This window comes from Haloferax chudinovii, assembly GCF_042663345.1.
Taxonomy (GTDB): Archaea; Halobacteriota; Halobacteria; order Halobacteriales; family Haloferacaceae; genus Haloferax; species Haloferax chudinovii.
Map to the genome: position 1 here is coordinate 1 of NZ_JBHTAB010000013.1, position 54,647 is coordinate 54,647.

Annotated in this window: 61 protein-coding genes and 6 pseudogenes (1 of these 67 running past the window's edge); 26 read left to right on the top strand and 41 right to left on the bottom strand. The window is 55.1% G+C overall.

The features are described from left to right. Positions 1-80: pseudogene (locus ACFQI8_RS17630) on the bottom strand (IS6 family transposase); the annotation flags it as partial. A 196-nt stretch (positions 81-276) separates the two neighbouring features. On the opposite strand from ACFQI8_RS17630, the gene ACFQI8_RS17635 reads away from it, so the two are divergent. Next, positions 277-546, top strand: coding sequence for a hypothetical protein (locus tag ACFQI8_RS17635; RefSeq protein ID WP_390247128.1), 270 nt, complete (start codon positions 277-279; stop codon positions 544-546). A 104-nt stretch (positions 547-650) separates the two neighbouring features. Here ACFQI8_RS17635 and ACFQI8_RS17640 read toward each other — a convergent pair whose 3' ends face one another. The 3 genes from ACFQI8_RS17640 to ACFQI8_RS17650 form a co-directional block, all read right to left on the bottom strand. Beyond that, positions 651-1,007 (bottom strand): DsrE family protein, encoded by a 357-nt coding sequence (locus tag ACFQI8_RS17640; protein ID WP_390247130.1) that lies wholly within the window; start codon positions 1,005-1,007, stop codon positions 651-653. 220 nt (positions 1,008-1,227) lie between these two features. Beyond that, a complete protein-coding gene (locus ACFQI8_RS17645; protein WP_390247132.1) occupies positions 1,228-1,722 on the bottom strand; it encodes an SRPBCC family protein in 495 nt (164 codons plus the stop codon). 105 nt (positions 1,723-1,827) lie between these two features. Beyond that, a complete protein-coding gene (locus tag ACFQI8_RS17650) occupies positions 1,828-3,258 on the bottom strand; it encodes a dihydrolipoyl dehydrogenase (protein ID WP_390247134.1) in 1,431 nt (476 codons plus the stop codon). 407 nt (positions 3,259-3,665) lie between these two features. Here ACFQI8_RS17650 and ACFQI8_RS17655 point away from each other — a divergent pair, with 407 nt between their 5' ends. From ACFQI8_RS17655 to ACFQI8_RS17665, 3 genes are all read left to right on the top strand, one after another. Beyond that, the gene (locus tag ACFQI8_RS17655) at positions 3,666-4,091 is read left to right on the top strand and encodes a hypothetical protein (RefSeq protein ID WP_390247136.1); all 426 of its coding nucleotides are present in this window, start codon (positions 3,666-3,668) and stop codon (positions 4,089-4,091) included. 185 nt (positions 4,092-4,276) lie between these two features. Continuing rightward, positions 4,277-4,879, top strand: a complete 603-nt coding sequence (locus ACFQI8_RS17660) for a sulfite exporter TauE/SafE family protein (protein WP_390247138.1) — start codon at positions 4,277-4,279, stop codon at positions 4,877-4,879. After that, positions 4,822-5,166, top strand: coding sequence for a TSUP family transporter (locus ACFQI8_RS17665; protein ID WP_390247140.1), 345 nt, complete (start codon positions 4,822-4,824; stop codon positions 5,164-5,166). Before ACFQI8_RS17660 ends, ACFQI8_RS17665 begins: the two co-directional genes overlap by 58 nt. A 26-nt stretch (positions 5,167-5,192) precedes the next feature. Here ACFQI8_RS17665 and ACFQI8_RS17670 read toward each other — a convergent pair whose 3' ends face one another. Then, entirely contained in the window at positions 5,193-6,554 is a 1,362-nt protein-coding gene (locus ACFQI8_RS17670) for a dihydrolipoyl dehydrogenase family protein (RefSeq protein WP_390247282.1), read from the bottom strand. Positions 6,555-6,689: 135 nt separating this feature from the next. Here ACFQI8_RS17670 and ACFQI8_RS17675 point away from each other — a divergent pair, with 135 nt between their 5' ends. Then, entirely contained in the window at positions 6,690-8,114 is a 1,425-nt protein-coding gene (locus ACFQI8_RS17675; RefSeq protein ID WP_390247142.1) for an FAD-dependent oxidoreductase, read from the top strand. Positions 8,115-8,136: 22 nt separating this feature from the next. Here ACFQI8_RS17675 and ACFQI8_RS17680 read toward each other — a convergent pair whose 3' ends face one another. Then, positions 8,137-8,739: a helix-turn-helix domain-containing protein gene (locus tag ACFQI8_RS17680; RefSeq protein ID WP_390247144.1), complete on the bottom strand. Its 603-nt coding sequence runs from the start codon at positions 8,737-8,739 to the stop codon at positions 8,137-8,139. A 657-nt stretch (positions 8,740-9,396) separates the two neighbouring features. Here ACFQI8_RS17680 and ACFQI8_RS17685 point away from each other — a divergent pair. Both ACFQI8_RS17685 and ACFQI8_RS17690 read left to right on the top strand, forming a co-directional pair. Beyond that, a complete protein-coding gene (locus tag ACFQI8_RS17685; RefSeq protein ID WP_390247146.1) occupies positions 9,397-9,894 on the top strand; it encodes a hypothetical protein in 498 nt (165 codons plus the stop codon). Between the two features lie 86 nt (positions 9,895-9,980). Beyond that, the gene (locus ACFQI8_RS17690; RefSeq protein ID WP_390247148.1) at positions 9,981-10,664 is read left to right on the top strand and encodes a haloacid dehalogenase type II; all 684 of its coding nucleotides are present in this window, start codon (positions 9,981-9,983) and stop codon (positions 10,662-10,664) included. Positions 10,665-10,715: 51 nt separating this feature from the next. On the opposite strand, the gene ACFQI8_RS17695 is transcribed toward ACFQI8_RS17690, so the two are convergent. Next, positions 10,716-12,980, bottom strand: a complete 2,265-nt coding sequence (locus ACFQI8_RS17695; protein WP_390247150.1) for a methyl-accepting chemotaxis protein — start codon at positions 12,978-12,980, stop codon at positions 10,716-10,718. 191 nt (positions 12,981-13,171) lie between these two features. Between ACFQI8_RS17695 and ACFQI8_RS17700 the strand changes: the two genes are divergently transcribed. Continuing rightward, positions 13,172-13,642 (top strand): redoxin domain-containing protein, encoded by a 471-nt coding sequence (locus ACFQI8_RS17700; RefSeq protein WP_390247151.1) that lies wholly within the window; start codon positions 13,172-13,174, stop codon positions 13,640-13,642. Between the two features lie 129 nt (positions 13,643-13,771). After that, positions 13,772-13,906, top strand: coding sequence for a hypothetical protein (locus ACFQI8_RS17705; protein WP_390247152.1), 135 nt, complete (start codon positions 13,772-13,774; stop codon positions 13,904-13,906). Between the two features lie 57 nt (positions 13,907-13,963). On the opposite strand, the gene ACFQI8_RS17710 is transcribed toward ACFQI8_RS17705, so the two are convergent. Next, positions 13,964-14,269 (bottom strand): putative quinol monooxygenase, encoded by a 306-nt coding sequence (locus ACFQI8_RS17710; protein WP_390247153.1) that lies wholly within the window; start codon positions 14,267-14,269, stop codon positions 13,964-13,966. A 562-nt stretch (positions 14,270-14,831) separates the two neighbouring features. Here ACFQI8_RS17710 and ACFQI8_RS17715 point away from each other — a divergent pair. Both ACFQI8_RS17715 and ACFQI8_RS17720 read left to right on the top strand, forming a co-directional pair. Beyond that, on the top strand, positions 14,832-15,326 hold the full coding sequence (locus tag ACFQI8_RS17715; protein WP_390247154.1) for a hypothetical protein: 495 nt from the start codon (positions 14,832-14,834) through the stop codon (positions 15,324-15,326). Positions 15,327-15,792: 466 nt separating this feature from the next. After that, positions 15,793-16,245: a hypothetical protein gene (locus ACFQI8_RS17720; RefSeq protein ID WP_390247155.1), complete on the top strand. Its 453-nt coding sequence runs from the start codon at positions 15,793-15,795 to the stop codon at positions 16,243-16,245. A gap of 41 nt (positions 16,246-16,286) precedes the next feature. On the opposite strand, the gene ACFQI8_RS17725 is transcribed toward ACFQI8_RS17720, so the two are convergent. From ACFQI8_RS17725 to ACFQI8_RS17740, 4 genes are all read right to left on the bottom strand, one after another. Beyond that, the gene (locus ACFQI8_RS17725) at positions 16,287-17,231 is read right to left on the bottom strand and encodes a DUF3179 domain-containing protein (protein ID WP_390247156.1); all 945 of its coding nucleotides are present in this window, start codon (positions 17,229-17,231) and stop codon (positions 16,287-16,289) included. 96 nt (positions 17,232-17,327) lie between these two features. After that, positions 17,328-17,720 carry a winged helix-turn-helix transcriptional regulator gene (locus tag ACFQI8_RS17730; protein ID WP_390247157.1) on the bottom strand — a complete coding sequence of 131 codons (393 nt, stop codon included), beginning with the start codon at positions 17,718-17,720 and terminating at the stop codon, positions 17,328-17,330. 109 nt (positions 17,721-17,829) lie between these two features. Next, a complete protein-coding gene (locus ACFQI8_RS17735; protein WP_390247158.1) occupies positions 17,830-18,009 on the bottom strand; it encodes a hypothetical protein in 180 nt (59 codons plus the stop codon). 181 nt (positions 18,010-18,190) lie between these two features. After that, positions 18,191-18,622 (bottom strand): DsrE family protein, encoded by a 432-nt coding sequence (locus ACFQI8_RS17740; RefSeq protein WP_390247160.1) that lies wholly within the window; start codon positions 18,620-18,622, stop codon positions 18,191-18,193. Positions 18,623-18,671: 49 nt separating this feature from the next. Between ACFQI8_RS17740 and ACFQI8_RS17745 the strand changes: the two genes are divergently transcribed. Further along, a complete protein-coding gene (locus ACFQI8_RS17745; protein WP_390247162.1) occupies positions 18,672-19,913 on the top strand; it encodes an RNA-guided endonuclease InsQ/TnpB family protein in 1,242 nt (413 codons plus the stop codon). A 22-nt stretch (positions 19,914-19,935) separates the two neighbouring features. Here ACFQI8_RS17745 and ACFQI8_RS17750 read toward each other — a convergent pair whose 3' ends face one another. Next, complete coding sequence (locus ACFQI8_RS17750) at positions 19,936-20,181, bottom strand: sulfurtransferase TusA family protein (protein ID WP_390247164.1); 246 nt, start codon at positions 20,179-20,181, stop codon at positions 19,936-19,938. A gap of 267 nt (positions 20,182-20,448) precedes the next feature. On the opposite strand from ACFQI8_RS17750, the gene ACFQI8_RS17755 reads away from it, so the two are divergent. Both ACFQI8_RS17755 and ACFQI8_RS17760 read left to right on the top strand, forming a co-directional pair. Then, on the top strand, positions 20,449-20,940 hold the full coding sequence (locus ACFQI8_RS17755) for a YeeE/YedE family protein (protein WP_390247166.1): 492 nt from the start codon (positions 20,449-20,451) through the stop codon (positions 20,938-20,940). Beyond that, positions 20,940-21,410 (top strand): DUF6691 family protein, encoded by a 471-nt coding sequence (locus ACFQI8_RS17760; protein ID WP_390247168.1) that lies wholly within the window; start codon positions 20,940-20,942, stop codon positions 21,408-21,410. Before ACFQI8_RS17755 ends, ACFQI8_RS17760 begins: the two co-directional genes overlap by 1 nt. A 102-nt stretch (positions 21,411-21,512) precedes the next feature. On the opposite strand, the gene ACFQI8_RS17765 is transcribed toward ACFQI8_RS17760, so the two are convergent. The 4 genes from ACFQI8_RS17765 to ACFQI8_RS17780 all read right to left on the bottom strand — a co-directional run bounded on the left by ACFQI8_RS17765 (position 21,513) and on the right by ACFQI8_RS17780 (position 23,766). Further along, positions 21,513-22,286 carry a DUF63 family protein gene (locus tag ACFQI8_RS17765; protein WP_390247170.1) on the bottom strand — a complete coding sequence of 258 codons (774 nt, stop codon included), beginning with the start codon at positions 22,284-22,286 and terminating at the stop codon, positions 21,513-21,515. Between the two features lie 61 nt (positions 22,287-22,347). Beyond that, complete coding sequence (locus ACFQI8_RS17770) at positions 22,348-22,587, bottom strand: glutathione S-transferase N-terminal domain-containing protein (protein WP_390247172.1); 240 nt, start codon at positions 22,585-22,587, stop codon at positions 22,348-22,350. 369 nt (positions 22,588-22,956) lie between these two features. Next, positions 22,957-23,457: a PIN domain-containing protein gene (locus ACFQI8_RS17775; RefSeq protein WP_390247174.1), complete on the bottom strand. Its 501-nt coding sequence runs from the start codon at positions 23,455-23,457 to the stop codon at positions 22,957-22,959. Beyond that, a complete protein-coding gene (locus ACFQI8_RS17780) occupies positions 23,458-23,766 on the bottom strand; it encodes a ribbon-helix-helix protein, CopG family (protein ID WP_004062141.1) in 309 nt (102 codons plus the stop codon). 210 nt (positions 23,767-23,976) lie between these two features. Between ACFQI8_RS17780 and ACFQI8_RS17785 the strand changes: the two genes are divergently transcribed. After that, entirely contained in the window at positions 23,977-24,339 is a 363-nt protein-coding gene (locus ACFQI8_RS17785) for a helix-turn-helix domain-containing protein (protein WP_004062142.1), read from the top strand. Beyond that, complete coding sequence (locus ACFQI8_RS17790; protein ID WP_390247176.1) at positions 24,332-24,676, top strand: hypothetical protein; 345 nt, start codon at positions 24,332-24,334, stop codon at positions 24,674-24,676. The genes ACFQI8_RS17785 and ACFQI8_RS17790 overlap by 8 nt, the downstream gene beginning before the upstream one ends. Before the next feature lie 17 nt (positions 24,677-24,693). Here the strand turns inward: ACFQI8_RS17790 and ACFQI8_RS17795 are convergent, their stop codons facing one another. Further along, entirely contained in the window at positions 24,694-25,620 is a 927-nt protein-coding gene (locus tag ACFQI8_RS17795; RefSeq protein ID WP_390247178.1) for a transcription initiation factor IIB, read from the bottom strand. Between the two features lie 381 nt (positions 25,621-26,001). On the opposite strand from ACFQI8_RS17795, the gene ACFQI8_RS17800 reads away from it, so the two are divergent. After that, positions 26,002-26,187 carry a hypothetical protein gene (locus ACFQI8_RS17800; RefSeq protein ID WP_390247180.1) on the top strand — a complete coding sequence of 62 codons (186 nt, stop codon included), beginning with the start codon at positions 26,002-26,004 and terminating at the stop codon, positions 26,185-26,187. 35 nt (positions 26,188-26,222) lie between these two features. Here the strand turns inward: ACFQI8_RS17800 and ACFQI8_RS17805 are convergent, their stop codons facing one another. The 7 genes and pseudogenes from ACFQI8_RS17805 to ACFQI8_RS17835 form a co-directional block, all read right to left on the bottom strand. After that, positions 26,223-26,630 carry an SWIM zinc finger family protein gene (locus ACFQI8_RS17805; RefSeq protein ID WP_390247182.1) on the bottom strand — a complete coding sequence of 136 codons (408 nt, stop codon included), beginning with the start codon at positions 26,628-26,630 and terminating at the stop codon, positions 26,223-26,225. A 173-nt stretch (positions 26,631-26,803) separates the two neighbouring features. After that, positions 26,804-27,415, bottom strand: a complete 612-nt coding sequence (locus ACFQI8_RS17810; RefSeq protein ID WP_390247184.1) for an HD domain-containing protein — start codon at positions 27,413-27,415, stop codon at positions 26,804-26,806. A gap of 223 nt (positions 27,416-27,638) precedes the next feature. Continuing rightward, on the bottom strand, positions 27,639-28,568 hold the full coding sequence (locus ACFQI8_RS17815) for a M78 family metallopeptidase domain-containing protein (RefSeq protein ID WP_390247186.1): 930 nt from the start codon (positions 28,566-28,568) through the stop codon (positions 27,639-27,641). A gap of 77 nt (positions 28,569-28,645) precedes the next feature. Then, positions 28,646-28,984, bottom strand: a pseudogene (locus ACFQI8_RS17820) (DUF8013 domain-containing protein). Positions 28,985-29,081: 97 nt separating this feature from the next. After that, positions 29,082-29,477: a DUF7567 family protein gene (locus ACFQI8_RS17825; RefSeq protein ID WP_042662403.1), complete on the bottom strand. Its 396-nt coding sequence runs from the start codon at positions 29,475-29,477 to the stop codon at positions 29,082-29,084. Positions 29,478-29,631: 154 nt separating this feature from the next. After that, the gene (locus tag ACFQI8_RS17830) at positions 29,632-29,892 is read right to left on the bottom strand and encodes a hypothetical protein (RefSeq protein ID WP_390247188.1); all 261 of its coding nucleotides are present in this window, start codon (positions 29,890-29,892) and stop codon (positions 29,632-29,634) included. 16 nt (positions 29,893-29,908) lie between these two features. Further along, complete coding sequence (locus ACFQI8_RS17835) at positions 29,909-30,400, bottom strand: hypothetical protein (protein WP_390247190.1); 492 nt, start codon at positions 30,398-30,400, stop codon at positions 29,909-29,911. A gap of 1,646 nt (positions 30,401-32,046) precedes the next feature. Here ACFQI8_RS17835 and ACFQI8_RS17840 point away from each other — a divergent pair. The 4 genes from ACFQI8_RS17840 (at position 32,047) to ACFQI8_RS17855 (ending at position 35,687) form a co-directional block, all read left to right on the top strand. Continuing rightward, positions 32,047-32,331: a PadR family transcriptional regulator gene (locus ACFQI8_RS17840; RefSeq protein WP_390247192.1), complete on the top strand. Its 285-nt coding sequence runs from the start codon at positions 32,047-32,049 to the stop codon at positions 32,329-32,331. 749 nt (positions 32,332-33,080) lie between these two features. Continuing rightward, a complete protein-coding gene (locus ACFQI8_RS17845; protein ID WP_390247194.1) occupies positions 33,081-33,566 on the top strand; it encodes a TIR domain-containing protein in 486 nt (161 codons plus the stop codon). 528 nt (positions 33,567-34,094) lie between these two features. After that, on the top strand, positions 34,095-34,529 hold the full coding sequence (locus tag ACFQI8_RS17850) for an HIT family protein (RefSeq protein ID WP_390247196.1): 435 nt from the start codon (positions 34,095-34,097) through the stop codon (positions 34,527-34,529). Positions 34,530-34,901: 372 nt separating this feature from the next. Then, positions 34,902-35,687 (top strand): TIR domain-containing protein, encoded by a 786-nt coding sequence (locus tag ACFQI8_RS17855; protein ID WP_390247198.1) that lies wholly within the window; start codon positions 34,902-34,904, stop codon positions 35,685-35,687. 388 nt (positions 35,688-36,075) lie between these two features. Here ACFQI8_RS17855 and ACFQI8_RS17860 read toward each other — a convergent pair whose 3' ends face one another. Then, positions 36,076-36,963, bottom strand: coding sequence for an SOSS complex subunit B family protein (locus ACFQI8_RS17860; protein ID WP_390247200.1), 888 nt, complete (start codon positions 36,961-36,963; stop codon positions 36,076-36,078). 1,279 nt (positions 36,964-38,242) lie between these two features. Here ACFQI8_RS17860 and ACFQI8_RS17865 point away from each other — a divergent pair. Both ACFQI8_RS17865 and ACFQI8_RS17870 read left to right on the top strand, forming a co-directional pair. After that, positions 38,243-39,073, top strand: a complete 831-nt coding sequence (locus ACFQI8_RS17865) for a hypothetical protein (protein WP_390247202.1) — start codon at positions 38,243-38,245, stop codon at positions 39,071-39,073. 369 nt (positions 39,074-39,442) lie between these two features. Further along, positions 39,443-39,619 carry a hypothetical protein gene (locus ACFQI8_RS17870; RefSeq protein ID WP_390247204.1) on the top strand — a complete coding sequence of 59 codons (177 nt, stop codon included), beginning with the start codon at positions 39,443-39,445 and terminating at the stop codon, positions 39,617-39,619. Between the two features lie 63 nt (positions 39,620-39,682). On the opposite strand, the pseudogene ACFQI8_RS17875 reads toward ACFQI8_RS17870, so the two are convergent. The 7 genes and pseudogenes from ACFQI8_RS17875 to ACFQI8_RS17905 all read right to left on the bottom strand — a co-directional run. Continuing rightward, positions 39,683-39,886 (bottom strand): annotated as a pseudogene (locus tag ACFQI8_RS17875) (ArsR family transcriptional regulator); the annotation flags it as partial. A 140-nt stretch (positions 39,887-40,026) separates the two neighbouring features. Beyond that, positions 40,027-40,404 (bottom strand): DUF8012 family protein, encoded by a 378-nt coding sequence (locus ACFQI8_RS17880; protein WP_465261727.1) that lies wholly within the window; start codon positions 40,402-40,404, stop codon positions 40,027-40,029. Between the two features lie 467 nt (positions 40,405-40,871). Then, complete coding sequence (locus ACFQI8_RS17885; protein WP_390247206.1) at positions 40,872-42,110, bottom strand: orc1/cdc6 family replication initiation protein; 1,239 nt, start codon at positions 42,108-42,110, stop codon at positions 40,872-40,874. A gap of 893 nt (positions 42,111-43,003) precedes the next feature. Beyond that, a complete protein-coding gene (locus tag ACFQI8_RS17890) occupies positions 43,004-43,312 on the bottom strand; it encodes a DUF6788 family protein (RefSeq protein WP_390247207.1) in 309 nt (102 codons plus the stop codon). 225 nt (positions 43,313-43,537) lie between these two features. Then, positions 43,538-43,768, bottom strand: a complete 231-nt coding sequence (locus ACFQI8_RS17895; protein ID WP_390247209.1) for a hypothetical protein — start codon at positions 43,766-43,768, stop codon at positions 43,538-43,540. A 59-nt stretch (positions 43,769-43,827) separates the two neighbouring features. Continuing rightward, positions 43,828-44,781 carry a hypothetical protein gene (locus tag ACFQI8_RS17900; protein WP_390247211.1) on the bottom strand — a complete coding sequence of 318 codons (954 nt, stop codon included), beginning with the start codon at positions 44,779-44,781 and terminating at the stop codon, positions 43,828-43,830. Between the two features lie 310 nt (positions 44,782-45,091). Next, entirely contained in the window at positions 45,092-45,508 is a 417-nt protein-coding gene (locus ACFQI8_RS17905; RefSeq protein ID WP_390247213.1) for a hypothetical protein, read from the bottom strand. Positions 45,509-45,635: 127 nt separating this feature from the next. Between ACFQI8_RS17905 and ACFQI8_RS17910 the strand changes: the two genes are divergently transcribed. Beyond that, the gene (locus tag ACFQI8_RS17910; protein ID WP_390247215.1) at positions 45,636-46,814 is read left to right on the top strand and encodes an outer membrane protein assembly factor BamB family protein; all 1,179 of its coding nucleotides are present in this window, start codon (positions 45,636-45,638) and stop codon (positions 46,812-46,814) included. Between the two features lie 907 nt (positions 46,815-47,721). Here the strand turns inward: ACFQI8_RS17910 and ACFQI8_RS17915 are convergent. The 4 genes and pseudogenes from ACFQI8_RS17915 to ACFQI8_RS17930 all read right to left on the bottom strand — a co-directional run bounded on the left by ACFQI8_RS17915 (position 47,722) and on the right by ACFQI8_RS17930 (position 50,110). Then, positions 47,722-48,384, bottom strand: a complete 663-nt coding sequence (locus ACFQI8_RS17915) for a DUF6735 family protein (protein WP_390247217.1) — start codon at positions 48,382-48,384, stop codon at positions 47,722-47,724. A 67-nt stretch (positions 48,385-48,451) separates the two neighbouring features. After that, positions 48,452-48,832, bottom strand: a complete 381-nt coding sequence (locus tag ACFQI8_RS17920) for a hypothetical protein (protein ID WP_390247219.1) — start codon at positions 48,830-48,832, stop codon at positions 48,452-48,454. 89 nt (positions 48,833-48,921) lie between these two features. Further along, complete coding sequence (locus ACFQI8_RS17925) at positions 48,922-49,110, bottom strand: hypothetical protein (protein WP_390247221.1); 189 nt, start codon at positions 49,108-49,110, stop codon at positions 48,922-48,924. A gap of 138 nt (positions 49,111-49,248) precedes the next feature. Next, a pseudogene (locus tag ACFQI8_RS17930) lies at positions 49,249-50,110 on the bottom strand (biosurfactant protein 1). A gap of 136 nt (positions 50,111-50,246) precedes the next feature. On the opposite strand from ACFQI8_RS17930, the gene ACFQI8_RS17935 reads away from it, so the two are divergent. Continuing rightward, entirely contained in the window at positions 50,247-50,798 is a 552-nt protein-coding gene (locus ACFQI8_RS17935; protein WP_390247286.1) for a DUF7342 family protein, read from the top strand. Between the two features lie 45 nt (positions 50,799-50,843). On the opposite strand, the pseudogene ACFQI8_RS17940 reads toward ACFQI8_RS17935, so the two are convergent. From ACFQI8_RS17940 to ACFQI8_RS17955, 4 genes and pseudogenes are all read right to left on the bottom strand, one after another. Continuing rightward, positions 50,844-51,665 (bottom strand): annotated as a pseudogene (locus ACFQI8_RS17940) (SWIM zinc finger family protein). Between the two features lie 2 nt (positions 51,666-51,667). Then, positions 51,668-52,120 (bottom strand): toxin-antitoxin system TumE family protein, encoded by a 453-nt coding sequence (locus ACFQI8_RS17945; protein ID WP_390247223.1) that lies wholly within the window; start codon positions 52,118-52,120, stop codon positions 51,668-51,670. Beyond that, positions 52,117-52,629 carry a winged helix-turn-helix domain-containing protein gene (locus ACFQI8_RS17950; RefSeq protein ID WP_390247225.1) on the bottom strand — a complete coding sequence of 171 codons (513 nt, stop codon included), beginning with the start codon at positions 52,627-52,629 and terminating at the stop codon, positions 52,117-52,119. Before ACFQI8_RS17950 ends, ACFQI8_RS17945 begins: the two co-directional genes overlap by 4 nt. Before the next feature lie 77 nt (positions 52,630-52,706). Further along, positions 52,707-53,009 (bottom strand): annotated as a pseudogene (locus ACFQI8_RS17955) (transcription initiation factor IIB family protein); the annotation flags it as partial. 86 nt (positions 53,010-53,095) lie between these two features. Between ACFQI8_RS17955 and ACFQI8_RS17960 the strand changes: the two are divergent. After that, on the top strand, positions 53,096-54,647 hold the 5' portion of the coding sequence (locus ACFQI8_RS17960; protein ID WP_390247227.1) for an HsdM family class I SAM-dependent methyltransferase. It continues 986 nt past the right edge of the window; only the first 1,552 of its 2,538 coding nucleotides appear in the window; the start codon lies at positions 53,096-53,098; its stop codon lies beyond the right edge, outside the window.

Sequence of the window (54,647 nt, forward strand, 5' to 3'; positions counted from 1 at the left end):
GGCGTCGCTGTCCGCTCACGCTGCCAACATTCAAGCGTAGCGGTGTCCAAACTCTCCTTGAGCAGGTCTGAGAGTAGCATAGATCACTCACTCTTCGACCTGTTCGTTCCTTAACTAGACGGTGCCTCACCGACCTTACAGTCTCTGTTTTTACACTGCAGAACAAGCACGGCTCAGTCTACCGATTTTTGCTCCTGTTGCATCTCGCCACTCGCCTGTGCACTGGCATCACACCGTCGCTTATCAGTTATTGTGGGTGGGCGCAAGTTAGCGTACATGTCCAATCAACAGGAAGCACATTCAGACATTCAAACGGCGTTGGAGAAGCTTCCACCCAGCGCGAAACTCGTCGCAAAAACGCTCGAATATGAAGGAGACCTGACGCAGTCGCAACTGGCGGACGAAACGATGCTTCCGAGTCGGACAGTTCGTAATGCAGTAGCCCAGCTCCAGCGCGAACGAATCATCACCGCACAGATCTCGTTCAGAGACGCGAGACAGAAAGTCTACTCACTGTTGGCAACTGAGGCACTAAGCGCTGATTAGGAACTATCGAGAGCGACTCGGCAGCGTGACCGGCCGAAAAATCGGTAGGGGGAGAGGAGCGGTGGTCTGATTGGGAGAGACCACTTGGACAGTCACAGTGCGTTTTAGAACGTGATGACTTCGTAGCCGTCGTTGACGAGAGACCGAACACTGGGATGTCCGTCGTGGTCGTCGAGCGTCACAACGCCCGCGTCTGCAACTGCATCTTCGACACCGAACGCGCCAGCACAGTAATCACAAGCCGAGGCCTGTTCGCTAACGGCTTGGTAGAGTTCGTAGTAATCTGCTTCTTCGTCTTCCAGCTTTGGTATCCACTGCGTGCCGGCACCATCGAAGATGAGTTCTACTTCGTCATCGTCGGCTTCGGCGAATTCTTTGGCAGTCTCGAGAGCATTTACAAGTCGACCAAGGTTTGCGTGTCCTTCGGTTCCTGCGAGAACCATGACAGCTGCTTTCGTCATTTGCATTTATCGTAACTACACCTACTACAATAACCTCGTTGTGGGTGTGCAATTGGACTGCGGATGCGCGTCTGATTTATTAGTACCAGACAGTATGGTGGACAAGATTAGCTACAATCGCCGAGTTTAGCTCTACAAGATGAGAGAGTCGAGTACTCCTTCTTCGGTCCCGACCTCAAAGTGATTTACCACGATATCCCCTTGGAGCGACTCGACGTGGTCACTCACTTGCAACTTCGGCTGACACGTCTCCGTCTTCCATCTGGGGTCGGGAGAGAACGTGTGATTCGAGGCCATCGAGAACTTCTTCCAACGTTTCTCTGAACTTCGACTTCATCATCGTTTTCGCCATGACCCACCCAACAGGGCCGTACTTCGGAGTGAACGATGCGGTCATCGTAACAGTGGTCTCGTTTTCACCGGCCTCTTCGACTGACACCGCGACAATGTTCTTCTTGAGCGGCATCTCGCCAACATCGATAAAATCGACGATATAACTCGACTCGGGTTCGTACTCGATTATTCTCTCTTCGATTCGACCCCCATCGGAGAATACGCATTCTCTTGTCGCTCCCTCACCGGTGTCGGGGCCATCAATAATCCCTGATACCTTCACATTTGGGTTGTATTTCGAGACACCTCCAAAATCGTCGAGAACTGGCCAAACCTCATCACGTGATGTGCCGACGGTCTTGCTCACACTGACTGTGTGCATATTGATAGTCCCACAGTGGACAGCGATAACCCCGTTTTGGTGGTGCAATTCGTTTGCACAGTCCTCTTTAATCCGAATCGAGGAGAATCGATTGAACGGGCTGTGTCAGTGTGAGTGGTTTTCGCTCCCTCCACGAGAGAACTGTCCAGAGAACGCCCGCTGAACGACTTCTGAGAGGGCAGGATGGATATGCACTGATTGGCGGATATCGCGTACCGTTCCCGACCCGGCTTTCATAGCCACAACAACTTCCTGAATGAGATTCGAGGCGTCCGGGCCGATGATATGGCATCCCAGTATCTCACCGTCGAGGTCGATGATGACTTTCACGAAGCCCTCGGCTTTCATCGCGCTTCCACGTGCGGTCTGGTCGAATTGATACGTTCGAGTCGCGTAGTCGACACCCGCCTCTTGGAGTTCTTTTTCCTGGGCACCAACTCCAGCTACTTCGGGAGATGCAAAGACGGCGAACGGCATCGCGGAATAGTCCACCGCTTGGAGTTCGTCACCGAAGATGTTTCGAGCGACGGCCTGTGCTTCGTGGTTTGCGCTGTGTTTCAGGAGATACTCTCCAACGATGTCGCCGAGTGCCCACACCCCCTCTGCGGTCGTCCGAAGGTACTCGTCGGTTTCGACGAACTCTCGATCGTCGGTCTCGACACCCGTTGCATCGAGGTTGAGCGTGTCCGAATTAGGAGTGCGTCCAGCAGCGACGAGAAGTGTATCACCTTCTACACGGACAGCTTCTCCCTCCTGTATACCACCATCTTCTCCGTATTCATATGGACGTGCTTCGACGGTCACTGTCCCATCACTCTCTGAGACGGCCGTAGCTGCGTGTCCGGTATGGACCGTAAATCGGTCAGCGTATCGGTCGGTGAACGCCTCTGCGACTTCTGCATCGGCTTCAGGCAAGAGGTTCGGTCGCCGCCCGATAATCGTCACGTCGCTCCCGAACGTCCCGAAGAAGTGGCCCAGTTCGGCTGCAATATACCCTCCACCAACGATTACGAGATGGTCTGGTGGTGTCTCTAACTGCAACGCTTCGGTACTCGTCAGATACGGTACGTCGTCGATGCCATCGAGGGGGGGAATCGATGGACGTGTTCCAGCAGCGATCAAGACGGTTTCAGCACGAATACGAGTGCCACCGTCCTCTCCCCCGACGATTTCGACTGTTCGGTCGTCGACGAACCGTCCTTCACCTTGGTACAGGTCGTGACTCGACGAAGAACTCAGTCCACGACGAATCGATTCCGAATCACCATTCACGTCTTCGTTGACTTCACGGACGATTTTGGAGAATTCGACGTCGTTCACGTCTGCATCGATGTGAAACTCCCCAGCACGTTGTATCGTCTCCATCACTTCCGCGTGGTAGAGCAACATCTTCGACGGGATGCAACCCCGGTTAAGACAGGTCCCTCCGAGTGGACCCTTTTCCACGACTGCGACAGAGAGGCCCCGATTGGCAGCGACGTTCGCGACGTCGAGACCCGAACCGGACCCAATCACTAAGAAGTCGACTTCTTCCATGTTCCCACCATCGATGGACACACATAATAATCAACTGACGGTGTGTCGTTTCCTTACCATTCCGTGGTTGTTGCGCCGAATCGAATGGTGAGACCACAACTCGGAACAGAAACCCATCTGTCCAGTGTTTTGTTTCTTTTGGGGGCAAAGCCCGGGAGATAACGCTCCGTGCACGCTTTCGAGTCTACCGGAGATAACGGCTCACCCGCGTGTTCACGGTGGTTTCTCGATCGTGTGTTTCTGATACACACACATTGAACGGTTACGATTGCTTCCGTAGGTGTCCACCGATTTCTCTCTGATGTCGTGTTTCATTTTCAGCTGTCGGTGCCTTTCGGTGATGTGCGCCAGCACCCAACTACCGCGCCGTAGTTTAATAAGCATCTGACGTTTGAACAAACGAAATCATGGCATCCTTAATTGCCGGGTTAGCAGGTGGCGTCGTTGCAACGATTGTGATGACTATCGTAATGATGGTGATGGGCGATGGTGGCCCGCCGCCGACGGCACGCCTCGTCGCGAAGTTCGCTGGTGGAGACCCTGAAGAGTATGCGATGCCCGGGATGGTGTTACACATACTGTACGGAGTCATTGCTGGCGGTGTCTTCGCTGTGGGCGTTCCATTGCTTGGACTCAGCCTCAGTTCCATAATCGTCGCTGCCGGACTTGGCCTCGTCTTCGGCCTCGTCCTGATGGTCGGCGGGATGATGTTCTGGATGCGAATGGTCATCGGGATGGAACCGAACCGCGACATGATGGTGATGTTCGGCACAGCCCACGTCGTCTATGGTGTCGTTCTCGGTGGCTTCCTCGGTGCTGGAATCCTCTCGTGACGACTGTTAGACAGTTTCCCATTCGGGCCCAATGCCGACCCAGAGCGTCTTGAATTGGGTTCGCTTCTCCCCCCTTCGATAATGCAGAGCAAACCGTTCGATATGATACTGAATAGTTCGAGAAGCCAGACAGCCCGTTTGACAGACAGTGAGTACAGTACGAGAGGTCGTCAGGAGGCCAGAGCATGACCCTGACGTTGGCTGCTGCAGTTCTCGCAGAGTTCCCTGTCGAGCAGTTCCTCGAACACTGGTGGGTGTTTCCAGTCTCGGTTCTGTTTTCGATGAGCGCACTCTCGTCAGGGGTCTCGGGAGCGCTGTTCTTTAGCCCGTTCTTCATGTTGGTCGTCGGACTGTCCGCCTCGCAGGCGATTGGGGCCGGATTGATGACCGAAGTATTCGGCATGGGCAACGGGCTCTTGAACTACGTCCGGCAGCGTGTCGTCGATTATGCGACCGCAAAATGGCTTCTAGTCGGTGCAGTACCGACAGTCGTCGTCGGGGCGTTCGCCGCTCACTACGTTCCTACCACGCTGCTGACAATCCTGTTCGGCGTCGGGTTGCTCGGTCTCGGTGGGTTCCTCGTAATTTACGACCCACCCGAGAAATGCGTCCCCGGAGAGGGAGAAGAGAAATATCTCAAAAAAACTCGGGGCGAGGTGAGACCACCATCGAAACGACCGATGGCGAAACGTACACATACGACATCTGTTGGCGGGGCCCCGGTGTCGCGATGGCGAGTGCTGGTGGATTCATCATTGGCCTCATCAGCGCTGGGCTTCCCGAGGTGACGACGACACAGTTGATCGTTCGATGCAGGCTTCCACCGCGTGTCGCAATTGCGACGAGTGTGTTCGTCCTCGCGATTGCAGCGCTCGCGGGTGCCGCTGTTCACGCCCTCGCGGCGACTCCTGTCTGGTACGTCGTCGCGTGGTCGATTCCTGGGGTGTTGATTGGTGGGACAGTTGGCACTCGTGTTGGCAAACACATCCCAAGCGAGATTATGGAACCTGCGCCCGGCGTCGTCTTCGCACTCGTTGGGATGATTGTCCTCGGAAGTGAACTAGCCACGTTCTGAGACACCGAAAAGGTGTCTCTGTTTCTCTAGTTCGACACGTCTTTGAACGCTGATTCGACGATTTTACTCAACGTCGGGTGAGCGTGGATGGTGCCTGCGACGTCGTCGACACTGAGTCCGTGTCGCATCGCCACGACGACTTCGTGAAGCAAGGTCGACGCTTCGTAACCGATTACGTGTGCACCCCGAATCTCGCCGTCTGGTGAGGCGAGCACTTTGAGGAATCCGTCTTCGAGTTTCTTCGCCCGTCCCATCGACGAATCGGCGAACGCTGCTCGGCCGACGACGTACTCACTGCCCTCTTCTTGAAGTTCTTCTTCGGTGGCTCCGACACCGGCAATCTGTGGCTCGGTGAATATCGCGTGCGGCATCGCAGAGAGGTCGAGTGCCTTCTGCTCACCATGGACGACGTTCGAAACGACGTGTTGGGTCTCGTAGTCTCCAGAGTGTTTGAACAGCGCGTTCCCCGCGACGTCACCCTGTGCCCACACGTTCTCAGCACTCGTCTCGAGGTACTCGTTCGTCTCGATGAAGCCGCGGTCGTCGACGTCGACGTCTGCTGCGTCCAGTCCTAATTCGTCGTTGTTCGGCCGGCGACCGAGTGCGACGAGTACCTCGCTCCCCTCGACCGTAATCTCGTCACCAGATTCTGTCTCTGCGTGGACGGCGTAGCCGTCGCCATCTGCGTCGACAGCTGTGACTCGGTGACCCGTATAGACGTCGTGACGTTCGGCGGCAATCTCGGTGAACGCCGCGGCAACGTCGCCGTCTTCTCGAGGGACAAGCGAGTCCATCATCTCAACGATCGTTACGTCAGTCCCGAGCGACTGGAACACGTAGCCCAGTTCGACCGCGATGTAACCCCCGCCGAGGATAACGAGGCTCTCTGGAGGGTCTCGAAGGTAGAGGGCATCCTGACTCGTGAGATAATCGATGTCCGAAAGGCCATCTATCGGAGGGACGATTGGCCGACTTCCCGTCGAGATGACGAACTTGTCGCCAGTGACGCGCTCTCCACCGAGTGAGACCGTTCGTTCGTCGACGAACTCGGTGTACTCTTTGAACAGTGTCAGATGTTCTTTTTCGCGGTACCGAGCCTCCATACCCTCAGATATCCCACCGAGAAGGTCGTCCATCTCGTCGACGACGGCCGCATAATCGATTCCACCGAGAGTAGCATCGACGTGGAACCGCTCGGCGTCTCTGACGTTATTCATCGCGTTCGCTGCTTGAATGAGCATCTTCGACGGGTTACAGCCACGGTTCAGACACGTTCCTCCCAACGGCCCGGGTTCGACCAGTGCGGTATCGAGACCAGCGTCGGCAGCCGCAGCCGCGACGTTGTTTCCTGTCCCACCACCGATGACGATGACGTCAAAATCAACCATGTGTACCGTAGAGATGACACCTTCGGTAATGAACCTCGTGCGGTGGTTCACCATACTTGCACGGACGTCGGGCGATGTAGGAAGCGCCGTACACACCCGGACTGCGTTTATATCAATACCAGCCGAGATTGACGTATGAGTACGTTCGTCGTCGTTGGCGGAGATGCTGCAGGGATGTCTGCAGCGAGTAAGGCAAAGCGTGATAACCCAGACCTTGATGTCGTCGTGTTCGAACGAGGCGAGTGGGTCTCGTACGGTGCCTGTGGCCTTCCGTACTACATCAAAGGCGAGATTCAATCACTCGAAGACCTGATCTCGGTTACACCGGAACAGTTCAGAGAGGAACGGGATATCGACCTCCGAACTGGACACGACGTCGTCGATATCGACCCCGAAACTCGAATCGTGACTGCTCGCTCTTCAGACGGTGACGTCGTTCAACCCTACGACCATCTGCTCATCGCGACTGGTTCGACTGCGGTGACGCCACCAATCGATGGAATCGACCGAGAGGGAGTCTACACACTCGGCTCGATGTCGGACGGGAAAGGACTCCGTGAATACGTTTCTCGCGCTCGTAATGATGGGAACCTTCAACAGCCTGACCGAGGCCCAGCCTGCCACTTCCTCGAAACGTGTAATGGTCCAATCGGAATCGTTGGTGGAGGATACATCGGTGTCGAGATGGCTGAAGCCCTGGCGGCGAACGATTTCGAAGTCCATCTCTTTCAGCGTGGAGACCGTATCCTGAAGCAGTTCAGTAAGGCAACGAGTGAGACGGTTCTCGAACATCTCCACGAGCAGGACGTTGCAGTGTATCTCGACACTGAAATTCGGGAACTCGTCGGTGGAGAGTCCGTCGAAGCCATCGTGGCGAACGAAGAGCGGATTCCCGTCGAGATGGTACTCGTTGGGACCGGTGTTCGCCCACGAACGGAGCTCGCGGAAGCCGCCGGCGTCGAGCTCGGTAAGACGGGTGCAATCGCGACCGACGAATATCGGGAGACGAACGTTCCCGACGTGTACGCAGCAGGAGATTGTGCCGAGGCAGCGCACGTGGTTACGGGTGAACCGGTGTACATTCCACTCGCATTGACCGCGAATCGTCACGGCCGAGTGATTGGGCAGACTGTCGCAGGCACTCCAACGATGGGCGGGGGCGTCGCAGGGACTGCGGCGGTGAAAGCCTTCGATATCGAAGCAGCACGAACTGGCCTCCTTCATGACGAGGCCCTCGAGGCAGGGTTCGAACCGCTAACAGAGACTATCAAGGCCAAATCTCGTGCTGGGTACTATCCCGAAGGAGGAACAGTTCAAGTGACGCTCACCATCGACCGCCCCACAGGACGGATACTCGGAGGGAGTCTCGTCTCTGAATACGGAGAGGGTGCCGTCCACCGAAGCCATGCTCTCGTCGGTGCTGTTACCGAGGGAAACACTGTCGACGAACTCTCGAATTACGACCTCGCCTACGCGCCACCGTTCAACACGACGTGGGACCCCGTGCTGACCGCAGCGAAGGTACTCAGCGGTAAACGACAGTCACCATCAGGCGCCTGAATTTTTGAACCCGTTTTCGGAGTCAGTCGTCGAGTGAGGATTCCCAGAACACGTCTGGGAGATCACGATTGGAGTTCGATTCGAGATAGTCTTTTTTCGTCACGTTCGCCTGTTCGATTAGCGATGCAGCTTCGCCAGCCCAAATATAAAAGCCGACGAGGGTATCTCGGCGCATCCGTTCGAGGTCGACCGAGTGATAGACGTTGACGACGCCACCCGCTTCTCGGTTCAACTCCGAGCGGCGAAGAAGACCGAGTTCAGATAATTTGTTCAGGTATCGAGTGACTGTACTGCGGTCGTATCCAAGTTCGGTCGCGACTTCGTTGGCCGATAGAGGACCTTCTCCGATGACACACAGACAGATATCCAGTGCTGCTTTCGGAAGCCCAAACGCTTGCAGCAGGACCTGTCTCACGTCGGGCGACTCGATACGCATCTCGACGTCGGTGACTCGTTGCATCGGTTCACCGTGACAGGACATCGGCGGGTCGTCGTTCCCGATAGTGAGGATGACGTTGTCACAGTCGGGACACGCACACTCGAGGACATCGTAGCGGCTCGACGACGGGTCGTAGGCGACTTCTTCGGAGTCAAACGTAGAGTTCGAAAGGTGTTCGTTAGGCATTGGGGTTCGGGTTCTCCATTGGAGACGGTGACGTAAAGTCAGTTACGTGGGCGTCGTTCTTATTGGTCTCGGTCTTCGCACGCATCGATGACGACAATCTCAGCAGGGTCGATTTCGAGAAGTTCTTCTCCCGTAATCGTCACTCGAACTCGACCGTTCGACCGATTGTGTACCAGATTACACGCTTCGAGTGCATCAAGGTGGGTCTCGACAGTTCGCCTATCGGTGTTGAGTGCCGACGCAAGTGACCCGACAGTGGTCGTCTCTCTCGGTGTGGCACTACTTGATTCAGCAAGGTATTCAAATACGTCTCGTCTCGTCAGGGACATATCTCTGAACAGGGTGTTTGGATTCGGTCGACGGACTGTCGTCCCCGCAGTAGCGCGGCTTTCATAAGATATCTAGTCCCCAAAACGGTGGATTTGGTAATATTGGTATTGCGTGTGTGCAATAGCACTACACGGGGCGAATCGCGGGTGGGATGGAGAACCGAGCTCATGCCCGCGTCGACGGGACACAAAGCGTTCCGTTCGCACACCAGAACACTTCGCGTTCTGGGGGCGTCTTCAGACACGAACGGATTCAAAAATTGTCCGTGTAAGTAGCTTACACTCGCCGCTAACGTTGAAGTATGTAACCGGAAGAGTTGCGGTGTAGATGGATACAACAGACAGTTCTGAACCGACGTGGGGAGAAGAACAAAGCCCGACGCGGAGGCTTTCGTATGTCGGCGCAGCACTCACAATCATCGTCGCTGGGAACCACATTCTGAGTCCGGATCACGGTCTGTTCAAATTGCTCGCCATTCTCAGTGCGGATCCAGGACTACTCGTCTTTGACCCGCGTCCTGCTGCGTTCGTTCTTTCCGGAGTTGCGTTACTGGTCGGTCTCTCTCTGAGCCGAAATGCACCCAACATCCGACCATATTACTTCGCAGGGATTCTTCTCGCAGTCACATACATTGTCGGTTATTTTGCGTGGCATTTTACCGGCCACGGAGGGTTCCTTCCTGGTCGTGAACCACTTCTCCACGGGGTTTCCCCACTGGAAAACGTCATCGCCCATTTGACTGGCGACGTGTTTGCTGCACTCTCGAAAATAACCGAGGCTGCTCTGGTCGTGGTCCTCGGTATTCTGTATGTGGAATCGAAGTAGAAAAGGCCAGACCGACTCGCCCGATTGTTCGAGTATCTTGCATTGCCACCGGAAAACTAAGATGGGGACACTCGTACCAAAACAGGATGCCGTTTGACCCATATCGCGTCTCGACGGTGACTTTCGATTCGTACAGTACGCTCGTCGACGTGGACGCCGCAGAACAGGCGCTGGCTGCTCGTGTCTCGAACCCAGAACCTATCTCGAAGCTGTGGCGAGCACGTTCTCTTGAGTACACGTTCGTCGCGAACCAAACCGACGCGTATCAACCATTCTACGAAATGAATAGGGATGCGTTACAGTACGCCCTCGACGCCCACGACGTCGAGATTGGGACCGAGGTGCGAGACGAGATTCTCGCGGTCTACCACGAACTCGACGTGTTCGACGACGTTCGAGACGGAATCGAGCGTCTCCGAGATGGAGGGTACGAGTGTTACGTCGTCTCGAACGGAAATCCGGAGATGCTCGACTCGATGGTCGAACACGCAGATATTGGAGACGTAATCACCGACACGATCAGTGCTGACGAAGTTCGAACATTCAAACCGGACGCTGAATTGTATCGACACGCGGCTGCACGCACTGGCACTCCTATAGACGAGATCGCACACGTCACGGCAGGATGGTTCGATATCATGGGGGCACAACACGCAGGAATGCAAGGCGTGTGGGTCGACCGTAAGGGTTCACCCTGGGAGACATTTGGTGATGACCCCAACCTGACTATCGAGACGTTCTTCGAGTTGGCAGAAGCACTCGGTGTTTGAGCACCCTCCTGCTGGTGGGAAGCTCACCACCCAAACGGTGGTGTTTTCGTCTCAATTCGACTGGCTGGAACTCACTCCCTCGCCATTACGGTGGAGAATCGAGTCGTGGTCGGTGTCTATAGCGTCGCTCGACGAGAGGGTTGTATCCGACACTGTGAACTCTTCGAGAACCGATCGGAGGATCTGCGCCCGGCTCTCGAGGTCTGTCGACGCTTCAGTGACTTCGGCAATCGTTCCAGTCTGTTGCTCCGCAGCGGCAACGACGTGTTCTGATTGGCTGGCAGTCTCTTCACTAATACCGGAGATCTCTTCGACCATGTCTGCAACCGCACCTGCAGAGGCCGCCTGATTAGCGGTGGCATCGTTGATTTCCTGGATACTCACGTCAGTCTCTTCGACGTAATCGACGATCTGTTCGAGGTCTTCGACCGCCGCTTCGACAGTCTCGACACCATTCCCGAGTCGATTCGACGTCTCCCGTATTCGATCGACGGTTTCTCCGGTCTGTGATTGGATACGGTCGATTCGGTTCTCTATCGCTTCTGCAGAGTTTGCGGTCTCCTCAGCGAGGTTTTTGACTTCTTGAGCGACGACTGCAAATCCTTCACCTGCTTCACCCGTTCGTGCTGCTTCGATAGACGCATTCAGCGCGAGAAGGTTTGTCTCTTGAGCGACTGAGGTAATCACTTCAGTTATATTTTCGATTTCTTCCATCTCTGCTGCGAGTGACTCGACCTCACTTCGAGTTTGTTCAGTCTCGCGTTCGATCTCGTTCATTTCTGTGGCTGCAGCCTCAGCCGCAGACCTCCCTTCGTCGCCTGCTGCGGCCGCCTGTTTAGAGGTCTTCGCGACAGAGTCGACTGTGGCCGCAATCTCCTCAGCCGATGCAGACAGTGACTGTACTTCCCCAGCGACACTACGAAGGTGTTCTGTCTGTTGAATCGCCCCATTCGAAATTTCGTCGACCGAAGCCGAGACTGATTTACTGGTGTCGAGAACCTCGTCTGCTCCGTCGTTGACCCGAACGGTCGCATTCGCGACGTAGTTCGTAAAGTGAATTACGTCCTCGACTGTTCCTTCTATCTCGTCTATCATCTCGTTAAACGCCTCGCCGATATCGGCCATCGCCTCGTTAGAACTCGTCGCGTCCACACGCTGGGTCAGATCACCATCTGCGACTGCGCTCATCGTCTGTTCGTACGCAGCAGCCTTCTCTACCAACTGCTCGTTCGTCGCGGTCGTTTCGTGAATCGTCGCTCGGAGAGAATCCCGCATCGAGTCGAAAGCTTCGAACAACGAGCCAAACTCGTCTTTCCTGGTCGATTCCATCGAAACGTCGAGGTCGCCGTCTGCCATTGCTGTCGCTTTCGACTCCAGTTCGCGGAGTGAGGAGACGGCATCACGTCCGACTACAGCACCGATAATTACGAGGGTGACGAGGGTGAGTCCCGCAAAGGCCAGAATCGAATCCGTAACCCGGTGACCCAGTGCGTACGCATTCTCTCGTGGGACGCGAACGACGACAGTCCACGGTGCTTCGTCCATCTGTGAGGCTGAAGCGAGCATCGTCTTGCCTTCGACGAATGACTCACTTTGAGCGGCTGTTTGAGTTGCCTTCTCCGACTCTGCGATCTCTGTCGAAATCTTCGACGGCTCTGGGTTGACCATATATCGGTTATCTTCGTTCACGACGAGCGTCGCCCCACCGTCGACTGCCTGTGTGAACGATTCGGTTCGAGCAGCGAAGTTGACCATGTACACCAACGCCTTCCCATCGCTGTTCGGAATTGGTGAGACAACCGCGACGACCGGGAACTCGGCAACAGGGACACGGAAGGGCTCAGAGACATAGACGTCGGTGGGGGTACTGAAAGACGGTGGGTCCGTCGCGAATGGCGCACCCATCTCACGAGCATTTACGCCCACGAGATCGTCGTTGGTACTCGTGACAAGCGTCCCCGTTTTCGTATCCAGATAATGAATCGCGACGACGCCATCCGGAACTGCACCAGTTTGCACCATCGACGAAAGGTGTCCCCGGACCGTGGCAACATCGCCCGACTGGACGGCAACGTCGTCGGAGGTTGCAACAGTTTGTGTCTTTACTGCGGCGAGCCAGGTGTCGAGGTCAGCCGCTCGAACGTTTGCAGTCGTTACCAAGTCCGCTTCTACGTCCTCTCGAAGTTGCTCAGACGTCTGAACGTGAACGACACCTGCGAACCCAACAGTTAATCCAACCACTACGAGGAAAGCAAGCCCAAGCTTCACTGCGTAGCGGCCACGGACGAAGTCTCCTAGTTCTCGAAGGGTACTCATTGGCTAGACTCAAAACGGACATCTGTTTGAATACTCGTGTCCGAATATCACGGCCGATATCGGCTATACTAACGTTTCGCAGGCGTGTGATCGGCTTACACAGCCGATGTTATAATTAAGACCAGCCGGTGTTTTGGTTCGTAAGGGCATAATTGAATGAAATATACTCATCGTGAAGTGAGAGACTATACATGATCCCCCTAGAATCCACAGCACCTGATTTCGAACTTCCAGGAACAGATGGCGATAGCATGACCAGCTATCGGCTCTCAGATACGCTCGAACACGGTGGCGCAGTGCTCGTATTCTATCCGTTCGACTTCCACCCGACGTGTACTGAAGACTTGTGTACACTTCGGGACTTTGGGTGGGTAGACATCCGGTCTGACGTCACTGTGTTCGGTATCTCTCCCGACTCCGTATTCAGTCATCGAGAGTATTACCAACTTCACGACTTCGAGTTCGCTCTGCTTTCGGACTCTGACCGTCGCATTGCATCACAGTACGACGTGTCTTTACAGCCAACCGAAGGGCACAGTCGGATTCCCCGACGAACTGTGTTTGCAATCGACGAAACTAGACAAGTCCGATATCGGTGGCAAGCGACAGGCCCAGATAGCGAGTCCAATATCGAAGCTGTCGTCCGTGCGTTCGATAGATGATTCGTTTAGTGTTCAGTAGGGAGCCTCTGTGGCTCAGGTGCGAATCTCAACTGAGGGTTACGCGAGAGTAACTGAGTAACGAACCTCTCAGCGTATCTTCAATACACTCCGGAACCATATTACACACATGTGGTAGACGACCATAACCACGAACACGAACACGAACACGAAGAGGCCCACGAATGTGGAATGTGTGGAACGACGTTCGACACCGAAGAGGAGTTGAAAATTCACGCAAAGGAAGAACACGACATGGGTTCGTGAGCTGAATAGTAGTCACAACATCTACTGAGAACCACGCTTTTTTGAAAACAAATCAGGTCAGAGTTCGAGAGCAGTCGCTGACTCGACTTCGAATTGTGTGACATCCGGTTCACCAGCTAACAGCTCTGGGAGTGCAGATTCGAACGTCTCGAAGTGGTCAGTTTCCGCGTGTGCGGCGAACGCAGCCTCGTTTTCGTACTGTTCGATAAAGCGAAAGATGTTCGAATCGTCGACGTCGGTCGCAACTCGATAATCGATGATACCATCCTCGTCTCTCGAATGTTCTGCTAACTCACGAACCAATTCTAATGCTTCTGTGCGTCTGTCTGGGTCAATTGGGAATGTCGCATGTACAACGAGCATTACAGCGGTACATCGTCAGTACTGGACAAAAGCCCACCTCGACCGTGCAATCCGACCACAGTAGCGAACAGAGACGGTTACCGTCGGCTCACCTTAGATATATTTGGATAGAGGCCGTTCTACTTGGTGGCGAGTTTGCCCAGCTTCAGTACCGTCCCCCGTGCCAACGCTCCTCGGCCATTGAAGGTGGCAGACTCTCCAAAGGGCTGTACACGCGCACAGTACAGTCTTCCCGTCACACGAAGTGAGAAAGATAACAGCATCGCACCAGCTTCAGAGGCACCCCACATCACACAAATCCCCTGGTACTGGGAATTCCCCATGAGTCTATCCATTTTTAGAATTGCTTGATTCGCAACAGTGCAGTCTATCTGGGTTGGCAAGCAACCCAGAAAGCGCCGCTTGGGGTGAGTTGAACTCATCTTTGCAACGAATACAGAAAGTAACACAATCATCAAGCGGAAACCAGGCCGACCAGTTACTGTCGAGTAACCGACTTACCAATCACTCAAATAGTGATTTATTCCGATCCGAGATGAATACTCTCGACGGAGGACAACAGATGGAAACAAGAACCACATCAGTATCCTCGGTTGGAAGTGTACAGTCAAAACAATGGCTTGCGGGAATCGTAGGCGGATTCATTGGGAGTGTCATTTTTGGCCTCATAATGCAATACGTGATGCCCCCACCACTCCTCGAAATGGTGATTCCAGCCATGTACGGGATCGAGGGGCCAGCGCTACTCACCGGGTGGGCAATCCATCAGTTCCATGGAGTCGTACTTGGAATTGCGTATGTTGCTGTCGTACAGACCGACTTCCTTCGGTCCACTGCGTCTAGTCTCGGTGGTGCAACGCTTCTCGGTCTCGGATACGGTCTCGTCACGACGGTCTTACTTGCGGTACTCGTGATGCCACTGTGGCTCTCTGCTGCCGGGTTTCCTGCAGCCCCACCGTTCCCAAACGTTGCTATTCCGGGAACGATTGTGAGCCTAGTTGGTCACATTCTCTACGCACTCCCGGTTACTATTGGGTACGCTCTCGTCACCGAGTAGGTCACCTCAAATCAAAAGCAGAGTTTGACCCGTTCAAGAAACAATCTCTCACGAACGGGACTTTCACTGGAGATCGACAAATCAGGATTTTGTGCTGCACGTTCCCTCGATATCGGACATATTTAGAGTAGGGAGTGTCGTCGTGGCCGGCCATGGTAGCTGAGTACTCGTCCAACCCCATATATAAAGGGTACGGGGGTTAGACAATCTTCTGCACCACCGCGGTACCTTTACAAATGTATGCCTGTTCGCCCACGTTGATTTTACAGGAAACAAATGAGAGAAACCACGACTTCCGTCGTAGATTTCTATCACATGTTCTCACCGGTACTCTACGGCGATGTTGAACCTCGATATTGCACTGGGGGACCTGGACTCAACACTGCACTAGAACAGTCTGCCGGGCGTTCAACAGAGTTACCAAAGCGAAATAGAACTAATTAACTCACCGTTCAACGGTCAATCGATGGATACCAACTGGTCTTCGACTCGTCTATACGGTGCGACAATCGCGCTCGTCTCCGGGTTCTACTCGATTGTAATGAGTCTCGATATGACATCAACCACCGACTCTGTGATGGCTCTCGTCGGTGTCATCGTGGTCCTGCATGGTGTCGCACTTCTCACACCGCTCGTCTCTCGAATCGGTCGTGCGGGAGGACCACTGATGCTCCTCTATTCGATCGTAATGCTCGGAAATCAAGCACTGATGAGCACTAGCTCGTCAACGATGAGCACAGGAATGAACACAGGGATGAACAGCATGAACTCTGGAATGAGTACGACGGGGGGGATGGGGTTCGATGCAGGGATGGTCGCTATCGCCCTCATCATGCTAGCAAGTGGCCTAATCATGACCTACGAGTCTTCTATTGGCCGGACTTCCGACCAATCGATGGCAGATGGTCCGTCAATGTAGGAGGATGTCAACCGATTCTAGATTCCGACGTGCTCGCCTTACTACTTATAGAATGACTCCCCTCCGTGGTCGTCCTGCCACGCGAACGCGAAGAGTCGGCGGCTAGGACCACGCGTAAGGGAACGACCATCGTCACTCTGGCCAGATACAGCTGACCAGTGCGTGCCGTCACCAACTAAGCGTCCGTCGTCAGTCACGTCAAGGTCGAAGGGTGGGTTCTCGAATGCGTGTAGTCCGTCGTGTGTCGAAACCACGACGACTTCTCTATCGCCCACGGTTGTTACCACAAGTCCACCTGCTTCTTCGATTCGTGGAAGTGGGAACCCGACTGCGTCGTTGCCACCCTCTATCCCCAGGACGACAGTCTTTGGATCGAGGTCTGTCCGAGTCCACTCTCGCTGCTGACCAGTACCTCTGTGAGCACCTAGCCCGAATCCATCTGTCTCGAAGTAGCTCTGGTATGGATTAGTGCCGTAGTCTATGTCTGCGGGCTCGTCGGTTTTACTTGCAGCTTCACTCTTCGCCACCGTGGGCTGAAGGACGGTTCCGTCTGAGTACGCGTCTTCGAACTCAGCGTACGTCGTTAGCGACGCGGGAACAACAGACAACGATTCTCCCTCGAGTTCACCACTGATACAGTGACCGAGAGACTGCTTCCATTCCGAGTCTGTCTCTCGGTCGTACATCACGAGGTCGTCGTCTGCAAGCTTCCCAGAGACACCGAAGGTGAGTGTCCGGTCGTCAACTCGTCGGTCGTAGACGACTGCACTCCCACAGAGTGGACACCACGTCACAGCGAGTGGGATATCATCGACATCGTCGTTGACGACCTCGTGATAGTTGAGTATGCGGACAGGGTAGGCCTTTGTGGGTTCACCTTCGACTACGACCACCTCGTCTGTCCCGTCGCCAGCATAGTCAGTGTCGAACTCTGGGTCGTCGATGCTGGGAATCGCGTCCCGAGGGATGACTTGTCTAACGTTCATAGCTCACAGTGAGCCCCAGTGTCAGAAAAGTCATCTCACTTTGGTTGTTCGTTTTGTTGATGCACAGTGGGTGGTGTTGGATCCAGAAAAATTAGGTCAAACGAGCGACGAGGACTTCTCGGACGGTTCAGTGAGGTGTTCGAGACCCCACTCTTGCATAGCGTAAATTATCTCCTCGAGTGATTCGCCGTGAGGGGTGAGTGAGTACTGCACTCTGAACGGCTTCTCGCTGATGATTTCTCGGTCGACGAGTTGTTTCTCGCCGAGGTCTTCGAGACTATCGGAGAGAACTTTGCTCGAAATACCGTCGACGTTCTCCTTGAGTTCGTTAAATCCGCTCGGGCCGTGTTCGAGGAGGCGGTGAATAATTACTGGGTGCCACTTCTTACAGATGAGCGACGACGTCGTCGTTACTGGACACCATTCTTTTCCAGCACACCATACTTCGAGCTTCCCAACCGGTTCTTCCGGCTCGGTATCACTTGACATAGTATATGATTGGGCCTTCGGGATCATAATGGTTACTCATAGAAATCAACTTACGAGTAGTTGCTTACTATTCCAAAATCACGAACGTACAGCAACAGCCCGCCAAAAATCATACCATTGCATCGGCAGAGTCCCAGCGGGTACTCTGTATCCACCCATCCTCGGCCTGCTCGTCGTAGATGATTATTTCACCCTCAGCAGTTCGAACGTCCGAATATCGGTCTAAGGACACTGCGTCAACGCCGAGCGAGGGGAATCGTGTGGTTTTGTCTTCGGTATCAAGCGTCATTGTGAGTCACCATCTGTTCGGGAAGTAACTTCCCTTACGATAGTAGATTACACTTGGTAACCCATAAGGATTCGTCAACCTATTCATAACGTGGTTACCGGTTGGACACCTGATGTCGAGGATTTTCGCATGAGAGTCTCACGACACTCGATATCACTGAATCTGGTTGGTGGCCTTCTCGCTAGAAGGTGAACACCTGGTCAGCGTCGTCTACTGCTTCGAGGAAGGTTGCGGCCCCCGCGAACTTGGTCGTCACTTCGTCATCCATTGCCTCTTGGTCCCATTGAAGCATATCGAGTGTCGTCGTACACGCAACAGTTGTCACGCGTTCTCCTCCACTATCTACGAACTGAGTCAGCAGATCGTACGGGTTTGGCATCCCAGCGTCTAGCAACGCTTCGATTTCAGAGAGGTCTTTCTCACCTTCCATCAGATGGGTCAGTCCGTCGAACGTGAAGTACACGAGTACCTCCATATCGGTCGCGAGTGCAGTGAGGCCGAGATTCGTGGCCATCGCGAGATTCTTCGGACTGTCATCAGAGACGATGATCCCAATTTTATCAAAATCCAAGGCGAATACCCCGAGGCTTGACCTCGGGGATGAAGCCGACAACTCTCGAAACAAACCATTAAATCGAAATACTTCTAATCAAGAGACAGCGATGGAACACAGTCACCGCTACCACGCCTACCCGACACAAGAGGTAGCGGACGGACTGGAACACCATCTGAATGTTCATCGCCAACTCTACAACCACGTCCGCTGGGACTACGAACAAGCCCCGGAGGACGACAAGCCGACTGAGTACGACCAGAACAACAAACTCCCCGAGTGGAAGCGGAAGTGGCCGGTGTTCGGTGAACTGCACTCAAAAGCCGCACAAGCCACCGTTGCACGCTTCCACCGGAACCTCTCGAATCTCCGCAAGACGAAAGAGAAAGGGTACAACGTTGGTCGTCTCAAGCGGCAAGCACCCGCCGAGTATCGGAGCGTGACGTACAACCAGAGTGGTTTCGACCTCGATGAAAAGAGGGGCCACGACAGGTTTGCTTACGTTCGCTTCAGCAAGATTGGCTGGGTCAAAATCCGTTACCACCGTCCGATTCCAGACCACGCCACTATCAAAGAGGTGACGTTCAAGAAGGAGACGACTGGCGAGTGGTTCGTCTCCTTTGGGTTGGAAACCGACGACGCTGACCTTCCTGAGAAACCTGCGTTGGACTCGCTCGACGCGAGTAACAGCGTTGGGATTGACCTCGGTATCCTGAACTACATCCACACCAGCGATGGCAAAACCGTGGATTGGCTTAACCTCGAAGACGACTACGAGCGTCTTCGCCGCGAGCAACGGAAGTTGTCTCGCAAAGAGAAAGGCTCGAACAACTATGAGAAGCAACGTCTGAAGGTCGCCAAGGTCAAGCGTCGGATTCGACGGAAGGTGCTGGACTACCAGCACAAAATCACGATGTGGCTCGTCAAAGAGTACGATGCCGTGTTCGTGGAAAACCTGAATGTGAAGGGGATGCTCGAACAGTCGCATAATGCTCGGAACAAGCAGGATGCGGCGTGGCGACAATTCATCACCCTCCTCGAATACAAAGGCGACTTGCACGGCACGCACGTCGTCCAAGTCGAAGCCCGAGGAACCACCAAAGAGTGCGCGGCGTGTGGCGTAGAGACAGCGAAACCCATCTGGGTGCGTGAACACTCTTGTCCGGCGTGTGGGTTTGAGACTGATAGGGATGCGAATGCGGCGATGAACGTCTTACAGAGAGGCTTTTCTGCATTAGGGCTGGGATGGCCCGAAGATACGCCCGTGAAGACTGTGACCGCTACGGACACCGCTGACTTTCAGCGAGTGTCTGCAAGCCACGTCGTAGAAACGGGAAGCCTCGGGGCTTGACCCCGAGGCGATTCACCCATTGTCATTGCTCCGTTTTTCGGATGTAGTGTGTGTACACGCTGTCTCCCTCTTCTTGTGAGAGGAGTTCGACACCATCGGTGCTGTCAGCCCATCCAGAGAGATCACTCATACTCCCCGGATCGGTCGCGGTAACTTCGAGAATGCTATCGGCATCGAGTCCTTCAGCCGCTTGTTTGGTTTTGACGACGGGCATCGGACAGTTTTGTCCGGAGACATCAAGGCGTTCTGTAACATCGTGGTTGGCCATAGTATTGGATACAAACCCCAATACTGGTGGCATTAATAAAAACCCACAGTCGAGCGTTCAGGGAAAGTGCACACCCGAACAGAGTATATATTCGTGCTTGGCCGATACTGGGTCATGAGCGTCCAATATCGGTCGGATATTGGGCAGTCGATAATTGACTGTTCGAGTGTCCGAAGTGAGCGCCGGGAGATGCAAAATGACAACTACTGAGTCTATATCGAACGCGACCCGCAGCAACACCAACTCACCGCTGAGAGGGCTCTGAATATGTTCGACGTCACACTTCTGCAGACAGTGGAGTTGTTCCCTCGAGGAACGACCCACTACTTCGTTGGTGGACTCGCTATCGGACTTGGCGTCGCGATAATCTACCTCAGTACAGCGATTACTGCAGGTAACAGTACGTTTCTCGAGACATCATTTTCGTACGTTTCGGATCTACCACGGTTCAACACGCCAAAGTACGTCGATTCACGTGACTGGCGCGTCGCACTCACGCTTAGTACTATCGCCGGAGCAGCACTATACGGACTTGTTCTCGACCCAGGCATCTGGGTGACCGATGTACAGTGGTGGCGGTTACTCGGTGGCGGTATTCTCGTCGGTATCGGGACCAGACTCGGAAAGGGATGCACTATGGGTCACGGGGTGTGTGGACTCGGGTCTGGGTCTCGTGTGTCGCTCATTAATGTTATCACATTCGTCGGAGTTGCGATAGTGACTGCACTACTCGTCGAGACGACCGGGGTGTTCCCCTGATGAGCGATTCGAACCGTCACCCACTGTTCATTCCCCTAATTGTCCTCGGTGGACTCGTCGAAGGCTTCGGACTCGCTTACAGCCAGATGGCACGTCCAGAGATCGTACTAAGTTTCCTCCAATTAGACGACCTCGGCCTCCTACTCGTGATGTTCGGCGCAGCACTCGTTATCGCGATTACGATTTTCATCGGGACTGCCTTCCTCGACAGAGCACCCCTCACTGGAGATCGGTACACGCGTCGCATGAAATCGATGGACAAATACGTCATTATCGGCGGCACTATCTTCGGAGTCGGCTGGGGTGTCTCAGGAATGTGTCCGGGCGCGTGTTATGCGAGTCTCGGGATTGGTAATTACCAGATCCTCTGGGGAATCGCAGGGATGTTCATCGGAGCATATGCTCAGGGGTACTGGCGTGCACTCCGGTCGAAGAACGCCGAGGACGGAGTCGCTTTAGCGAACGATTGAGTCGAGATTGGGTGGTTCCCCGACTTCACCGAGGGAGAGTGTCTGTTAGGGTATAGTTTTTCAGAATGATTCACAACTCTCCGGTCGTAGCGGGTGAACTCCTCATCGAACGCTAAAGACGAAGGCGAATAGATTGTGGACGGCCGGAACCAGCCCGGCACCCGTCGCAATGACGAGAAATGCAGTGGTATCCAGCTGGGGCGCAACTGTGTCATCGTTAAGTAACGAGACGACAGCAACAGCTACCGCGGTCTTGATGAGGAGAAACAGGCCAACCCCCGGGATACCAACCGCATCACCTACGTGAATGATGGATGCGGAAATTGGATTTCGCTCAGACATTCCGAGTCGTTCTAGACCCACGGCTGTCGTCGTCGCGTCAAGTACGTGAGCGAAGAGCACGGCCACACCGAGCCATCGCTGGTCATGTCTGTTACGGGTGAACATGAACTGTGTGACGAGCACGGCGACACCGACTGCCAGGACGACTGCGACGCTGTTCCAGAACATCACTCGTGTCGAAAACTCACCCACAGTGAGTAGACTCAGGCCCCCGACGACCCCCGCCGCGACCACACCGAAGACCGCAGTCCATCGTGGACGGTTCTCGACTCCAAGACCTTCGAAGACGAGCCAGAGCGCAGTGATGAGTGCACCTGTCGACAGGTACACTGTCAGACTCCAGAGAGACGGTCCAGACGACCCGACGGAACGTGTCGAACGAACTACGGCGACGCCCACACCGACGACAGCGAACCACGGGACCACCGCAGCGATTACTGCCGGAGACATGGACACATCCCGCTGCTGAAGACGGTGCCACAGTCCGGTAAAGATGAGTGCGACGAGAATGAATACAAGTGACGACAGGGCCATTTATGATGCTCCAAGGAGCGCTCTCCACGACAGACTCGTTCGACTGAACAAAGAGGTCACGTCAGTTGTACGTCTCTTCGAGATAGTCGATGATATCGTCGCTTTCTGCCATCCCATCAATACCGTGTTCCGGGTCGACAAGAACGGGAACTCCGGATTGACCACTGACGGATTTTACTTCGAAACGAAGGAACCGAAACGGCAAGACGTTGTGTCGCTCGTACTCGAGGCCGAGCTCGTCGAGCTTCCGCTCGACCTTCGCACAGTACGGACAACCGGGAAGACGATAGAGTTCCAACATCGGGTATTCGGTCGACAGTATACGTCTTCGGGATATGAAGCCGTCGCGGGTTCGAGACGAATTTGCACAATCCCTCATATTGTTCCAGCACCCAGGTAGCGTCAGTACGGTCGTACTCGTGATCAAGGGGCAGTTCTCAGCCTAACCGCTGCTATTCGAACTACACACGCCATTGCTTCCGGAGAAAACGAAGTCAGAATGCAGATAACTCGCCATCAGATTTTATCTAAGCTCGAGATCGTCTTTGAGAAGGCCCGCACACATCCACTCTCCGAGGATGTGTCGACACACAGTTTCAGAGGATGGACTAGTTCCGTACCAATCATCTTGTAGCAGTAGAGTCAGAAGGAGAGTTTGAGAAGAGATGCCTTACTTTGAGGTACCTTCGAGGAGCTGTCGAGCGTACCGGTAGATCGGCGCACCGAGCCAATCACGTCCTTCTGCCATTGCCTCGAAGGTGACTCTTGCTTCCTCCTCGCTGAGGGCATCGCGCTTGACCAGCGCCCGGAGAACGATCGGAGATAGCGTAACTTCTGCACTCACTAGTTTTCGAAGTTCAGGAAGAGCTCTGTAGTCGTCGGTAATCAAGAACGCTGCATCCACCTCACGGACTGCAGCTACGCAGCTGGCTTCACCATCGTCGATTCGGCTCGTCACAAACTCACCACCAGCGACAGCAACAACGGTGAACTCGTCGGCCGTATCGAGGACGGTATTGGCGGCTTTGCCATGGCGGTCATCGTACTCAGCAGTTCTTTGGAGTTCCTCAAGAACTGCCTCTGTGGCTGCGACGTCAAACTCGGTGACGAAGACGTCGAGAACTTCGCCGACTGAAAGAGAGATGAATGCGCTCGTGTCTACAACGAGCATTTAGAGGTCTGCGAGTTTGTCTGCGAGTTCTTCACCACGATCAAGTACCTCTTTCGAAGCGCGGACGGCTTCGGCATCCTGTCGCCCGATAATCTCGGCAAGTTTCTCGAACTCGATGTGGTTATTCAGATACAGTTCGACAACAGCCTCACGGAAACTCTCATCAGACTCTTTCTCTTCGAGATACTGTCGGAGTGCTTCGATGAGAATCTCCGTTCGGTTTTTGTGAGTGACTTCGGCAGCGATGTCCGCGTGTGCTACTAACTCTTCGGGCAGTCGGAAGTTCACCCGTTTCGTGCTCATGTACATACAATGTATGTACGTATTCAAAACTTTGTCGGCCTGCTCGTCGCTTGGTTACCCTCGCAAAGCCCCCTCAGATATCGTCAGAAGATTTGGAGTCCAGTTCTATAAGGAGCGAAACAGAGTTGACAGTTCTCACCATACCCGCTGCTATCCGAACAAGCGCTGGTGCTGCTGTCCAATACATTCAATACATCTTAGTACATCTGATATACTATGCCCATCAGCGCGGATCGCTTCGAAACCATTGACGACGGGAATGGCAACCCAAAACCGGGGACAAACGCCTACAAGCTCCTCTCATTCTTAGCCCAGAATGCTGACCAAGCGTTCACCCAAAGCGAGATCGCCGAGCGGACGTCCGTCAAGCCCGGCTCGGTTGGTCCGACTCTCGTCAGACTCAGAGAACGAGGTCGTGTCGAGCACCGGGGAACATACTGGCGCGTGAGTGACCACGTCTTGAGCCTTGACGCTGCAGCCAACCATGCCGCTGCCACGGCAGCGAGTCGCGAAGAAGAACCATTTGAGTACGACGAATGGCAAGAACACGCCGTTGACCCACGACAACAGCGTGACTGACACCAACCGCTTCCAGAAGGGCGACGTATTCTGGGCACCGGATCCATTTCGACGCGGATCAAATCCACGCCTCTGGGTCGTTCTTACTGCAGACTTGCTCCCGTATCCTGGCGAGGAGTATTTGTGTGCAGCCCTCACAACCAGTAATCTCCCGCGAAACTTCGAAGTTGGAGATAATTGGGTGAGTGGCAGAGACCCGACCAAGACCTCGTATTGCTCTCCATGGGTCGTCGCTACAATCAAACATGACGCCGTTGTCAATCCACAAGGACAAGTGACCGAGTCATTCACCGACGAACTGATTGCAGAGTGCAAGCAGTATCTCGGCCCCCAGTAGTCTGCCTAAGTGAACATTCACCTATCTGCTTCACACAACGTCTGGTAATGCGTTCGAATCGTTTGAGTTGAGGTATCACTCATGGCCGCAACACGCGCCTGCGTGAGCGACCACTCACGATCCACAGCGGCCGTATACACACACGCTGCCGCGACTGCATGCGGATTCGCGCCCCGATGAGCCCACTCATCGCTTGATACCTCGGCTAACGACCGTGCTCGTCGTCGAATCTGGTCCGTCACATCAAGCGCATCTGCCACTCGCGGAACGAACTCAACCGGTGGAACTGGCTTCGCAGGCAGCCCGAGTTCTGTATTGAGTGCGTTATACGCTGACCGGACCCGCGATTCTGCCACCCGTGCGAGGGGGACAAGTTCAGCGAGCGTCCGCGAAAGCCCCGCACATCGACAGGCGGCGTGGACGCTCGCAGCTGCGACTGCTTCAATCGACCGCCCTGGCAGCAGATCCGCCTGTTGAGCTGACCGGAAACACCGGCATGCTTGGTCACGCAGGCTGTCCGAGAGGTCAAGCGCACCGATGAGTCGCCGGACTTCGTCCAAGCCATGTGCGAGTCGACGCTCGCGACTCGACTGATACCGACTCCGACTGTGCTGGGTACGGAGTCGGGAGAGTTGCTGTCGTCTGTCGCCCGGGATCGGTGTCCCGTTCGCGTCGACATGTCGGCCGATTTCAGTAGCGAGGCCGTGGTCGTGCCGCGTCGGCGTTCGCGGCGCGCCCACTCGCTTGCGCTCCTCGCGCTCGAACGACCGCCACTCGGGACCGTGGTCAATGCCGTACCCGTCAATGATGAGCCCACAGGAGTCGCACCGTCGCTCACCAGCGTCCGTAATGACCTGGCCGCCACACTCCGGACAGGAAGCGTTTCCACAGGATTTCCCGCACGATTCGTCGAACTGTCGCTCGTAGGCATCTCGTGTTGCCATCTCGAACACCGCGCGACGCAATTTAGTGCGCCCCGCACCCGTCAGGGGCCAAAAAACGCCGTTGCTGTCTCGAACAGGCTAGCTCCGGTTGGGGGTCGCTAAATGACTGAACCACAACACCAAACATGCTCGCAGGTGGACTACCGTTGCAGGCTTGTCGTGTCACACAAGACGCGCCCTGTTCTGCAACGGGTGCGGAATCGCGTACCAAGCCATCTGCATCCACCCCTTGATAACTCCCTCGTAGGCCTCGTGCCCACCGAGTTTCGTGTACTCGACATCTGAATTATTGGATATCTGTGAGTCACGAGTCGCGGACTGCGTTAGTAGGAACTTCTCACCAGGCGAACAGCTAACTGAGGCAACAAATGACTGTCTTGTATGAGTAGTACACCGTGGACTGCGAACTTTGCGACTGAAAAAAGCAGATGTGCAGCTGATGTCCAACACCTCCTCGAGAAGTATCCTCAGCCGGTCGTCTACGAGGTCATGAGTGAACTGCTCCGTCGAGAGATACGCGAGCAGTTTGCTGGTGCGTACGCTATGTCCCAGCAGTCCGACGACTGACGAGTACCTGGTGCGTACAAAACCCTCACCAACGACTATTCAGACAGATCACGCCGCCCAGCGTCGACACAGTTCCAGCATGGTAGATCTTCGGACAACTGCTCACATTCGCAGGGTAGGTCCATTGTGTCGTCATCGCCGTTTGGTGGGCTACCACCATCTGTGACGACGCGCATCTGCACGGCGAGTTCGAGTATTCGTGGGCGGATCGCGAGCGCAACCCGATGCTTACACGGACCGTCACTACTTGCATCAGCGGGACACGAACACGAATCGGGCACGCCGTCCTGAATTCGAACCCGGTACTCGTGCGCGTCCGGGTCGGCATAGCTCTCATTACGAACACGGACATCGCCATCAAGGAGTTCGAACGCGAACGCCTCGTACTGCGCTCGCTTGAGGACGCGCGTAGGTGGATCGAACTCTGGTAGTACAGGAGTCATGGTAGCCAGCGCGCAATGCGCGCACCCTTCTGGCGCATGAAAAACTACGCTGCCGAACGGAGCGACAGATGACACAGAATCAGGTCGGATTCTTTGTGCTGCCCTGTCCTGATTGCCCTGCAGTCAATACAGGTAGCTACACCGACCAGGAAAGTTGCGACTGAAAGACGTATTCAGAGTTGGCAGGGTCGCCCGAGTTCTCGTTCGTACTGCGATTTAATTTGCTCGAACAAATCCTGGCCGAGCTCTGTCCGGAAGCGAGGAGCGGCGGTAGCAAAGAACTCGTCCAGATTCTCGAACTCGGCAAAATGGTCGTTCGCTTCAGCGTCGTCGTACCGACCTTGGCGCTCGTACTTGAGCGCCTGGAGACAATTATCAATAAGATCCATGTCCTTGACGAACTGTGCCGTCGGGGTGTCACGTGCTTCGTACTCTTCCCAGAGCGTCAGCAGTTCGGTATCGTTGAAAGGTCCGACGAGATCGGTTACTGCACTCCGTTCAGCTGCCTCCTTCTCGGACGTGGGGATGGTCTGGCGTCCGTCCTCCGCGCGGGTTGCGATATCGCCCGTTCGAGCTTCGCCGAGGTCGTGAATGAGTGCCATCGTCACTGCTTTCTGACGGTCAATCTCTTCCGGCTCGGCATAGAGCAGACAAAGCGACGCTGTCCCCCACGTATGGGCCGCGACCGATTCAGGCGAGTCAATATTCCGAAGCACCCATCCCGTCCGAGTTTCGTCCTTCAATTCGAACCATTCGAGCAAGGAGTCGAGTTCGTTGGTCATCATATCGGAGAGAAGGCAAGCGGTCAGTTCAACTCATCGAGACTATTCCACCGGGGCGCCAACATTCAATCAGTAAATCCGCAGGAGCAGTGTGCCGAGTAATTCACCGCTGACCTGCGAAAACAACACCCTGTGGAGAGTTCTATATACCCTCTGTTACAGACAAAGCTACGTCTGACAAAGAGGCATCAACAAAGGCCGACAGCCGAACCACAGATGAGAGATTTCAGACTACGTCGAGTGCTGAGAGAATCTCTTCAGCCGTCCCGCTAATCCGACCCAGTCGCTCTTGGAGAACGTCTGTCTCGTCACCCTGCCACGCCGCGAGATAGAACGCCGACCCACTCGTGTCTAAGCCGAGGTATCGACCGACAACGTACGCGACGGCCTCAGCTTCGACCTCGCGTTTCGCTCGCTCGGTCGCGTCAGTAATGTCGAAATGCAGAATCGCGTGGGCGTACTCGTGGATGATCGTCGACGCGAGGTCGGCACGGTTCGGCCGATTCTTCACTTCCACGAGTGGGGTGAGGTCTTGGACACTTCGTGACTGACAGACACCCTTCGCTTCGCCATGCCGCCACTCGTCAGGGTCGACGATGCGGACGGTTACACCGAGGTCCGACGCGATGTTAGTGAGATCCTCAACGAGTGTGTCAGCCTCACCGGTCGCCGCCGTGTCCAACTCGGGGAGTGGCTCGCCCTCGGTCTGCGAAATGTCGAAGACTGGAGCGGGCTTGAATCCCACGAGGCCCTCCGACCACTCTTCAGGTGACGTCTCGTCGTACTCGCAATCGCTGTTTTCGTGGTAGCTCGGCGCGTTTCCACACTCGGGGCATTGGGTCGTGATGATCGGCGCCCAAATCCAGATTGCCGACTCGCCTTCCGTGACATGGCGGTCGAACTCCGCTTGCCACGTCCGGTAGCCAGCGACCTTCGTCGCTTCGGGACACTGGAGGGTGATGAGGAGTGTGTTGCGGTGGGAGTAGTCGTGGAACCGGCTCTGGACGTCCAGCCACGCTTGGAACTGCTCACTCGCCCGGGCGTCGTCGACGTCGGCAGCGAGGTCTGCAAGCCACTGTTCGATCGTGCGATGCATCTCATCGTGTCGCGTGTCGGTCTTGTCGAACGACACCGACAGAGAATTCGTTGTTGCCATTGGTTTCAGTTCACGGTGACACGTCGCTCTATGACGCGCCGCACCCCTCTCGGGCGCACAAAAAACAGGCGGGCGACCTACTGGTCGGTGTCCTCGAGCTCGAGGTTTTGAAGGTACTCTCGACACTCACCGAACAGGCCACTCGCAGTCGTTTCGCCAGTCGTGAGGTGGCGAACCCACTCAATTGCCCAGCAGTACACGGGATCGGACTCACCTGTGCCGTGGATGTACCACCAGCGAGCGGCTTTGAGCACGACGAGCGGGTTTGTCGGCGGCCGTTAGCTCAGGAGGGTCCACGTAATCGACTCGATTTTATCGGGAACGTTGGCTCGGGTGAACTCCGAACGATGCACGAGTTCGAGGTCGACCGGAATCTGGTCGATCGAGACGTCTGACTCTGTTTGTTGGTGACTCATGGAAATCACGTCACACGGACTGTGTCTTCAGCCCGCACCCATCACGGGCGCAAAAAATCACGCGGTGCGCTAGTAGCGGCTATTCACCTGATCAACGCTATGCGAGATGCGACACCTCCTCGGGTTCGGATTTGTCAGCGAACTCATTGCGCTCGACTGGCGTCCAGTCTTCGGTCGTAGTTGGTGCCCACCAGTCGACGTGGTAGTCACCAGGCGCACCAAGAATCTTAACTTGCGCTTCGTCGTCGGGAAGCGGCCGACGAAGTTTTTCGTCGACGTGGAGATTCCATGTCGTCGTCGCGTCGAACGTGATGATGACTGCTTCGTCGTAACCACGCGACTCAGGCGACTCACGGCACGTCACGCTGGTATTGCACTCCGTACAGAACACTCCCTCAAAGGGAATGTGCGTGAACGCTTCCGTGCCACACACCGGACACCACAAAAACTCGAACAGCGCCTCGTCGTGACGGAACACGCGCTCGAGACTCATCGATCATTCACCACCGGAGCAGGTATCGTGAGTGAATGGTGTGGAAAACGAGACAACTCGGCTACTGACGTTGGAATCAACATCCGTTACTGCGCCTCCGCCCTTTGGGCGGCGCAAAAACAACACCAAGCGCACCCCCTTCCTACTCGGTCGCTCAGTCTGTGTCTACTGCTAACTCCGCGAGAATGTCGTCGTGTGAGGTCGTTCGAACGCGCTCGACAAACGTACGGGCAGCGGCGGCAGTTGCAAACACCGACGTATCATAGCCGACGGACCCACCGAACACAGTCCACTCGTCGGTCACTGCACCATCGGACAGCGGGGTGTACTCGACACGATAGCTGTCCGCCGCGTCGTCGACGACGATTCGAACAGCGATACCACGATCAGGAAACGGCTCACTCAGGAGTACCATTGGGCACAGCGTCGACTCAGTAATGGACATCAGCGGGAACGATCCACAGATGGTCGTTGGACTCCACGAGTTGCTCAAGCCGCTCGCGATGCCGAACGCCGTCAGCGAACTCGTCGTAGAGGTACACCGCTGGGCCACGGTACGCACCGAGATTGTGGCACGCATGCCTGACGAGGTCCTCATCGCGCATGATTGCCGTCGCGTCAAGCTCGTCAACGCCCTCTCGAACACGCTCAAGGTTTCGCTCGAACTCGCGTCTCGTCGCCTGCCATCCACGCTCAAGGAGTTCCTGGCCGTCCTCCGAGCCAACGGGCACTGCAACCGGGAGGTCGCCCCACCGGGCGCTACCGGCGACCGTTGTTGAGTCGTCATCAAACGTCACATAGTAGTCGAACACCGCCTCAGCGTGCGGGGCAGCACCCACCAATTGGTCGAACACATCGGTGGCCCGCGAGAGAGTTTCGTCTGTTGTCGATGCAGTCACGAGTGCGTAGATTACCTGGTGCATTCGTCGTCACCTCGCTGACTCAAGAGTCGAAGTCTGTCCGACCCCTGCGCCGGCGCCCATCGCCGGCGCACACAAACACAACTCACTACGACACACCAGAAGTCACGAGTACAGTTGCTCTTGGGTCCTAGAGGCCCCGTATAATATCCCGCCTGAGAGAGTCGAGTCGATCAAAACGACTGCTTGGATTATATCTCGGCAGCCCGGAACGGTGGTGAGTAACACTAACTGGAATCAGATATTCAAGACAGGACAGGGAAGACTGTACAATAGCTGTCCAACTATTGGACAATTCAGCAGAAGTATTACCAACCAGTCGGTCGACCGCTATCTTAGGGGGTATCCACCAAAATGTTCGACTTCTTACCGCATACTGTTGACATCGCGCTCAGTTCTGAGCTATTTAGAACGGCCGCAGAATTAGCTTCGGTCGGTGCTGTCTCAATCGCACTACTCAAACAAGCGGTTGAGTAGTGCCAGTAGGAAAGGACAATATTTTCGACGGCATCCCTCCAGAAACAGCCGGTAACTACGTTCTTACTACTCACCGGTTAGTTCAGAGAGAGTGAGATGGAATAAACGAGCGTTCTGTGATGAATGCACCCTCGATCTGCGTCACACGACCTCTGTTAGTTCCAAAGGGACTCAACAGAACCCCCTGATTCATCCTCGGACCAACATCAGATATCTGGATCAGGTCCGTACTGCGGTGTTCGACAGACGGAACACCGCCAGACAGGCTCACCAGCCCACGCTGCAGGCGGACTATCCTCGTGTGAGTCGAACCGATGCGGCGTCTGTTCACCACACGACTGACAGCGGAGCAATTGCCGTGTTGGTGAGGTGGATGCCGACTGTGACGGCGAGGTGTCGACAGACGCTCGTCGAAGCGCAATCGCTGGGACAACCCACATCTTTGGGTCCGAAAGTAACTGCTCACGACGGGGTTCCTCAGTAATCTGCGTCCCAGCAGCGTCGTACCACCGGGAAGCAGAACCCTCCGTCGAAGGAGAAGTGGACCACAACGAGACTGACCGTGCTTTCGCCACAAATCCATCCTCCCGTGAGCCAGTCGCTGGAACGACGTCCGGGAAGTGACCCCACCGCGCTCGAAGTGGCTCCGCGATCGGCTGTTCGAGCGCCACAATGAGTGTACACTCGTCGATAGGGGATGAGTGGGACTTCTGCAGTAATCGTGCTGCTGCAGTCCCTTTTGCGAGTGCACCCCTGGAGGACTGTGACGGAACGAGCAGACAGATGATGCCGTGGAGCGATTGCTCGCGGGGTGCTGAGATGCGGTCAGAGGCCGAGAAACCCTGTTCGAGGCAGAACTGACACTGGCTCTGAGTGGGGGGAGCGACTCGCTCACAGGTCTGGCAGGTGTCCGTATCCCGGTCGTTACCTGCAGGGTAGTCATACTCCGGGATTCCGTCGCTGTACTCGGTATGGTTGGTCTCCAACTGTGGGTCTGGAATCTGCGTCGCTTCACCATACGGTCGAAATTCAGCGGTCCGGTCACGGTAGGGCGGCATACCACGTCGTGGCTGTACCTTCCGAGATAAACGTTCGTCCAGCGAGACCACTCTGAAACCCGGCTGATGGCCAACAAACGTATATGTATTCTTAAACTAGCTGCGGGCAGCAAAATGTACGATTTGACCGGGTTCCAACGCGACTTGTTGTACGTCACCGCCGGCTTGGAAGAGCCACACGGGCTCGCAATCAAAGACCAACTCGAGGACTACTATGAGACCGAGATTCACCACGGTCGCCTGTATCCTAACCTCGATACGCTCGTCGAGAAAGGCCTGCTCGACAAGGGTGAAAAGGACCGCCGAACAAACGTCTACGCGATCACAGCTCGCGGTCGCCGAGAAATCGAAGCCCGCGACGACTGGGAACAACAGTATACCAGCGAACTCACCGAGTAAGAACTAGCAAGGCGACCACAAAGATACGCTATGTATCTTGTTGCGAGCTATGCTTTGCATCGAATTCTGTTACCGCTCGCTTGATTACTACTGGTCGACGGCTGACGCGACCTGAAGCAACCCGCATTAATCCCTGGGGGTAGTACCCATCGTCATACCCAAAGATTCGATTGACAGCAGCCCGCGGAACAGCGACCTCGTCAAACTCAGTAATCGTGTAGATGAGATTCGACGGTGCGTTCCGCCAGAACGTTGTGCTTGCCCAATCGGGAGAATACTCAAATTTTAGCCCAACAAACCCAACACCTACGTATTGACCATCCTGATAAAACAATACCTGGTCGTCTGGCTCCATTTTCTCGAAGTAATTTCGGTTACTCTCACCATCACGGGCACCCCAGAACCGGACAGACTCAAAGTTGGAAAGTGCAGCAGGGTGATCCGGGTAGTCATCCAATTCAACGTGGTTTAGAACTGTTCTTTGGAAGTTTCCGGGGTCACATGGGACGTGAAAGACATTTGCAGCCGTTTATAGTTCACTACGAATCCGTATTTTATAGAACTTCTGGACCACACATTATTAGATCGTGATTCCTGCTGTTCGGCTCTGTTGAAATCCTCAGTCACAGATAGTTTGTTGAGGCCGTGCTGAATAGAGAGCGCGAATGTGTCACCCGAACTGCTCCCATTTTCACGTGTCAATCGTTACTAACCAAAGATATAATGTACACTAATTGAATGATAAACATATGGCGCGAACAACGTTTTTTAGCTTTCATTACGATAACGACATCTGGAGAGCTAGTCAGGTCCGGAATTCAGATGTTGTTGACCAGAGTATTGAAGAATCTGGATTTATTGATGGTGCAAGTTGGGAATCAATAAAACGTGAGGGGGATGATGCAGTTCGAGACTGGATTAATAGGCAAATGAAGGGTTGTTCTGTGACCGTTGTCCTAATTGGAAGTGACACATACGATAGAAAATGGATAAATCATGAAATCAAAAAAAGTTATGAAGAAGATATGGGATTAGTCGGCGTTAGAATTCATAAAATACGGGATGAAGATGGAAACAGAGGTCGGCGAGGTAAAAACCCGTTATCAAGGTATAAAGATCCAAACACAGACCAAAAACTGTCTTCCATTTTTAACACCTATGATTGGGTAAGTGACGATGGCCGGGAGAATTTAGGGGATTGGGTGGAGGAAGCAGCTCAAATTGTTAACCGGTAATGGGAGACGGTCCTAATATATCAGATCTTGAATTTATTCAAGACATTATTTCCCGTTTAGCTGGGAACTCATTTAAAATTAAAGGATGGTCAATCACTCTTATTGTGGTAGTCCTTCTTTTCCGGACTAAAGATCTGCATCTCCTAGTTGCGTTTATACCTCTCTTCGGATTCTGGATTTTGGACGCATACTACCTCAAACTTGAGCGAAGATATCGGTCTATGTTCGAGGATGCAAGGACGGGTAACGAAAATAGGGCCCAGTTCGAGATGGATGCATCTGCGTATAGTGTAGACTCAATCCCGAAATTAATGCTCTCAAAATCGCTATTGCTTTTCCATGGAACAATTTTTGCTCTACTACTAATATATTCCATTTTGGTTTTCGTATTGTGGTTATCTCTTGAACTGAGTGGTGTATCACTATAGTCAATCACATTATATACACTATGAGGGTCTAATGGATTTTAGCGGCACCCATTAAACACTGGCAGAACGAATAATGACTTCTGGCTGTAACGGTATCACTATGGAAGATTGTGAGTTTTGTAAGATCGTAGCCGGAGACGCGCCGAGCAGCGTTGTTTATCAGAATGATCGCATCTTGGCTATGATGACTCTCCGGCCGATGACCAGAGGTCACGTCCTCGTGATACCAAAAACACACACAGCCTCACTGTCAGATATGGAATATAAGGCCGGAGGAGAGCTATTTGAGGTGGGTATGAAGGTAGCTGAGGCGCTCAGAGCATCAGAAATAGAGAGTGAAGGAATCAACTTTTGGCTAGCAGACGGAGAAGCAGCCGGTCAGGAAGTGTTTCATGTTCATCTTCACGTGTTGCCACGGTCAGCAACAGACAAAATTCGTTTGGAAGGTCCGCGACTGGACTTGAACCGCTCGGAGATGGACTCCGACGCGGGGATCATCAAAAAGGAATTGATGGGAAGTGAACACGAATTTTAATTTCGTACCTACTCAGTACGCACGGCCATACCAACAACTGATCCGGATTTTAAGTATATTTCTTGCCCTCTGCTGACCACCCACTTTCTGAGTTGGTCACGACGGTTGACGAAATTGATGCAGTACTTCGCAGGACCGGATATCGAATCGATCAACGAGATGTACGACTTCTGAATACGCGGTAGACTATTCATTAATCTAGTTGGTGAGCTGGGTGAGCGACTATCACCGGGTGAGTTTAGCTGAGAAACTGATCAATATTTCAAAAGTGGGTGCTCAAAAATTCTTTGAACCTCCTTCCTGTTATTACTTTCACCGCGGTCGGGGAATTTTGATACTGGTAGGTATTCAATGGATCTATAAGTTCAAATCATGGTTCGAAGAGTCTTCTTCAGTTTTCATTACGAGAGAGACAAGTGGCGAGTCAACCCGGTTAGAAATGCGTGGGTGACGCAAGGGAGAGAAGCGGCTGGTTTCGAAGATGCTGCGGACTGGGAGGAAGTAAAAAAGCAAAGCGAGGAAGAGATCAAGAACTGGATAGGCGACCAGTTACACGGTACCTCAGTAACAGCGGTTCTGATTGGTAACAAAACCGCGGGCCGGAAATATGTCAACTACGAGATCAAGGAGAGCGTCAGGCAGGGTAACGGGATAGTCGGCATCAAAATCCATCGGTTGAGAGACAAGGAGGACGGCCAAGATTTCCAAGGCTCCAACCCGTTCAAAGATTTCGTCATCGAAACCAAGGACGGGGTGAAGAAACTCTCCAACGTATTTGAGACATACGAATGGAAGAGAGATGATGGCTGGGATAACATAGGGGATTGGGTTGAAGATGCCAAACAGCAGGCCGACCAGCTCACTAAGAAGGAAAAGATGTCGGTCAGAGAGATAAATAGCGGAGAGAAGTTTGTGAAAGTCCTCCAATCTGCAGGTAAAATAGGAGGAATCGTCGGGGGAGGCTATCTACTGTACAAATTGCTGCAGAACGCCAATAACGACTCTACTCCTGTTCAGAACCAGAATGGGCCTGAACTACCGAACAACCATCAGCAAAACATGGGTGACATCGACGTAGAGTCTCTCGTAGAGGATTTTGCTAACTCTGGGATTGACCTCATCGATCAGGACGACGATGACAACGACGGGTTGATCTGAGACCGCTGAACGAATACTGTTCTCTGATTCCAGTCATAACCAGACATATGATTTTTGGGGGCCAGATACTCAGGGTTGTTCGACAGAACGAGGACCGGCTACTGCATACACCCTCTGTCTGTGTCACGCAGGTTCTGTCAAAATCTAAGGGCTTCGACAGAGCCTGCTGTTCATATCAGAGGGGTTGCCGCCATGAACATGGATCTCGGTGTTGAGTATGGACCAAGGTCGTGGCTGCGCGCGCAGCGGAGTCACTCGTGAGCATCGCGAACGAGGGCACGTGAGACGAGCGAATACGAGTCTCACGGAGCGAGCACGGAGCGGAGGGTGGGGCGGTGGGGTCTGGGTCGGTCCGGCCACCAACAAAAAAGAGGACTGCCTCGCGCCGTTAGGCGTCCCACCAGGCGTCGCGTTCGGGGAAATGCACGGTCGTCCACCCCGTCAGCGCCACCGAGACGCGCCCGTCGTACCAGTTCCGCGCCGCCCCGTGAATCCGCACGCGTTCGCCCTCGCGAATCCACGGCACGTCCGAGGCCTTCCAACTCGTCAGCTTCACCTGCCCAGTCTCGTCTTCGAGGAGCCCCACTTGTTGAATCGCCGGCGACTCAGACTCCCACATCGTCGTCAGCGTCCCTTCAATGCACACTTCACGTCGCGACATGCCCTCAAGTTTCCCGATCGGTACCATCGTCCCTGGTGCGCCCTCGAACACGCTCACCGCTGCCGACAGCATGTCTTTCCCGCTTAACACCTCGCTCAGTCGCCGACTGATCGCCGCTCGCGACCAGCCATCCAGCTTCTCCGCCAACCGTGTTGCCTGAGAATTCACTGCGCCCAACTGTGCTTGGGTTAGCTCTGTCCGGGGATCCGCCCGGTCGGGGTCCGCCATCGGGTTCACACTCGCTACGCGCTTCTGGAACTGCCGCCGTCGCCCAGCGCTCCGCTCGGCCGTAATCGCCCGCGACCGCGCCTCACGACCCTCTTGCGACCCCAGTTCCGCACGGGCACTAATCCGTTCGAGTTCGGCTTCCCGCGCTTGAATGCGCTCTTCTTGGGCCAACGTCACGCCCTGAATTCGCTCGTCGCTCGTGTCTGCAATCCCATCTGGGTGGTTCGCATCCACCTTTGCCTGAATCTCCTGTTGCACTGTCACCTGGAACGTCGGCGTCTCGTCGACGACCTCAAACCCGTCTTCGTCGACCGCCGTCTCGTTCGCGTGTTCGAACGCCTGTTCAGCCACCGAAACTACCTTTCGACTGGAGTTGTTACTAGACATTGTCGTACCTCTGAAGGCGCTAACGCGCCGACGCCCGCGACTCCACTCGCGGGATTCACACGAACCAACCTGTTCGACACGGCTTCGACGTCAACCGATGACGCCGTCACCGAGGTGCCCGCGCCGCGCCTTCACGCCGGACCCTGTCCGGCGCGGCGCGGCACCGACGGCACCCCCCACAGACGAGTGCGGGGGGTGAACCTCGAGGTGAGCGCGCGGTCACCACCATATACCCAGCCGGTCACCGCGGGTCGGCGCCTCGCCGACCGCCGTCCGTCGGTAGACGCAACGGAAGCGGCCGCGGCGCCGAGGCGGCACGGCCGGGGGGTATACGGTGGTGAACGGCGTCGCATACGGCCACAGCGAGGCCGCAGAGAGCGAGGACCCGCTGGAACAGCACCGCGCCCGGACCCGCACGAGCCTGTCCCGTCCGTCGCAGACGCAACGGAAACGCCTCGTGCGGCAACCCGGTGCGGGCTGGATGCCCGCGGACCCACAGCTCGTCGCGGCCGAGTTTGAGCGCAGGCCCGGCAGGCCGCACAGCCGGCCCTGAGTGAGCCCCGGACCGTGGCATATGGGGGTGAGCACGGCGACCCCCCAGTAGCCACCGCAGCCCGGGCGAACGAGGGGTGAGGGCAATCGCCCGAACGGCGAGCAGTCTGCCCGGACCGCGCAAGCGGCCACGTCTGAACCAACTGTCCGTCGGTGCGACCGCATCGAGGGAGCGCCGACGCAACGGCTGGTGAAGATGCAGCCAGCCCGGTCTCGGTCAGGGCCCGGACGCGGGCCGAGTGCTCGCAGGCCCGCCCTCGGGGCTGACCGGTATCGGGTGGCTGCACGCGGCCCGACCCGGCCCCGTGACCGTGCCCCGTCCGTCGCAGACGCAACGGCAGCGCGAAACGCCCGGGCCCGGCAGGAACGGACTGCCCGCCGGAGCGCGCACAACCCGAGCAGTCGCCCCCAAGCGTATGGAATCGAGTCGCTGTTCACTCCGGGAGCGATGCTTGGGAGACGCCTATTGTTCAATTACGCTGTGACTCTGTTGAGACCCTCTGAGTGTGATAGGGGTGGTGTGCTGAATATTGGGGGAATGAACATCACGAAGTTTTTTCAACTCAGTCGCACTGAACCAACCGTTAGAATGAGCAAACGAGGTTGTGGGGTCCATCCGTCTCCGGAAGTCAGTCCCTCCGCAGTTGACTAATATTGGCATGTCATTACACAGGTTTGTCTATTGGCCAATAGAGTTATTAAATGTGGATTAATTAATTTGAATGAAATGACAGGAAAGGTCCCCCGACGAGGATTCCTCGCCTCCATTGGCGCGTCATTCCTCGCTTCTGGTATTGCCTCCGCAACCGGAACCTCAACCCCGACACAATTGGCAGTCGTACTGAAAGGTGACCGTAAACAGCCGATTCGACAGAAGCATATAACTCAAGCGCGTGCTGAATTCCTCCAACAGCACGGTCTTGATGACGGCACGAAGTTTGCGCTCCGGTCTTTTGCGGGGGGCTCTTCAAAACGGATCATTGGGTATGGGATTGCAATCGATAACGGAGTTCCAGTCGAGAGTGTGTACACAATTCCGTCTCCAGAGCAATTGATTCCTGCCGATACAGATGGCCCTGAAAAGACAGACGTGTCCACAAAACGTACTTCTGAATTCACGTCCATTAGTGACAGTATCTCCCAGTTTCATTCTGATTTGGACACGTTCGCAGATGGAAACCGGGACCCAGTTGTTGACTCTGTGTCGTCTTCTCAGACACCGACTACTCAGCTTGCCGAACCAGAACCTGGGTGGGTTAAGCAAGGGGAAATAAATGAAGCGACGGCAGTATATTGGAATTTCCATGGTGAAAACATCCAAGTCGGTCGTATCGACTTGGATACGGAAGTCTGGAAATCTGGCGATGAGACTCGGGATTACGAGGACAAGTACGCCTGTGCACTTCGGGGAGAGATGTGGCCGTCACCATCCATTGACCACCTGAATACCCCTTCGATATTTAGAAATGAGGGGTCACATCTCATTCAAGATTGGGACCGTACATCGATGGGCAGCCCGACAATTACTGAATCGTCGCCGGATACTGAAAAAAACTGAAAGCATTAACACGACACTATCCGTTTCGAGTACAGATTCTGCACAGTTATCTCTTGATTGGGAGACGCCGTATATTGGTCGAACCGAAACGTCTCAACCTGACGAAACTGTTGGTTGGAAATTTGACTACCCCTGGAATGGTGGTAACAATGGGAGACGGTCACGTGTTGAACTCAAAAGCTTAGGAGAGGCGTGGCTTGATGCATCCCACGCCAGCTTTGACACAATTCTCACTACTGAGTTCGAAGGCGAATTCCGACGGGAAAATACGTCTGAGATCGCCAGCGATACGCTCGATACGCCAGTCCGCTGGACGAATCTCTGACCGACGTCGGTACTGTTTTTTCACTGTCGTTCGTTCCTTAACACATGGTGGATACTCGACAGACTACGGGCCTTGGGATACAATTGCTCGGGATACAGCTTACACTACTTGCAGCATTTGGTTGGATCATGATTCCAGCTTCATTTGATACAAAATTCGTCGTGGTCGTCCCGATTGTCACACTTGCAACTGGGGCTGTCGTCTATGGGTTGTTGAACTGACTACACACAGCTGTTTGGTTCAGTTTCTGCAGTACGCGACACCGATCATGATGTCGCAAGGTCGCCGGCGTCGACGAGCCGGTTGACGTAGCTGTAGGCCGTCCCTTGGGCGAGTTCGAGGCCGTCCATCACATCCTACATGGTTGTCTCGCCTTCCCGAGCAAGATACGCGTACAGCTGGGCGAGCTGTGGCTCTTCGAGGAGATCCGCGACCGCGAGGAAGTCGCGAGCTATGTCGCCATCGGCCCGATTTGCAGTGCGTGACACGGCGCTCAAATTTACAGTTTACAGAGAAGTCGTAATACGTGTTGGGAGTCACCCCGCCGGCATCGCGCACGACAACCAGCCAGGGGGCAACCGTTATAGGACGTCTAGCTGGGAACGTGGCCGCCCAAGACAGGTGGCTCTCAGGACGCTATGTAGCCGATCACCTGGCCTGCCACATCCTCGGTGCGGTCATCGACGAGGGAGGTCAGATAGTGGTCCACGTCTGCTGCACTGTTGAGGGTTACAAGCGACCACGGGAGGACATGACTGCGTTCACCGAGTGGGTCGCCGGCGTAGTCGTGGTCGCGGAGGGTGAGCGACTCCTCGTGATAGGTCTTCGTAGAGAGCAGGACCGTGATGAGTTGGACGCCATGCCGTGGTAACTGTGGGGCCCCCAGCACGAGCATCTGGCCCCCCTTCTCCGAGAGCGGGTCACTCACCCAGAGGTGGACGTCGAGACGGTTGAGATTGCTGAGGACACGATGCATCCGGTAGCCTTGCTTGAACTGTTGGTTCATCAAAAGCGCCTCCCCGTTCGCCGGCGCGGAACGATTTCCCATCGAGACTGCCGTCGGGCTTGTAGGAGATTGCCGCCTTAGCCAACAAACCTCGACGTTACTCGCAGGGTGTTGGTTAATCGAATCCCAGTACTAGTGCTACTCGAGACTGGGTCCGTAGCGAGCCGAGCCACACACTCGGCACTCCCAGATTGGTTGGCCTGTCCACGCCTCGTCTGGGACCGATTCATGGGGGACCAGATTAATTCTTCAGTAGTATACACAACTAATGAACACAACTAGTGAACATGAGATCTGAACAACACCGTGGATAATCTCCTCTTGCTAAACACCACCAATTGAACAGACACGTGCCAGCAAGTCGTGAATAACCGACTCTCCGTGAGCTGTTGCAGTACATTGTAGTGGCTCAAAGTATGGTCACGAGCGGATGATTCACTGAACACCACTAAGCTAGATGGGGTGGTTCACATCGTAGTGAACTCCTCACCGGAGTCGGGAAGATACTCGAGAATACTTCGGTGGGCACCGAAGTCGCTGATAATCGTCTGTAGCGCGTCGACGACGGTTGCGATATCACGGTTGAGCTCATGCTCGCGATATGTGCCCCCATCCTGACCACGGTGTTCCATCTGCGAGAGCGTGAGGTTGAGAATCTCGAAGTCGGAGAGGAAGCTGCGCATTCGGCGAGCAGTACGGGGGTCTCGACCTCGATACTCGCAGAGTTCTTTGTAACGCTGATAGACAACTCGTGATCGGGCCGGCGTGGACTCCTCGGCAGCGAGCGTAGTCAGCGCGTAGAGTGTGAGTTGCTCGTGCTCGGTGAGGTCGCGCATGATATCCATGCTCTGCTGTGCCTCGAGTTTCTCTTGGGCGCGTTCGACGTGGTCGGTCGTCACCGACTCCACGTTCTCGGTGCGTGCCAGATCACCCGCCTTCCGAAGAAGGGTTATTGCTCGTCGGGCATCCCCACCATCCTGGCGACCGAGGGCTGCACACAGCGGAATCACGCCCTCTTCGAGAGCGCTCTGGTGGAACGCGATTTCTGCCCGCTGTTCGAGGACCTTCTGGAGCTCTTCCGTACCGTACGGGGGGAACGAAATCTCGGTTTCACACAGCGACGACTGAACCTTCGCATCGAGCTGCTCTCGGAACGTCGAGTCGTTACTGATCCCGATGAGGCCGAGCTGAATGTTGTCGATGTAGCCGTTGTTGTCGGCACGGGTAATCTGGTAGAGGAACGTGTCGTCCGTGATGTGGTCGATCTCGTCGAGAACGATGATCACGGTCCCCGAGAGCTTGTTGAGTTCATCCCAGAGAAGACGATAGACCTTGGATTGGGGGTGGCCGGTTTCGGCGATGTGGTGTTCGGGCTCTCGGAGATTGTTCACCAGACTAATCGCCGCCTGATAGCTCGTGCTGAGGCCGTCGCAGTTGAGAGAGATGACAGAGAGGTCGACTTCGAAATGCTCCGCCGAATCCAAGAGCTCGTTCAGGAGGAAGTTCGTTACAGCGGTCTTGCCGACGCCAGTCTTGCCGTAGATGAAGATGTTGTCGGGGTACTCGCCGTTGATGATCGGTTGCAGGGCAGCTTCGTACTCCTCGATCTCGTTGTCCCGCCCGACGATGTCGTCTGGAACGTACTCGACTTTGAGTGTATTCCGCCGTTTGTACAGCGTATCGTCCGGCTGAAATCGGGGAGTCATATTGTCCCCAACTGACTCTGGCTAGAATGATAACTATTTCGACCACCGTTTCCGCTATTTCCAGTATAACCACCATGGGGTGAGAGTTCCACTATTTGATATCGACCTCGTCGTTTCCAGTCTATTGGAAGAAGGTTGTGTTGACTGTCACGAGGAGTGAACACAGAAAACCCGACTCTGGATGAGCAACCCCACCCCACTATTTCCAGTAAACAAAACAGATCGCGGATGGCCGTTCACCCCGTCGTTTCCAGTAATTCGCGGGGACTCCAAGTGGTTGTTCACGAGTGAGACCGACCACAGGATCTAGTATTTCCAGTAAATGTTTCTTTATATACTCGGGGGACACCATCGTTTCCAGTATACTCGATCAGAACACGAACTAGCAGGTTGCGGAGGGCAACAGCTGACGAGAATGACGGAACACCCCCTCCCCACTATTTCCAGTAAAGCACCACGAAAGGGAGCCGCCTAGTGATAAGAAACTCTAAAAAAGAGAAGAATTTATACCAATAGCGTTTGAGCTAGTCCATAGGAGAGCTAAAGTGCGGTTGCTGCTGCAGTTTGTTCTAGTGAAAGAAAGCTACTCGAGAGTTCGGGAGATCTTCATCACTAGCTTTACTGGAAATAGTGGGGGGAGAGTGGGTAGTTAGAGCCGGCAGCTCTCATCGTGTACGTGCATTAGTGGAAATGGTGGGGTCTGACACACGTCAGACATCCTGGGTAGATTAACCAACGTGGAGGGGAAATGCTATTCACTCGTTGGTTATTGACCAACCGTGAGTTGCACCAACGTCTACTCGTGTTCGACGAGCTGATGAGACGAGATTGCCAGCCACCACACCACTATTTCCAGTAAAACACCGTCCTTCCGTCTCACCGACAAACGTGGACTAGTTATCCGAATCGACCGGTCCTTTGTATTTGGAACGTATCTTTTCGCCCTCTCTCCATTGCCAGTAGTAGTACCGATTGTCGTTGATCTCTTTCACCGTGATCGTTGCCTTCGAGGGGACGTCGTCCGGACGGTCTTCTGGCCGCTCCTCGACTGGTTGCTCTCTTCGTTTTCCGCTATAGTAGAATCTGGGAGTCTTTGCGGGTCCACCAGCCGGAAACGGTCGTATCACGCCGGCTCTCAGTAATACAGAGACAACTGTGAGTAGATACTTCTGGAGATTACTATAGCCGTGCTTCTCGCTCATGGATTCTGCGAGTTCTTCGGCGTATCTTGCAACGTGTCGAAGGGGTTCGGGCGAGTAGTCGTCGAGGGTATCGATGATGTCGGTGGGAAGTTCTGGGGGTGTCGGTGGCTCATAGTATGATCGCTCAGATCATGTTAACCAACGGCAAATGCCAACAACCCATCTCTGTTGGTTAAGGCCCTCTCAGGGGAACTATTACACCTCAGAAGTGGCTTACCTGCACGGTCAAAGCCCAAGTTTTGCGAGAGCATAGTACGCAACAGCGGCATAGAAGCCTGCTCCAATAATCGCTGCAAAATCAGCAATAATACTCGAACCACCCAGAACCGATTTGGCTAGGTTACCCATGAGGAGTACACCTAGTCCAGCAGCGAGTCCGACGAGAATAACCCCTGGCAATGGATGCTGTAGCTCTTGGTCTGCCTCATTTCTAATCTTCGTTAAGAGTTCTTTCATCTGAACTACTGTCAACAAATTATAGTTTATGGTTGGCTCTTCGTATTTCCCGTGACTCGTTAAGATGAGATCTTTAATTCATCCCTGAAGCCCACATCAACCTGTGCACCATTTTCAAGGTGGACTGCAGGAAGATCTGATTCACCGATATCAACCTCAAGTAGATCGGTGTCTTCGTCCATCCAAATACCACTCACGAGTGGCTTCATAAATGGCGAGCAAGCGCTAAGAGCACATTTATCTATATCACGATAAGCAAATGTTGCATTAGTTGTATCTTTGAGATACTTAATGCCAAAGCCAACGATAGCTCCAAGTAAGCCACCAAGAGCAGCACCAGCTAAACCAGCAAGAAGGGCTCCAAGCACAGCACCCAATACACCAGTAATAGCTGTCTCGGTGAACTCACCTAATTTCTTTTCGTAATCAACTGAGATACCCAATTGACGGTGCGGGTTACTGTTTGCTGAAGCATCGCACTCAGTACCGTCTGGACTTTTAATGTAGTACGCACCAATTCGATTGATCGAATCTTTTGTCCCGGCAGCGATTTCTTTTACAACATCTTCTAATAGTGATTCTTCTTGGGTTTCTATGTCTCCGCGGCTGGGATCTGATCGCTGTACGATATCACGTAGAGGGCCCCAAATGTCAGTCTGGACCTCTTTTTGTCGTTCAGTTGTTTCCTTAGTCACCATAGTGTCTGGCTTAGCTTCGAAAACAGATTCCTGAACTTGTGCGAGTACATCATCTGAAACCTCATATAGATTCGAATCTGAGTCGTTAAATGCTAATTTCAGCGGTTGGTCCTTACGATCGTCAACGGACACCGGGAGGATTACACCATCAATCTCATCCGTCTTCTTGTTACGAACGAGTGAGACGACGTACTTTACACCATTTTCAACCGCAGTATCGATTTTTGCCTCAATGTGGTTTTGTCGTTTTTCAGTAGACCCACGAGCAGATGTGAGTCCAACAGAGGAGGCAAGTCCAATGGTAGCTCCACTCATATAGACGAACCTTCGGCGGGATATTCTGTCAAACATCCAATTAGAATTGGTTAGTTGGCTAACAATATTTCTTCTGGTGAAGTTCTCGAAATCATTGATGCAATCGTTACTTATTACCAACGACGAACTCCGCTTGTAACATCCCCACCCAGACACGCCACGAACCAAGTGCGGCCATCACGTCTTGGTAACAGAATAGGAGTTGCGGTCAACATGTTGCTATCCCCTCGAAGTGGTGGAGGCGGCCGTCAGGACGAATGTTGGTTTCGAGCGGTATCGCGTGTTGAAGCACAGGGTTGTATTCTCGCTTTCAGGCCACCTCCACTCGCTCGACAATAATGGTCAACTCGCCCGACGCGTAGTCAGTCTCGAAGTCGACCGCGAACCCGTCCGCCTCGTAGGCGGCGTGGTAAGCACGGTGGCGTTCGAGCGAGCCAGTCGCCTTGAAGTGGAAGAACGCGGCCGCCGTGTAGGGCTTGCTCTGTGTTTCGACCTGCGACTCGACAGAAGCCGGAAGGGCGATCTGGGGCGTCCCCGTGTCGATACTCGCAGCGAACTCCTTCGCTTCCTTGACGGTTGCTTGCGAATGTGCCGGTGTCTCGCCGGTGAGCACGTTTACCGGGGTTTCCGTCTCGTCGGTGAACAGGACGTCTTCGAAGGTGTGTGTCCCGAGGATCGCCTCGGGATCCAACTCGCAGTCGTGAAACGGGTCGTCCTCTGTGGTCATCGAATCACGAGCCTATGGCGGGGCTCACCCATTGCTGCCCCTGAAAAACAGCAGTTGGCTTCGAGTAACCTGCCCACCGATGGATATCCAAAACCCCTATGGGTTCTGTATCCGACGTTTCGGTCAGATGCCCTCCATATCGCGCCGTGAATACCTTGCAGTCTCAGCCACGACAGTTCTCGCGGCAACTGCCGGTTGCCAGACCAATTCGTGTACACCGACAGATCCTGGCGTCGCGCAGTGGCCACAGACACGTGCCTCTCCGCACAATACGAACGCCGTTCCCGATCAGCCGACGCTCACGGCTGGCGGTGATTATTGGACGAGTTCTCTCGCGGACGATATCAATATCACCGGACTCGTTGCCACAAATGATACGGCTGTCGTCGTCGGTCGCACACCTGGCGAGCAGAATGGCATCCTGACCTCCGTGCAACTCGACGACGGGTCCTCCGATACGACCCACGAACTCAATCGGCGTCCAACTGGGCCACCAGCTCTCGCAGGTTCGTTCGCTGTTACGCCCGTACTTGGCGACTATACCGAACCATCGACTGGCGGGCTCGTCGCACTCGACACCGCTAGCTGGACGACCACTTGGACACACGATACAGCTGGCAGACCCAATCCGCCGACTGTCGCTGACGACCTCCTCGTCGCCACGAGCGATCAGGGCGATGTAACTACGCTTGCGGCGTCAACTGGTGACACACAGTGGATGCGGACGTTTGGTGACGATCATCAGCGTGCAAGTATCCCTGCCCCGCCAGCCATCGATGCCGACTCCGTGTATATCTCGGCAGATGGCTCTGTCGCTCAGGGAATCTACGCGCTGGACCGTGAGACGGGTGAGACACAATGGGAAATTCCTGGACCAAATATTCCGGAGCCGTTAGTTCGGACGGAGGATGTCGTCCTCGCAAGCTACGACCGCTATGAACTCGTGGCGTTCGATGCTGGGAGTGGAGACCGCCAGTGGTCGAAAGCGATGTATGATGGTGGTCTGTTCTCACCAGCAATCGGACATAGCCGCGTTTTCAGTGCGGACGAGAAAACCGTGTACGCGCTTGCGGTGGCAGATGGCGGCATACACTGGGAACAGGATCTCGATGTCGCAGGCTCGCCATTGGTCGTTGGGGAGTCGGTCGTCGTTCCGACGACTGACCGGATTGTGGGTCTGAGTATTGAGGACGGGAGCGAGCTGTGGACTCTATCTGAGAGATCTGTAACGGGATGTGTTCCTGTCAGTCGGGGGCTGCTGTACACGTCAGGGAATACGGTGACGCTGCGAACGAACTGTGAATGATTCACCGATAGCGACCGATAGGTTGTGCTATTACCAGATATTTCGATTGTTGACATAAACTCGCCACCAGAGGCACCGAATCGGTTGACTCTGTCACATCTCCGTCTCAGACATCAACCTGAACTGCCTTCTTCCTCTTCTTAGTCAAACTCGAAGGTGCCTGAATCCGATGCGGTAACGATCTCCCCAAACGTCCCTGATTCGGTTGCCTGAACCGAGAACGAACACTGCAACGTCGACGGGAGTGCTTGCGGGTCTCGAATGACAAACGGGAACTGGATTGTCCCATCAAGGCCGATGTCATCTATATCCATTACGAACTGCCGGTGGGTCGTCCCACTCCGGGCCCGTGATAGTAGGTGTTGAAGCTGTCACTTCGCGTTGGTGGGCTGACCAGGTAGGTGAGTTGGCCGTGTTGGTCGAAATAGGTATTCGGAGTGGCGAACGTCGCCGTGAACTGATCCAGCTTGTAGGACGATGACGGATCGATACTCGCGTTGAAGGTGAACCACAGTGACGGAATCGAGCCCTCGGAGTCGAATTGTGGTTTCCTACGGATTTCGACGTACCCGATGCTCTCAGCGTCGGATTGGCCCGGGAAATCCCACGACAGTTCGTCTTCCGAGTTTTCGTGAACGACGGTATCAAGCGTTCGGGACCCGGTTCCAGGCAGTCCACTACACCCAGCAAGAGCGGCGGTGGCAACCACTCCTCCTGCAGCCAGGAACTGCCGACGTGTTCGGTTGCCCTGATCGTCCTGTGGAGGATGCGGGGACTCAGGCATTCATAGCGAATTGGAAAACAACTCAATTAGTGTCTTTGGTCTTACTGTTCCCCCCGAATAGCTTTCGATGGCTGTTTCAGAGTGTTCGACCACGGTATAATCCGAATCGTACTGTTCAGCCCTCTAGGAGTGGTTCAGACTTGCTTTCTCGAACGGTGATTCACCAGTCGGGATGAGCAACTCCTGTCGGTCCCCGACTCGCTCGGCTAGCTTCCGTTTAACATACTGTCTCGCCGTCGACGGCGTGAAGACGCCCTTGTCGAGCATATCGCCGACGACGTCTTTGAGGGCCGCGAACTGTCCCTGCAGGTGGCCATCGCCGACCGGCTCGCCGTCGTACCAACGCACCGTCGCGAGCGCGCCATTCCCGACCGTCTCCCCCTGTTCGACTGTCTCCGACTCGTACTGCAGGCCGAACCACAGCGTCCGATAGGCGGTCACTTCGAACGTCGTCGACACTACGAAGAACGCCTCGTGGTGGAGGTAGTCGAGATGGTCAGCGACGATCTCGTCGAGCGAGAGGCCTGTGGAACGGGGTTTCGGCTCGACGACCGTCGACGGTCGATCCTCGTCGGCGAGGTAGCCGTCGACGGCATCTGCCTCGAGGCCATCGGCCAGTTCCGCCAGCAGCTGTTTCGCCCACTTGGAGTCGGTGTCGTCGCCACCGAACGGCGACTCAGCCGAGATTCGGTGCTTGAGCTTCAGGTTCGCTGCGCCCCAATGGCTGTAGTGGAGCGTGTACTGTCCGTCTGTGCGTTCATACGCAACGAGTGCGCGGTGTCCCATCGAGCAATCACCTCACGGGGCGACCGCGACTGGATCGCCCCGCACCCCTCTCGGGGGACGAACAACGCTACTCGTCGATCGGGTCGAGGGAACTGAGGTCCGCGTGGAGGACTTCGCCGTCGCGAACGACGTACCGCTTCGCCAGTACAGGAAAGCGGCACTTGGTGAACCCCGGTGTCTGGATATCGAGTTCTTCGTCGGCTTCGAGGTGGTCGGCGAGTTCTCGCAGGAATTCGTGGGTCACGATGCCGCCCTCGCAGTCCGGGAGGCCGTTCTCCCGCGCCTCGTACACCTCAAAATCATCAAACCCCCAGATCGTGAGCTCGCCGTCCTCGGTGACCTCCCAGTTGAGCGTCCCGAAGCAGTAGTTCTCGCAGAGCTCGCGGACTGCTTGCGGATCCGATACGATCGCGCCGGTCGATGTTGTCGCAGCTTGTAGTGTCGCCATGTCTGGACCTCGCGGGGAATCCCCCGCACCCCTTCTGGGGGCGAAAAAACACGTTCAGGAGCCCCTCTGTGACTGGGACGGAGACGCCGTTAGGAGTCTGTGTGGGCGTCCGCCCCGGCTCCGTCGCCCGGCCTCGTGAGAAGGCTCACTTGTTCCAAGAGGTCTCTCGCGGTCTCGACTCGCTCTCGATCCGCGTCGTCCAACCGGTCGACATCGAGACGGTTGAGATTGCTGAGTATACGATGCATTCGGTAGCCCTGTTTGAACTCTTGCTCCATCGGAAGCGCCTCACCATTCGCCGGCGCGGAAATACTCCCAATCGCGACTAGCGCCGGGCTTGTAGGAGCTCGTGGCCTTAACCAACGAACCGAGACGTTACTCGTAGGGTGTTGGTTAACCGACGCCCAGCACTGGCCCTATTCGAGACTAGGTCCGTAGCGAGCCGAGCCACACACCCGGAACTCCCAAATCGGTTGTCCCGTCCACGCCTCATCCGGGACCGACTCGTGGGTCTTGAACCGATGGTCGGTCGCCCGTCCACAGGTTTGACAGTCGAGTTCCTGAGTCGTCGGTACCGACGACACCTGACGATCAGTCGCACTCTCGCCAGTGGATTCGGTCAACGCCATCGCTGGAACCAGCCACACCGAGTCGTCGGCGTCGTCGAGGACCGCGTCGAGACGCGACGCGTCGTGGATGCCGTCCCCACGCTGGTCGTAGAGCCGCGTCGGGGCCTGCTCCTGACGCTCCGACGCTCCCTGCCCGTGCACCCAGTCCGGTCACAGGCGGCACTGAGAAGCCGCTCTCCCTCCTCTGACGACACCTTTACCGCGTCGGGGAGTGAGGGCCATTGCTCGGCTAGCTGGCGCGCCGGCGCCTCGTCGAGATCGTAGATGAGCGTGTAGTCGTCGACGGCCGGCTCCGCCTCGTTGGCGGAGAGGAGGTTCGCCACGGCGCCGTAGAACGTGGCCGACTCGACGATCAGGTGGACGATACCGAGGAACGTCGTCGACGCTGTCTCGTTCGTGCTAGTCGCGTCACTCCCGAGATGGTTGGTGAGACAGAACCGGCATTTCGTCTGGCCGTCTGGGATTGACGCTCCACGGACCGGCACTCGCCGTCGGTTACCGTCGGCGCATCAGGGTAGCCACCAGAGGTCGTCGCGACGCGTTGCCGTCGGGGATCACCTTCACACCCGTCGTCCAACCTCGTGTCCGGAATGTGGGACGCCTCGCCGGTCGGCCGCAGTTCCTCAAAGTCAGAATATCTGTTGTGCATCGGTTGGCTCATAGCTTCTGTTGGTTTCGCATTTCAATGTCCGGACGCCTATGCTCGTAACGTACTCTCGATTATACGAGACGGTACAAACATATATCGGAGTATGGCGCGAACACTGTTGCAAGAGGTGCTAAGCATGTCGGAATCCCCACGGAATGGCGTCCAGTCGTGGACTGAGTCGATGAGCGCTCGCGGCCGTATTCGAGCCGTCGCCGAGACGCTTCGTGAACCCCGGTCGGTTAACTGGATCAGCGAGCAGGCCGACGCCGCCTGGAGCACGACCAATGAGGAGCTCCAGGATCTCGTCGACCAGGGCCAGCTGCGACGCGTCGAGGCCGGCAAGACGACGCGCTACCAGCCGGACTACACGCGACTGCTCTTCGAGGAAATCCGCACGCTCATCGAGGAGAACACGCGCGAGGAGCTTCGCAACGAATTGGCGGCGATCACAGGAGAGATCGAGGAATGGCAGGCGACCTACGACGTCGAGACGTGGGAGGAGCTCGAACAGTCGCTCGCCAACGCCGCTCTCACAAGTGACGAACTTTACGAACGTCGTGACGTGATCACGCGGTGGGAGGAGAATCTGGAAGACCGTCGCCTCATCAAGCACGCGTTGGCGCTCTACTCGGACGTCGAAGCCGCTCGCGAACAGCGGATCAACGTGGCTGACCGCGCCACAAACTAATTCTTGTGATCTTCGAACTTGCGGGCGTCATCGAGGGCGACACAGCTACTTGCAAGACTGCTCATCCGCCTTTTGCTGGAGTTCGACTGCGGCCTTCTCGAAATGTTCCGCAAGGAACGGCGTTCCCGATGTCGCCCGCTCGGTGAGGAATTCGACGGCGTCAGTGACCGCATCAGCGTCGCGTTCCGTAGCTGCGACACAGTCAACATATCCGTCGAGTGCCCGACTAAATGCACGCGAGAAATGGTCGTACGCGCCATCAATGCGCTCCATGTTCTCGTCGAGTGACTCGGTGAGTGCCCGGTAGACGGTTGCCGCCGACGCGTACCGCCCCTACTCATGATACTCGTTTGCGAGATTGAACCACTGCGTGAAGTCGATGGGCTCGAAGACGACGTGGTACTCAGGGTTCGTTTCTTCGAACCGCCGGTCGATCGCGGTGCGATGCTCGTCGATCGACTGGCTCGTCAGCTCGCCGACGCGGGCGAGAAACCGATCGCGGAGATCCGCATCGCTCGCGAGTTCGTCACGCAGGAACGCGCGCAGTTCGTCGGCGTCGGCACTGTTGAGTGCGGTGCCGAGTCGCTCGCCTTCGTCTGCCGGTGGGTCGTCGACACACCGAAGCAACACGGCGACGACGTGCTTGCACGCTCCCGGCCCGTCGTACGGACAATCGAACCACGGGGCAAACCCGTCAGTGGCGAGGTCAACACGAACATCGTACTGACGGCTGCCACTCACGACGGCGGTTACGGTGGTGTCGACGCGGTGAATCTCGCGGATACGGCCCTCAGCAAGATATCGTTCGCCCCGTTCGAAGACTGCGTCCGTGCAGATGTCCCGAACTGCGTCCTCGGTTACGTCCATTCTTATGGTGGGTTTGACGCACTATTCAGCCGATCCAATGTATCATCCTCGTACGCTGCCCGCCACATCACATGGACGGCACGCGCCACGAGTGAGACTTCGGTCACGTCGATACAGGACGGCTCGGCGGCCGTCGTCGCGGCCTCAGGCGGCGGGTGAAAATGGATCTCGGGCGAGTGTGTATTCGGGTGGCGATCGAAGCGCCAGTTGATGTCGTCGCTATCGACGTAGTGGAACGAATACATCCCCAGTTCGCTCCACTGGATATCGAGCCGAGCGCGCTCGGCGTCCCCAAGCCCATCGCTGAGACTGATCTGCAGTTCCGTGGGTGCGACGACGTCATCGTACGACGTTGCGTCGACGAGCGGTTCGAGTTCGAGCCAGAGGTCACGAATCCGCTGGAGTGCCGGAAGATAGATCGGCCCGAACTCGCCGGCACGGTCGTCCTCACTCATACAGCGAGCTGGTGACTGGCCTCGTCATACGCGAGTGCCGCTTGGGCGACCGCGAGATTCTGCCGCGTCGTTCGCCACGCGGTAAGGTCGTCCCACCCGTCCGCCTCGTCGGCGTCGAGTTGCTGCGCGAGTTCCTCGGGAGACACCACATCGTAGCGATCCTCGTAGCGACGGATCTCGGCTTTCATGTCCTTGATGCCGTCGAGCAACTCCGTTCGGTTGGCTTCCTCACGAAGCTCGCGGATCCGGGACATCAGCACCCGGTCGCTGTCTCGCTTGTACAACGTTGTTTGTCCATCTTGATCCGTCTCGGCGAACCCGGTGTTCACGAGCGACTTGCAGTGCCGACGGGCCGTCGGCTCGCTCACGAGGGCGCGGTCGGCGATCTCGGCTGCCGACTGTCCCTCGTGGGTCTGTTCGATGATTTCGTACACCCGCTCGAACGGCGTGGTGTCGGCTTTCCAGTCGGCTTTGACCTGCTCGCTGACGTCGTCCCACGTCTCGGTCATACTGGGTGCTACGCAGCCAAGAAACAAATAGTTTCCTGAGAAAATTATTTTACTTTTGTACTTGTAGATGTGCGTCGTCAGACGATCTGCTCCGCTACCGTCTCGTGATGCGTCCGAACCGTCGAAGGCGTGACGTTCCCAGATTCAGCGACGGCACGCTGCGTCAGCCATCGCCCCTCCTCGCGACCGGCTGTGTAGAGGCAGGCCGCTGCGAACCCGACCGGATGGACGCCCGTCGTCATCCCGCGCTTTTCAGCCTGCTCCGCGAGTGTTCGGGCCCGCTGCCGAATTGCATCCGGACACTCGAGGTCCGAGGCTAGGCGCGGCACGAACATGCTGGGGGAGACGCGGTCAAAGCTGCTTCTGACCTGTTTTCTAAGCCCGTGGTGTTGTTGTTCGAAGCTGGTTCGTATCCCCTTGATTGACCTAACGCTGAAGAGAGTTGGTGTCGAAAACTGTGACAATAATGATTCGTGAGCGGTCTCCGGAAATAGATCTTCATTCAGTTTCTGAGGAATTGGAGTCGGTCTCTGAGGAACTATCTGCGACGCTTGATAGAGGCGGTTTAGTCGTCGAGCTGGAGGACCAGTCTCTCCGGGTGATCCCTACAGATCGTTTCCATTCGGCGGAGGGAGAGCCGGAAGACACGGACAATGTGCTGTATGCAACTAAAAACGGCTTTATCGAGCTCAGTGAGGAGGGATTCTTTCAGTACGAACTTTCGGACTCCACGGACCACAGCATACTGCTAACCCAGATCGTTACCGGAGAAGGAAGCTCCAGAGAGATAGATTCGTTTGAGATGATGGATTTGCTTGCTGATGCAGGCTATTTGCCGCCTTACACTCCGGAGCCTCTGAGAGAACTGATGGCGGGTTGGGCCGTTTCAGAGAAGGACTATTCGGTGCTCGATATAGCTGCGGGAACAGGATCTCTAATGCAAAAAGCCGCTGAATACACAGAAGGCTCGAAATTGGTAGGCATCGAAATCGAACCACTATACGCTGATTTAGCCCGTAACAGGCTAAAAGAGAATGAGAACGCCGAAATAGTTACTCAAGACTTCTTTGAATGGCAACTACCTGGGACATCTTCAGGTGACGAGGAGGCGGAGAAGTTTGATGCGGTCATTGGCGACCCGCCCATGGGAAGGCTGTTCCACGTCAGCCCAGAAAGACGTGAAAGGATCCAAAAATGGGCTCCTGGCAGAGGAAAGATAGCTTCAGCAGCCTTTGTCACTAAAGCTGTTTCACACCTGAAAGAAGGTGGTAGAGGGGCGTTCTTGCTTCCGAAAAGTGCATTGAAGCAGGGCTTATTAGAGGAGTTGACTGAAAGCTGCGGGATCCACCGGGTAATTGAACTGCCTGTTGGTCCGATAGGCAGTGCTCGTTCCACGGAGTTGGTACTGCTCACGGTAATCAAGGAAGATAGACCACGAGATGTACGTGAGACAGGGATTGGGAAATTCAATCAGACGGAGTTACCTGAGAACGCTCGGGGATTGTTCGAGCAGCCGCTCGACAAGATACTCCAGAATCGCTACAACCCCTACAACGTGGAGTTGGTAAAGGCGTCCCACGAGGATTTGGAAGGTAGGAACGTGGTGCGGATCCTGTCGAACCCGCCTATCTATGATATCATCACTTCTGACGGCTTCACTCGTTTCGGCGATCTCTCAGGTGTCGAGGCAGGAAGCGGGCTCAGTACAGGTAACAACGACTTCTTCTATTTCAGCGAAGAGGAACGGGAGGACTCCGGTATCGATGACAAGTTCTTCCGACCGGTAATCAAGAACCCATCCAGCGAAATCAGGGCTATCACCTCTGATGACATTGATGTGTATCTTCTAGATCTCCAGTCCTACACGGACGAACTCGAATCAGAGAAAGTAGAGATTACTGAAGCTAATGTAGTAGAGGAATTGAGAGAGGATGGCCACAACGAATTGGCAGAGTATATCGAAAATGAACCAAGGCGCTACAACCAGGAGGGCCCGGCATTCGAAGTAGATTATCGGG

Bases quoted from the DNA above. Each gene is read 5' to 3' on its own strand.
- ACFQI8_RS17765 (WP_390247170.1), bottom strand. From the start codon at position 22,286: ATGGCCCTGTCGTCACTTGTATTCATTCTCGTCGCACTCATCTTTACC.
- ACFQI8_RS17915 (WP_390247217.1), bottom strand. From the start codon at position 48,384: ATGGGACACCGCGCACTCGTTGCGTATGAACGCACAGACGGACAGTAC.
- ACFQI8_RS17945 (WP_390247223.1), bottom strand. From the start codon at position 52,120: ATGAGTGAGGACGACCGTGCCGGCGAGTTCGGGCCGATCTATCTTCCG.
- ACFQI8_RS17855 (WP_390247198.1), top strand. From the start codon at position 34,902: ATGGTTCGAAGAGTCTTCTTCAGTTTTCATTACGAGAGAGACAAGTGG.
- ACFQI8_RS17770 (WP_390247172.1), bottom strand. From the start codon at position 22,587: ATGTTGGAACTCTATCGTCTTCCCGGTTGTCCGTACTGTGCGAAGGTC.
- ACFQI8_RS17795 (WP_390247178.1), bottom strand. From the start codon at position 25,620: ATGGCAACACGAGATGCCTACGAGCGACAGTTCGACGAATCGTGCGGG.
- ACFQI8_RS17950 (WP_390247225.1), bottom strand. From the start codon at position 52,629: ATGACCGAGACGTGGGACGACGTCAGCGAGCAGGTCAAAGCCGACTGG.
- ACFQI8_RS17655 (WP_390247136.1), top strand. From the start codon at position 3,666: ATGGCATCCTTAATTGCCGGGTTAGCAGGTGGCGTCGTTGCAACGATT.
- ACFQI8_RS17890 (WP_390247207.1), bottom strand. From the start codon at position 43,312: ATGAGCGAGAAGCACGGCTATAGTAATCTCCAGAAGTATCTACTCACA.
- ACFQI8_RS17670 (WP_390247282.1), bottom strand. From the start codon at position 6,554: ATGGTTGATTTTGACGTCATCGTCATCGGTGGTGGGACAGGAAACAAC.
- ACFQI8_RS17935 (WP_390247286.1), top strand. From the start codon at position 50,247: ATGTCGGAATCCCCACGGAATGGCGTCCAGTCGTGGACTGAGTCGATG.
- ACFQI8_RS17815 (WP_390247186.1), bottom strand. From the start codon at position 28,568: ATGGCAACAACGAATTCTCTGTCGGTGTCGTTCGACAAGACCGACACG.
- ACFQI8_RS17810 (WP_390247184.1), bottom strand. From the start codon at position 27,415: ATGATGACCAACGAACTCGACTCCTTGCTCGAATGGTTCGAATTGAAG.
- ACFQI8_RS17775 (WP_390247174.1), bottom strand. From the start codon at position 23,457: ATGCTCGTTGTAGACACGAGCGCATTCATCTCTCTTTCAGTCGGCGAA.
- ACFQI8_RS17905 (WP_390247213.1), bottom strand. From the start codon at position 45,508: ATGACCACAGAGGACGACCCGTTTCACGACTGCGAGTTGGATCCCGAG.
- ACFQI8_RS17925 (WP_390247221.1), bottom strand. From the start codon at position 49,110: ATGGAGCAAGAGTTCAAACAGGGCTACCGAATGCATCGTATACTCAGC.
- ACFQI8_RS17645 (WP_390247132.1), bottom strand. From the start codon at position 1,722: ATGCACACAGTCAGTGTGAGCAAGACCGTCGGCACATCACGTGATGAG.
- ACFQI8_RS17880 (WP_465261727.1), bottom strand. From the start codon at position 40,404: ATGAACCAACAGTTCAAGCAAGGCTACCGGATGCATCGTGTCCTCAGC.
- ACFQI8_RS17755 (WP_390247166.1), top strand. From the start codon at position 20,449: ATGTTCGACGTCACACTTCTGCAGACAGTGGAGTTGTTCCCTCGAGGA.
- ACFQI8_RS17800 (WP_390247180.1), top strand. From the start codon at position 26,002: ATGAGTAGTACACCGTGGACTGCGAACTTTGCGACTGAAAAAAGCAGA.
- ACFQI8_RS17675 (WP_390247142.1), top strand. From the start codon at position 6,690: ATGAGTACGTTCGTCGTCGTTGGCGGAGATGCTGCAGGGATGTCTGCA.
- ACFQI8_RS17700 (WP_390247151.1), top strand. From the start codon at position 13,172: ATGATCCCCCTAGAATCCACAGCACCTGATTTCGAACTTCCAGGAACA.
- ACFQI8_RS17885 (WP_390247206.1), bottom strand. From the start codon at position 42,110: ATGACTCCCCGATTTCAGCCGGACGATACGCTGTACAAACGGCGGAAT.
- ACFQI8_RS17920 (WP_390247219.1), bottom strand. From the start codon at position 48,832: ATGGCGACACTACAAGCTGCGACAACATCGACCGGCGCGATCGTATCG.
- ACFQI8_RS17695 (WP_390247150.1), bottom strand. From the start codon at position 12,980: ATGAGTACCCTTCGAGAACTAGGAGACTTCGTCCGTGGCCGCTACGCA.
- ACFQI8_RS17825 (WP_042662403.1), bottom strand. From the start codon at position 29,477: ATGAGTCTCGAGCGCGTGTTCCGTCACGACGAGGCGCTGTTCGAGTTT.
- ACFQI8_RS17660 (WP_390247138.1), top strand. From the start codon at position 4,277: ATGACCCTGACGTTGGCTGCTGCAGTTCTCGCAGAGTTCCCTGTCGAG.
- ACFQI8_RS17910 (WP_390247215.1), top strand. From the start codon at position 45,636: ATGCCCTCCATATCGCGCCGTGAATACCTTGCAGTCTCAGCCACGACA.
- ACFQI8_RS17900 (WP_390247211.1), bottom strand. From the start codon at position 44,781: ATGAGTGGAGCTACCATTGGACTTGCCTCCTCTGTTGGACTCACATCT.
- ACFQI8_RS17750 (WP_390247164.1), bottom strand. From the start codon at position 20,181: ATGGCCAACCACGATGTTACAGAACGCCTTGATGTCTCCGGACAAAAC.
- ACFQI8_RS17760 (WP_390247168.1), top strand. From the start codon at position 20,940: ATGAGCGATTCGAACCGTCACCCACTGTTCATTCCCCTAATTGTCCTC.
- ACFQI8_RS17830 (WP_390247188.1), bottom strand. From the start codon at position 29,892: ATGGTACTCCTGAGTGAGCCGTTTCCTGATCGTGGTATCGCTGTTCGA.
- ACFQI8_RS17865 (WP_390247202.1), top strand. From the start codon at position 38,243: ATGACAGGAAAGGTCCCCCGACGAGGATTCCTCGCCTCCATTGGCGCG.
- ACFQI8_RS17845 (WP_390247194.1), top strand. From the start codon at position 33,081: ATGGCGCGAACAACGTTTTTTAGCTTTCATTACGATAACGACATCTGG.
- ACFQI8_RS17685 (WP_390247146.1), top strand. From the start codon at position 9,397: ATGGATACAACAGACAGTTCTGAACCGACGTGGGGAGAAGAACAAAGC.
- ACFQI8_RS17725 (WP_390247156.1), bottom strand. From the start codon at position 17,231: ATGAACGTTAGACAAGTCATCCCTCGGGACGCGATTCCCAGCATCGAC.
- ACFQI8_RS17780 (WP_004062141.1), bottom strand. From the start codon at position 23,766: ATGTACATGAGCACGAAACGGGTGAACTTCCGACTGCCCGAAGAGTTA.
- ACFQI8_RS17745 (WP_390247162.1), top strand. From the start codon at position 18,672: ATGGAACACAGTCACCGCTACCACGCCTACCCGACACAAGAGGTAGCG.
- ACFQI8_RS17785 (WP_004062142.1), top strand. From the start codon at position 23,977: ATGCCCATCAGCGCGGATCGCTTCGAAACCATTGACGACGGGAATGGC.
- ACFQI8_RS17805 (WP_390247182.1), bottom strand. From the start codon at position 26,630: ATGACTCCTGTACTACCAGAGTTCGATCCACCTACGCGCGTCCTCAAG.
- ACFQI8_RS17870 (WP_390247204.1), top strand. From the start codon at position 39,443: ATGGTGGATACTCGACAGACTACGGGCCTTGGGATACAATTGCTCGGG.
- ACFQI8_RS17860 (WP_390247200.1), bottom strand. From the start codon at position 36,963: ATGTCTAGTAACAACTCCAGTCGAAAGGTAGTTTCGGTGGCTGAACAG.
- ACFQI8_RS17730 (WP_390247157.1), bottom strand. From the start codon at position 17,720: ATGTCAAGTGATACCGAGCCGGAAGAACCGGTTGGGAAGCTCGAAGTA.
- ACFQI8_RS17840 (WP_390247192.1), top strand. From the start codon at position 32,047: ATGTACGATTTGACCGGGTTCCAACGCGACTTGTTGTACGTCACCGCC.
- ACFQI8_RS17715 (WP_390247154.1), top strand. From the start codon at position 14,832: ATGGAAACAAGAACCACATCAGTATCCTCGGTTGGAAGTGTACAGTCA.
- ACFQI8_RS17710 (WP_390247153.1), bottom strand. From the start codon at position 14,269: ATGCTCGTTGTACATGCGACATTCCCAATTGACCCAGACAGACGCACA.
- ACFQI8_RS17665 (WP_390247140.1), top strand. From the start codon at position 4,822: ATGGCGAGTGCTGGTGGATTCATCATTGGCCTCATCAGCGCTGGGCTT.
- ACFQI8_RS17850 (WP_390247196.1), top strand. From the start codon at position 34,095: ATGGAAGATTGTGAGTTTTGTAAGATCGTAGCCGGAGACGCGCCGAGC.
- ACFQI8_RS17895 (WP_390247209.1), bottom strand. From the start codon at position 43,768: ATGAAAGAACTCTTAACGAAGATTAGAAATGAGGCAGACCAAGAGCTA.
- ACFQI8_RS17680 (WP_390247144.1), bottom strand. From the start codon at position 8,739: ATGCCTAACGAACACCTTTCGAACTCTACGTTTGACTCCGAAGAAGTC.
- ACFQI8_RS17690 (WP_390247148.1), top strand. From the start codon at position 9,981: ATGCCGTTTGACCCATATCGCGTCTCGACGGTGACTTTCGATTCGTAC.
- ACFQI8_RS17635 (WP_390247128.1), top strand. From the start codon at position 277: ATGTCCAATCAACAGGAAGCACATTCAGACATTCAAACGGCGTTGGAG.
- ACFQI8_RS17720 (WP_390247155.1), top strand. From the start codon at position 15,793: ATGGATACCAACTGGTCTTCGACTCGTCTATACGGTGCGACAATCGCG.
- ACFQI8_RS17835 (WP_390247190.1), bottom strand. From the start codon at position 30,400: ATGCACCAGGTAATCTACGCACTCGTGACTGCATCGACAACAGACGAA.
- ACFQI8_RS17735 (WP_390247158.1), bottom strand. From the start codon at position 18,009: ATGACGCTTGATACCGAAGACAAAACCACACGATTCCCCTCGCTCGGC.
- ACFQI8_RS17650 (WP_390247134.1), bottom strand. From the start codon at position 3,258: ATGGAAGAAGTCGACTTCTTAGTGATTGGGTCCGGTTCGGGTCTCGAC.
- ACFQI8_RS17640 (WP_390247130.1), bottom strand. From the start codon at position 1,007: ATGACGAAAGCAGCTGTCATGGTTCTCGCAGGAACCGAAGGACACGCA.